This window comes from Sulfitobacter undariae (genome assembly GCF_014196805.1).
Lineage (GTDB): Bacteria > Pseudomonadota > Alphaproteobacteria > Rhodobacterales > Rhodobacteraceae > Sulfitobacter > Sulfitobacter undariae.
The window spans coordinates 115344-171923 of record NZ_JACIEI010000006.1; the positions used below are offsets into that span (position 1 = coordinate 115344).

At 54.6% G+C, this 56580-nt stretch carries 57 protein-coding genes and 1 tRNA gene (2 of these 58 running past the window's edge); 23 read left to right on the forward strand and 35 right to left on the reverse strand.

Features of this window, described 5'->3' with window-relative positions; translation table 11 throughout:
* The 3 genes from GGR95_RS10710 to rplM all read right to left on the reverse strand — a co-directional run.
* On the reverse strand, positions 1-386 hold the 5' portion of the coding sequence (locus GGR95_RS10710; protein ID WP_184565654.1) for a hypothetical protein. Its footprint begins 1 nt before the window's first position; the window shows 386 of its 387 coding nt (coding positions 1-386); its start codon is at positions 384-386; only part of the stop codon is in view: it crosses the left edge, with 2 bases visible at positions 1-2.
* Between the two features lie 117 nt (positions 387-503).
* Positions 504-992: a 30S ribosomal protein S9 gene (rpsI, locus tag GGR95_RS10715; protein ID WP_184565656.1), complete on the reverse strand. Its 489-nt coding sequence runs from the start codon at positions 990-992 to the stop codon at positions 504-506.
* Positions 993-994: 2 nt separating this feature from the next.
* Complete coding sequence (rplM, locus tag GGR95_RS10720) at positions 995-1456, reverse strand: 50S ribosomal protein L13 (protein ID WP_184565657.1); 462 nt, start codon at positions 1454-1456, stop codon at positions 995-997.
* A gap of 241 nt (positions 1457-1697) precedes the next feature.
* Between rplM and GGR95_RS10725 the strand changes: the two genes are divergently transcribed.
* Entirely contained in the window at positions 1698-2006 is a 309-nt protein-coding gene (locus tag GGR95_RS10725; protein WP_184565658.1) for a hypothetical protein, read from the forward strand.
* The gene (locus tag GGR95_RS10730) at positions 2006-3043 is read left to right on the forward strand and encodes a hypothetical protein (protein ID WP_184565659.1); all 1038 of its coding nucleotides are present in this window, start codon (positions 2006-2008) and stop codon (positions 3041-3043) included. Before GGR95_RS10725 ends, GGR95_RS10730 begins: the two co-directional genes overlap by 1 nt.
* Here GGR95_RS10730 and GGR95_RS10735 read toward each other — a convergent pair.
* Positions 3040-4455 carry an aminotransferase-like domain-containing protein gene (locus tag GGR95_RS10735; RefSeq protein ID WP_184565660.1) on the reverse strand — a complete coding sequence of 472 codons (1416 nt, stop codon included), beginning with the start codon at positions 4453-4455 and terminating at the stop codon, positions 3040-3042. The genes GGR95_RS10730 and GGR95_RS10735 overlap by 4 nt on opposite strands.
* A 97-nt stretch (positions 4456-4552) precedes the next feature.
* On the opposite strand from GGR95_RS10735, the gene GGR95_RS10740 reads away from it, so the two are divergent.
* The gene (locus tag GGR95_RS10740) at positions 4553-4786 is read left to right on the forward strand and encodes a DUF1127 domain-containing protein (RefSeq protein ID WP_184565661.1); all 234 of its coding nucleotides are present in this window, start codon (positions 4553-4555) and stop codon (positions 4784-4786) included.
* 111 nt (positions 4787-4897) lie between these two features.
* Here GGR95_RS10740 and GGR95_RS10745 read toward each other — a convergent pair whose 3' ends face one another.
* Positions 4898-5338, reverse strand: a complete 441-nt coding sequence (locus GGR95_RS10745; RefSeq protein WP_246423352.1) for a PaaI family thioesterase — start codon at positions 5336-5338, stop codon at positions 4898-4900.
* A 59-nt stretch (positions 5339-5397) separates the two neighbouring features.
* On the opposite strand from GGR95_RS10745, the gene GGR95_RS10750 reads away from it, so the two are divergent.
* The 5 genes from GGR95_RS10750 (at position 5398) to gluQRS (ending at position 10786) form a co-directional block, all read left to right on the forward strand.
* Complete coding sequence (locus GGR95_RS10750; RefSeq protein WP_184565662.1) at positions 5398-6183, forward strand: enoyl-CoA hydratase; 786 nt, start codon at positions 5398-5400, stop codon at positions 6181-6183.
* A gap of 96 nt (positions 6184-6279) precedes the next feature.
* On the forward strand, positions 6280-7599 hold the full coding sequence (locus GGR95_RS10755; RefSeq protein ID WP_184565664.1) for a cytochrome-c peroxidase: 1320 nt from the start codon (positions 6280-6282) through the stop codon (positions 7597-7599).
* 341 nt (positions 7600-7940) lie between these two features.
* The gene (gene trmFO, locus GGR95_RS10760; RefSeq protein ID WP_184565666.1) at positions 7941-9290 is read left to right on the forward strand and encodes a methylenetetrahydrofolate--tRNA-(uracil(54)-C(5))-methyltransferase (FADH(2)-oxidizing) TrmFO; all 1350 of its coding nucleotides are present in this window, start codon (positions 7941-7943) and stop codon (positions 9288-9290) included.
* Positions 9291-9308: 18 nt separating this feature from the next.
* Positions 9309-9914, forward strand: coding sequence for a class I SAM-dependent DNA methyltransferase (locus GGR95_RS10765; protein ID WP_184565668.1), 606 nt, complete (start codon positions 9309-9311; stop codon positions 9912-9914).
* Entirely contained in the window at positions 9911-10786 is an 876-nt protein-coding gene (gluQRS, locus tag GGR95_RS10770) for a tRNA glutamyl-Q(34) synthetase GluQRS (RefSeq protein ID WP_184565670.1), read from the forward strand. The genes GGR95_RS10765 and gluQRS overlap by 4 nt, the downstream gene beginning before the upstream one ends.
* A 9-nt stretch (positions 10787-10795) precedes the next feature.
* On the opposite strand, the gene hisI is transcribed toward gluQRS, so the two are convergent.
* Entirely contained in the window at positions 10796-11152 is a 357-nt protein-coding gene (hisI, locus tag GGR95_RS10775; protein WP_184565672.1) for a phosphoribosyl-AMP cyclohydrolase, read from the reverse strand.
* A gap of 75 nt (positions 11153-11227) precedes the next feature.
* Between hisI and GGR95_RS10780 the strand changes: the two genes are divergently transcribed.
* Positions 11228-11674 carry an iron-sulfur cluster assembly scaffold protein gene (locus GGR95_RS10780; RefSeq protein ID WP_184565674.1) on the forward strand — a complete coding sequence of 149 codons (447 nt, stop codon included), beginning with the start codon at positions 11228-11230 and terminating at the stop codon, positions 11672-11674.
* Between the two features lie 208 nt (positions 11675-11882).
* Here GGR95_RS10780 and GGR95_RS19025 read toward each other — a convergent pair whose 3' ends face one another.
* From GGR95_RS19025 to sciP, 5 genes are all read right to left on the reverse strand, one after another.
* Positions 11883-12011: a hypothetical protein gene (locus GGR95_RS19025; protein WP_281395944.1), complete on the reverse strand. Its 129-nt coding sequence runs from the start codon at positions 12009-12011 to the stop codon at positions 11883-11885.
* Between the two features lie 97 nt (positions 12012-12108).
* On the reverse strand, positions 12109-14199 hold the full coding sequence (gene recG, locus GGR95_RS10785; protein ID WP_184565676.1) for an ATP-dependent DNA helicase RecG: 2091 nt from the start codon (positions 14197-14199) through the stop codon (positions 12109-12111).
* Positions 14196-16331 (reverse strand): NAD-dependent DNA ligase LigA, encoded by a 2136-nt coding sequence (gene ligA / locus GGR95_RS10790; RefSeq protein ID WP_343042211.1) that lies wholly within the window; start codon positions 16329-16331, stop codon positions 14196-14198. Before ligA ends, recG begins: the two co-directional genes overlap by 4 nt.
* Before the next feature lie 91 nt (positions 16332-16422).
* Positions 16423-17130, reverse strand: a complete 708-nt coding sequence (ctrA, locus tag GGR95_RS10795) for a response regulator transcription factor CtrA (protein ID WP_184565678.1) — start codon at positions 17128-17130, stop codon at positions 16423-16425.
* Positions 17131-17232: 102 nt separating this feature from the next.
* Complete coding sequence (gene sciP / locus GGR95_RS10800; RefSeq protein ID WP_184565680.1) at positions 17233-17511, reverse strand: CtrA inhibitor SciP; 279 nt, start codon at positions 17509-17511, stop codon at positions 17233-17235.
* A 131-nt stretch (positions 17512-17642) separates the two neighbouring features.
* Here sciP and mnmA point away from each other — a divergent pair, with 131 nt between their 5' ends.
* Positions 17643-18785, forward strand: a complete 1143-nt coding sequence (gene mnmA / locus GGR95_RS10805; RefSeq protein WP_184565682.1) for a tRNA 2-thiouridine(34) synthase MnmA — start codon at positions 17643-17645, stop codon at positions 18783-18785.
* Positions 18786-18916: 131 nt separating this feature from the next.
* On the opposite strand, the gene lpxB is transcribed toward mnmA, so the two are convergent.
* The 13 genes from lpxB to pyrH all read right to left on the reverse strand — a co-directional run bounded on the left by lpxB (position 18917) and on the right by pyrH (position 31149).
* A complete protein-coding gene (lpxB, locus tag GGR95_RS10810; RefSeq protein ID WP_184565774.1) occupies positions 18917-20068 on the reverse strand; it encodes a lipid-A-disaccharide synthase in 1152 nt (383 codons plus the stop codon).
* A 5-nt stretch (positions 20069-20073) separates the two neighbouring features.
* On the reverse strand, positions 20074-20859 hold the full coding sequence (locus tag GGR95_RS10815; protein WP_184565684.1) for an LpxI family protein: 786 nt from the start codon (positions 20857-20859) through the stop codon (positions 20074-20076).
* Positions 20856-21638 (reverse strand): acyl-ACP--UDP-N-acetylglucosamine O-acyltransferase, encoded by a 783-nt coding sequence (gene lpxA, locus GGR95_RS10820; RefSeq protein WP_184565776.1) that lies wholly within the window; start codon positions 21636-21638, stop codon positions 20856-20858. The genes GGR95_RS10815 and lpxA overlap by 4 nt, the downstream gene beginning before the upstream one ends.
* Positions 21635-22105: a 3-hydroxyacyl-ACP dehydratase FabZ gene (gene fabZ / locus GGR95_RS10825; protein WP_184565686.1), complete on the reverse strand. Its 471-nt coding sequence runs from the start codon at positions 22103-22105 to the stop codon at positions 21635-21637. The genes lpxA and fabZ overlap by 4 nt, the downstream gene beginning before the upstream one ends.
* 70 nt (positions 22106-22175) lie before the next feature.
* Positions 22176-22757, reverse strand: a complete 582-nt coding sequence (locus tag GGR95_RS10830) for an OmpH/Skp family outer membrane protein (RefSeq protein WP_221384843.1) — start codon at positions 22755-22757, stop codon at positions 22176-22178.
* Positions 22758-22760: 3 nt separating this feature from the next.
* Positions 22761-25067, reverse strand: a complete 2307-nt coding sequence (gene bamA / locus GGR95_RS10835) for an outer membrane protein assembly factor BamA (protein WP_246423353.1) — start codon at positions 25065-25067, stop codon at positions 22761-22763.
* Between the two features lie 211 nt (positions 25068-25278).
* Positions 25279-25404 (reverse strand): hypothetical protein, encoded by a 126-nt coding sequence (locus GGR95_RS19030; protein ID WP_281395945.1) that lies wholly within the window; start codon positions 25402-25404, stop codon positions 25279-25281.
* Positions 25405-25540: 136 nt separating this feature from the next.
* Positions 25541-26893, reverse strand: a complete 1353-nt coding sequence (gene rseP / locus GGR95_RS10840) for an RIP metalloprotease RseP (protein ID WP_184565688.1) — start codon at positions 26891-26893, stop codon at positions 25541-25543.
* Between the two features lie 28 nt (positions 26894-26921).
* Positions 26922-28094: a 1-deoxy-D-xylulose-5-phosphate reductoisomerase gene (dxr, locus tag GGR95_RS10845; RefSeq protein WP_184565690.1), complete on the reverse strand. Its 1173-nt coding sequence runs from the start codon at positions 28092-28094 to the stop codon at positions 26922-26924.
* Between the two features lie 3 nt (positions 28095-28097).
* The gene (locus tag GGR95_RS10850) at positions 28098-28889 is read right to left on the reverse strand and encodes a phosphatidate cytidylyltransferase (protein WP_184565692.1); all 792 of its coding nucleotides are present in this window, start codon (positions 28887-28889) and stop codon (positions 28098-28100) included.
* Positions 28890-28907: 18 nt separating this feature from the next.
* A complete protein-coding gene (gene uppS, locus GGR95_RS10855) occupies positions 28908-29660 on the reverse strand; it encodes a polyprenyl diphosphate synthase (RefSeq protein ID WP_184565694.1) in 753 nt (250 codons plus the stop codon).
* 86 nt (positions 29661-29746) lie between these two features.
* Positions 29747-30310 (reverse strand): ribosome recycling factor, encoded by a 564-nt coding sequence (frr, locus tag GGR95_RS10860; protein WP_184565696.1) that lies wholly within the window; start codon positions 30308-30310, stop codon positions 29747-29749.
* Between the two features lie 113 nt (positions 30311-30423).
* Positions 30424-31149 carry a UMP kinase gene (gene pyrH, locus GGR95_RS10865; protein ID WP_184565698.1) on the reverse strand — a complete coding sequence of 242 codons (726 nt, stop codon included), beginning with the start codon at positions 31147-31149 and terminating at the stop codon, positions 30424-30426.
* A gap of 126 nt (positions 31150-31275) precedes the next feature.
* On the opposite strand from pyrH, the gene miaA reads away from it, so the two are divergent.
* Both miaA and GGR95_RS10875 read left to right on the forward strand, forming a co-directional pair.
* A complete protein-coding gene (miaA, locus tag GGR95_RS10870; protein ID WP_184565700.1) occupies positions 31276-32163 on the forward strand; it encodes a tRNA (adenosine(37)-N6)-dimethylallyltransferase MiaA in 888 nt (295 codons plus the stop codon).
* Positions 32164-32284: 121 nt separating this feature from the next.
* On the forward strand, positions 32285-33112 hold the full coding sequence (locus tag GGR95_RS10875) for a helix-turn-helix domain-containing protein (protein ID WP_184565702.1): 828 nt from the start codon (positions 32285-32287) through the stop codon (positions 33110-33112).
* Positions 33113-33183: 71 nt separating this feature from the next.
* Here GGR95_RS10875 and GGR95_RS10880 read toward each other — a convergent pair whose 3' ends face one another.
* A complete protein-coding gene (locus GGR95_RS10880; RefSeq protein WP_184565704.1) occupies positions 33184-33600 on the reverse strand; it encodes a hypothetical protein in 417 nt (138 codons plus the stop codon).
* Positions 33601-33822: 222 nt separating this feature from the next.
* Complete coding sequence (locus tag GGR95_RS10885) at positions 33823-34425, reverse strand: lytic transglycosylase domain-containing protein (protein WP_184565706.1); 603 nt, start codon at positions 34423-34425, stop codon at positions 33823-33825.
* Between the two features lie 209 nt (positions 34426-34634).
* Here GGR95_RS10885 and ssb point away from each other — a divergent pair, with 209 nt between their 5' ends.
* On the forward strand, positions 34635-35171 hold the full coding sequence (gene ssb / locus GGR95_RS10890; RefSeq protein WP_184565707.1) for a single-stranded DNA-binding protein: 537 nt from the start codon (positions 34635-34637) through the stop codon (positions 35169-35171).
* Positions 35172-35347: 176 nt separating this feature from the next.
* A complete protein-coding gene (gene rpsU, locus GGR95_RS10895; RefSeq protein WP_083101223.1) occupies positions 35348-35548 on the forward strand; it encodes a 30S ribosomal protein S21 in 201 nt (66 codons plus the stop codon).
* 90 nt (positions 35549-35638) lie between these two features.
* Here the strand turns inward: rpsU and GGR95_RS10900 are convergent, their stop codons facing one another.
* Genes GGR95_RS10900 through GGR95_RS10910 form a run of 3 tightly spaced genes read right to left on the reverse strand, consistent with a single transcriptional unit; the run spans position 35639 to position 37984 of the window.
* Positions 35639-36244 carry a class I SAM-dependent methyltransferase gene (locus GGR95_RS10900; protein WP_184565709.1) on the reverse strand — a complete coding sequence of 202 codons (606 nt, stop codon included), beginning with the start codon at positions 36242-36244 and terminating at the stop codon, positions 35639-35641.
* 38 nt (positions 36245-36282) lie between these two features.
* Positions 36283-37395: a 3-dehydroquinate synthase gene (gene aroB, locus GGR95_RS10905; protein ID WP_184565712.1), complete on the reverse strand. Its 1113-nt coding sequence runs from the start codon at positions 37393-37395 to the stop codon at positions 36283-36285.
* Positions 37388-37984, reverse strand: coding sequence for a shikimate kinase (locus GGR95_RS10910; RefSeq protein WP_184565714.1), 597 nt, complete (start codon positions 37982-37984; stop codon positions 37388-37390). The genes aroB and GGR95_RS10910 overlap by 8 nt, the downstream gene beginning before the upstream one ends.
* A 77-nt stretch (positions 37985-38061) precedes the next feature.
* Here GGR95_RS10910 and GGR95_RS10915 point away from each other — a divergent pair, with 77 nt between their 5' ends.
* The 4 genes from GGR95_RS10915 to GGR95_RS10930 all read left to right on the forward strand — a co-directional run bounded on the left by GGR95_RS10915 (position 38062) and on the right by GGR95_RS10930 (position 42217).
* The gene (locus tag GGR95_RS10915) at positions 38062-38214 is read left to right on the forward strand and encodes a hypothetical protein (protein WP_184565716.1); all 153 of its coding nucleotides are present in this window, start codon (positions 38062-38064) and stop codon (positions 38212-38214) included.
* A gap of 3 nt (positions 38215-38217) precedes the next feature.
* A complete protein-coding gene (locus tag GGR95_RS10920) occupies positions 38218-39825 on the forward strand; it encodes a hypothetical protein (protein ID WP_184565717.1) in 1608 nt (535 codons plus the stop codon).
* Positions 39826-39854: 29 nt separating this feature from the next.
* Positions 39855-40784, forward strand: a complete 930-nt coding sequence (locus GGR95_RS10925; RefSeq protein WP_184565782.1) for a site-specific tyrosine recombinase XerD — start codon at positions 39855-39857, stop codon at positions 40782-40784.
* A gap of 125 nt (positions 40785-40909) precedes the next feature.
* A complete protein-coding gene (locus GGR95_RS10930; RefSeq protein WP_184565720.1) occupies positions 40910-42217 on the forward strand; it encodes an HlyC/CorC family transporter in 1308 nt (435 codons plus the stop codon).
* A gap of 28 nt (positions 42218-42245) precedes the next feature.
* Here GGR95_RS10930 and GGR95_RS10935 read toward each other — a convergent pair whose 3' ends face one another.
* Positions 42246-43541: a DUF2254 domain-containing protein gene (locus GGR95_RS10935; protein WP_184565722.1), complete on the reverse strand. Its 1296-nt coding sequence runs from the start codon at positions 43539-43541 to the stop codon at positions 42246-42248.
* A gap of 126 nt (positions 43542-43667) precedes the next feature.
* Between GGR95_RS10935 and GGR95_RS10940 the strand changes: the two genes are divergently transcribed.
* Complete coding sequence (locus GGR95_RS10940) at positions 43668-44297, forward strand: nucleotidyltransferase family protein (protein ID WP_184565724.1); 630 nt, start codon at positions 43668-43670, stop codon at positions 44295-44297.
* Here GGR95_RS10940 and GGR95_RS10945 read toward each other — a convergent pair.
* From GGR95_RS10945 to GGR95_RS10965, 3 genes are all read right to left on the reverse strand, one after another.
* Complete coding sequence (locus GGR95_RS10945) at positions 44290-45024, reverse strand: Hint domain-containing protein (protein WP_184565726.1); 735 nt, start codon at positions 45022-45024, stop codon at positions 44290-44292. The two genes, GGR95_RS10940 and GGR95_RS10945, sit on opposite strands and share 8 nt — an antisense overlap.
* Positions 45025-45301: 277 nt before the next feature.
* Positions 45302-50650, reverse strand: coding sequence for an Ig-like domain-containing protein (locus tag GGR95_RS18910; RefSeq protein ID WP_246423354.1), 5349 nt, complete (start codon positions 50648-50650; stop codon positions 45302-45304).
* A gap of 1251 nt (positions 50651-51901) precedes the next feature.
* A tRNA-Leu gene (locus tag GGR95_RS10965) sits at positions 51902-51987 on the reverse strand.
* A 153-nt stretch (positions 51988-52140) separates the two neighbouring features.
* Here GGR95_RS10965 and GGR95_RS10970 point away from each other — a divergent pair.
* Both GGR95_RS10970 and GGR95_RS10975 read left to right on the forward strand, forming a co-directional pair.
* Complete coding sequence (locus tag GGR95_RS10970) at positions 52141-52719, forward strand: YqaA family protein (RefSeq protein ID WP_184565728.1); 579 nt, start codon at positions 52141-52143, stop codon at positions 52717-52719.
* Positions 52716-53168: a disulfide bond formation protein B gene (locus GGR95_RS10975; RefSeq protein ID WP_184565730.1), complete on the forward strand. Its 453-nt coding sequence runs from the start codon at positions 52716-52718 to the stop codon at positions 53166-53168. Before GGR95_RS10970 ends, GGR95_RS10975 begins: the two co-directional genes overlap by 4 nt.
* Here GGR95_RS10975 and GGR95_RS10980 read toward each other — a convergent pair.
* Positions 53165-53590, reverse strand: a complete 426-nt coding sequence (locus GGR95_RS10980; RefSeq protein ID WP_184565786.1) for an Lrp/AsnC family transcriptional regulator — start codon at positions 53588-53590, stop codon at positions 53165-53167. The two genes, GGR95_RS10975 and GGR95_RS10980, sit on opposite strands and share 4 nt — an antisense overlap.
* A gap of 107 nt (positions 53591-53697) precedes the next feature.
* On the opposite strand from GGR95_RS10980, the gene rocF reads away from it, so the two are divergent.
* Both rocF and GGR95_RS10990 read left to right on the forward strand, forming a co-directional pair.
* Positions 53698-54618 carry an arginase gene (gene rocF, locus GGR95_RS10985; RefSeq protein WP_184565732.1) on the forward strand — a complete coding sequence of 307 codons (921 nt, stop codon included), beginning with the start codon at positions 53698-53700 and terminating at the stop codon, positions 54616-54618.
* Positions 54619-54636: 18 nt separating this feature from the next.
* Positions 54637-55680, forward strand: coding sequence for an ornithine cyclodeaminase (locus tag GGR95_RS10990; protein ID WP_184565734.1), 1044 nt, complete (start codon positions 54637-54639; stop codon positions 55678-55680).
* A gap of 9 nt (positions 55681-55689) precedes the next feature.
* Here GGR95_RS10990 and GGR95_RS10995 read toward each other — a convergent pair whose 3' ends face one another.
* Positions 55690-56580: the 3' portion of an FAD-dependent monooxygenase gene (locus GGR95_RS10995; RefSeq protein WP_184565736.1), read on the reverse strand. The gene runs 282 nt beyond the window's last position; 891 of the gene's 1173 nt are visible here — the last part of the coding sequence; its start codon lies beyond the right edge, outside the window — the gene reads right to left on this strand; its stop codon occupies positions 55690-55692.

The following is a 56580-nucleotide window of genomic DNA, read 5'->3' on the forward strand; positions in this document are numbered from 1 at the left end:
TATTTAGGCGCTTTGCACTCGGGATTGCCGAACTTTTTCAAACAGGTGTTTTGCGCACAGGCTTTGATCTGAGCATCGCGTCTGGGTTTGTTACGGTCCACCGTGCGCACCGCGGGCACGGAAAAGCTCTCAACCCGCATCACCTGATCGCAAATGGTACGATTGCCCTGAGGCCGACAAATGGTGCGCCCCGTCGGTACGCGTCTTGTTTCCGTCCGAGTGTACAACTCACGCTCAAGCCGTGGGGGGATTTTTGCATTCCATGTTGTACGGCACTGGCTCTGCTCTGCCCGATACTCTGGTGTGCCACAGGCTGCCAACATCAGTACGGCGCCGAAAATTCCGATTTTATAGAACATCATCTGTGCCTCTTTTTCTCTCATCATATGGCACAGGTAACGCCCTACACCTTTGATATGCAATAACAATGCAACCAAACCCGCAATCACAAACGAAAAAGGCCGCACCCTGCGGCGCGGCCTTTTCCAAGAAAGTCGTAAAACTTAACGCTTGGAGAACTGGAAGCTCTTACGCGCTTTTGCTTTACCGTATTTCTTACGCTCAACAACGCGGCTGTCGCGTGTCAGGAAGCCAGCGGCTTTCAATGCGCCACGCAAGGAGGGATCATACAGCTGCAGTGCTTTGGAAACACCGTGCTTAACCGCGCCCGCTTGACCAGAAAGACCGCCGCCTTTGACTGTCGCGTAGACGTCAAATTGGCCATCCGTACCGGTGATGCCGAAAGGCTGCTGCAGGATCATCTGCAAAACAGGGCGCGCAAAATATTCGTTTTGCGGCTTGCCGTTTACGATAACCTTACCGGAACCTGGCTTGATCCAGACGCGTGCAACAGCGTCTTTACGTTTGCCGGTTGCATAAGCGCGGCCGAATTCGTCACGAACGGGCTCACGTGGTGTCAGTTCAACTTCTGGAGTTGCGGCAACGCCGGCTACAGATGCGAGATCTTCGAGTGTGTTGATTTGATCAGACATGCTCATGCGCTCCGCGTGTTTTTCTTGTTCATGGATGCAACATCCAGAACGGTTGGCTCTTGTGCCTCATGGGGGTGCTCACCACCGGCGTATACACGCAGGTTGGTCATGATCTGGCGGCTCAGACGGTTGCCGGGCAGCATGCGCTTAACGGCCAAAGTCACGATACGCTCTGGGTGCTTGCCATCCAGAATGTCTTGCTTGGAGCGTTCTTTGATCCCGCCTGGGTGGCCGGTGTGCCAATAGAACATTTCTTCACGCTTCTTGCCGGTCATTTGGATTTTCTCGGCGTTGATTACGATGACGTTATCGCCGCAATCCATGTGAGGTGTGAAAGAAGGCTTGTGCTTGCCGCGCAAGCGCATGGCGATGATCGATGCCAAACGGCCCAGCACGATGCCTTCAGCATCAATGATGATCCATTTTTTGTCGATGTCTGCCGGTGTTGCAGAAAAGGTTTTCATGTACGGTAATCCCGCTAGTGTGAGACGGGACAGATGCCCCGATGTGATGGGCGGGTTATAACTATGGCAGCGGCCACGTCAAGCGGCACAAAATCCAATTAACCGTTTTAAATCAATGTCTTAAAATTAAGGTATCATTTTACCCCACAAAACAACACCTCAATCACTGGAAAATCCGGCCAAATGGTGCAATTCCCGCTGGCAGCCCGACGCGCTTGGACAATACAGTGCGGATATGTTGATGCCAATCCTCCCTTTCCTAGCCGCAATTGCCTTGTTTGTGCTGTCCACAGTTGCAGGCCTGCCGCAAATTCGAAAATTGATCGCGGTACGCGAGGCGCGTCACGAACTGCGCCGCGGATCGGCCAGCTGGATCAGAGGGATTGCAGGCTGGGCCGCCATTGCATTCTGGCTCATGGCCGTCTGGTTTTTTGCGACCATCATAGGAGATTGGGGGGTATCCGGCGATTTGGGGGCGGCTATAGAAAGATCATGGCTGCGCCTGCGGATATTGCTGGAAATCGCAGCGGCACTGGGGGATTCTGATTGATGACCGAGGATCATTCCGCGCTTAATTGCGTCACCTGTGGCGGGCAATGCCAGTATTCACCTACGGATCAGGCCTTGGCATGTCTCAGCTGTGGTGCGGTCTATAATCTGGCCCGCCCTGATGACTATCTGGCCCAAGAGGAATTCCACCACAATCCTGATCTACCTCAGACTGACACGCCCAACATCACCGCCAGCCAAACCCATCAATGCACAAACTGCGGCGGCGAGGTGGTTTTCACCGGCCCTGCCCTTTCCGAGAATTGCCCTTATTGTAACGGCCCCATGGTCCTGCAAAGCGGCGATGTCGGATATGACACCATGGCATTGATCCCGTTTCAGATAGAGGCTCCACTGGCGCAAAAATGCGCCCTAAAATGGGCTGCACAACGGGTGGCTGCGCCCAATGATCTGACCGAGATTGTGTCGGGCGCTGTTGTCTCGGGACTTTATGCCCCGTTCTGGACCTTTGACAGCTATGAAGCGGTTGATTATTGGGCGAAATACACAACAGGCAGCGGCGACAGCAAACGCACCCACACCACCTCTGGCAAGCTGGTGATGACATTCGACGATCTGCTGATGCCCGCGTCACCGCATGTAACACCTCTTATCCGCGACGGCATCTTACATGACTTTGATCCAACCGCTCTGCGCCCTTTCCGTGCAGGGTATCTGGCCGGGTTTGCCGCCGAGCGGCATCATCAAAGCGTAGCGCAGGGCCTGATTGCCAATGAGCCGGACAAGAAACTGCTGATCCGCAATCACATCAAAACCTACATCAACGAAAGCGGCGTGCATGATATTCGATACGCCACCGATACCACAGGCATCCATTATCGTCGTATTTTGCTGCCTGTCTGGATCTTGCACTATACCTACAATAACCGCGCCAAAAAGATCGTCGTTTCGGGCATAGATGGCCGTACCTTTGGCGAACGTCCTTATTCAATCTGGAAAATGGCGCTCTATTCTGGCGCTCTCACAGCGGCAGCCATGGCTTTTGGCATCATGTGGGGCGCGGCGGGCTGGCTCTAGACGCCGATTTCCTCGGTGGGATTATCCAGCAACTCGCGCAGGCGCAGCATTGCAGCCTCAAAGCTTTGTAAACTTACCCCTGCGTTAATCGCCATACGCACCGCATGTGGCGTTTGAGCATTGCGGGCAGCAAACTCCTCCGAGGCACGCACCCTAACGCCGCGGGTTTCGGCGGCACGGCAAAAGGCACTGGCCCGCCAGCCTTCGGGAAGGTTTAGCCAGACAAAAGGCACATCCGGGCGCCAACGTAAATCATACCCGCCAAGCGCGTTCACCGCCACTTTGACATATTCACCGATGCCCGCTTTGGTCCGCTCTGTGATCGCGTCAATTTCAGGGTGTAACAACAAGGCAGCAGCAAGATCGCTCATCGGGGTGGCCAGCCCGAAATAACCATGTTCAGCAGCACGGTGCAGCGCCCCTGTTTGGGCGCGTGGCCCAATGGCACAGCCAAGGCGTAGCGCAGGCGTTATGGATTTACTGAGCGAGGAAATATACCAACCGCGTTCGGGCGCAAGCTGGCGATAACCGGGTGCCTGCGCGGCCCCAATACGGTAACAGTCATCTTCTACGATTTGCAGGTCGAACTGACGCGCCACTTCTACAATCTGGCGCCTGCGCGCCAACGGCGTAAAGCCGCATGTGGGGCTGTGGACTTCGGGAGAAGTGCAGATCATCTGGCCATCAGGATACCGCTGCGCAGCGGCAGCAAGGGCAAGCGGGCACACCCCGTCTTCATCCATCGCCACAGGCACAACATCCGCACGCAATGCCGAAGCCACACGGCGAAACCCCGGATAGCACAGCTCTTCTACGAAGATCACCGGACGGCGGCCTTTCAGGATCGTTTGGAAAATCAACATGATCGCGTTCTGTCCGCCGTGTGACAGCACAATGTCGGCCTCGGTCAGCGGCCCTAATTGAGTATCGCGCAACCAGTGCAACATCGCCTCACGTGCAGGCTGTGCGCCGCGCCGCGAGGGGTAATGCATCACGCCGGACGGCGGATCATTTGCAACCTGCGCCAAAAGTGTCCGGATCAATTTGGATTGTCCGCCATTTGGCAGATGCGGCGAGAAGAGGCTCACCTCAAAGTTATCCCCCCCCGTTTGATGGGCGATCACATCCTCTTCCATCTCAAGATAAATCGCTGGGGGTGTCCCCTTGCGCGCCGTCACAAAAGTACCGCGCCCGACCTCAGCGGTCAGCACTCCCTCTTCTGTCAGCACGGTGTAAGCACGCGCCACGGTGCCCGGCGTCATTTCTAGCTTCCAACCCAATTCCCGCACCGGCGGCAGCTTATTCCCCGCCGCCAATTCCCCCGATGCGATGCCTTTGCGGATCGCCAACACCACTGCCCGGTATTTTGGCTTTACAGCCAGATCAACCTCGGGGGCCCAAATTGTATCCATTACAATGTTTCCATAGAACTGCTTGATTTTGTATTGTACCAATATTGTACGGCAATTTGCCAAATTGTGTCAATACAATTTTCAAGGAGATTTACCCATGACACGTGCAGTAACGATGAACTCTGATGCCCTTACGGTCCTTAACACAGCACGCAGCCTCCCGCTGCTGGCGGTGGTCAGCATCAAGTTTGCAGCCTGCGTGACAAAATGGGTGACCCGACGTCAAACACGACTGGCCCTAGATCAGCTAGAGGCATGGCAGCTTGACGATTTGGGACTTACACCTGCTGCGGCTTATGATGAGGCGCGGAAGGTGTTCTGGAAGGCATGACATCCCCGTGGTGCAGACCAGACCTCTTCACTTGGGCAGGGTTCACCCCTGCCCCTTTTTCATTATAAACCATCTTTTGATACAATCTTGGATTGAATCAAAATTGTACCCCTATCCGATCTTAACTGGTGGAATGGCGTAGGTCATTGTTGCCTGCGCCACGGGTGCTTCCATCCCTTCGGAATGTACCAATACATGTGAAACAGACAACTGGCGGCCCAGCTTAAGCAGCTTGGCGGTGGCAATTAAATCTACGCCCGCCGCAGGTTTGCGCATGAAATCCAGTGAACAATTGGTTGTCACCGCCAACGCCTTTGGCCCGATCATCGCCAGAGTTGCAATATAAGCCGACACATCCGCCAGCGCGAACATTGAAGGCCCCGATACGGTGCCGCCGGGCCGCAGATGTCTGTTTGCAATAATCATCCGCACCGTCACCTCGTTGGGTTTGATTTCCTCCACCCTGAAATCATCGGCCACTTGCTCAAACACCTGCGCCAGAAATGCGTTCATCTCCGGCACGTCCATCATCACTTTGCCTGTCTCGGCCATACTCTTGTCCTCCCCTAAGTATTGTAGGTACAGTTGCCCTAACGCTGGGAGGGCGCAAGATGGGAATTTTGGAAGTAACGCAACGGGACGCGGTCACACATCTGACGATGAACAGCCCCGAGCGCTTAAACGCGCTGAGTGACGAGATGCTTGCAGCGCTGCAAGAGACGCTGGATCAACTGGCAGATGATCCGACCTGCCGCGTCATCATCATATCAGGCCAAGGCAAGGCGTTTTGCGCGGGCCACGACCTGCGCCAGATGCAAGCCATGCGCCAGAATGAAGACGCAGGTGCAAGCGCATTTGCCGATCTATTTGCCCGCTGCACCAAAGTCATGATGCGCATCCAAAGCATGCCCCAACCCGTCATCGCCCAAATCCATGGCATCGCCACCGCTGCAGGCTGTCAGCTGGTGGCGACCTGCGACATGGTTGTTGCTGCCGAAGGTACGCGTTTTGGCGTGAACGGGGTCAACATCGGGCTGTTCTGCTCAACGCCGATGGTCGCGCTGAGCCGCAACATCGCACCCAAGAAGGCGTTTGAAATGCTGACCACCGGTGATTTCATCGACGCCACCCGCGCCGAGGAACTGGGGTTGGTCAACCGTGTGGTCGCGCCCGAAGCTCTGGCGACAGAAACGGCGGCTCTTGCGGACCAGATTGCAACCAAACTCAGCGCGGCGGTTCGGATTGGGAAACGGGCGTTTTATGAACAATTATCGATGGATACAGCCGCTGCATATGCCTACACTGGCGACGTCATGGTTGAAAACCTGCGTCTCAGCGAGACAGATGAAGGCATGCAAGCCTTCATCGAAAAACGCGCACCGGATTGGGATCAGTAACTGTTTCCCCCAGCGCTACGGTGTTTTTCCAAAGCGTCTGTCGAGATTAAGGCAAAATTAAGATAGTCACCTCACAAGTTTGTGAGGAATGGTGTAATGGTTAAACTGTCGTTTGGCACACTGGCTGCCGCCCTGCTGGGATTCGTGCCCGCAATGGCGGGTCCGCTGCCTGCTCCGGTCTCGGACGATGATTTTAACAGCTTTCCCCCCGAATTGGTCGAATTGGGCCGTGATCTGTTTTTTGATCCGATCCTGTCTGGCAATAAAAACATCGCCTGCGCGACTTGCCATCACCCTTCAATGGGAACATCTGATGCCATGTCGCTGTCATTTGGCGAAGGCGGCATCGGTTTGGGGATGGGGCGGCGTATTGATACGGCGAACGCCCCCAAAGAACGTATTCCGCGTAACTCGCCTGCTCTCTTCAATCTGGGCGCCAAAGAATTCACCGTCATGTTCCATGATGGGCGAACAGAGAAAAACCGCACTGCAATGTACGGTATCAGGATGCCAGCAGGCCGCACACTGGAGCGGCCCATGCCCTCGGCGTTGGCAGCCCAAAACATCCTTCCAATTCTATCCCCTTCGGAAATGGCTGGCAACGCAGGTGAAAATGACGTCGCAGATGCCGTGGCAGCCGAGCGGATTACAGGCGCAGGCGGGGCGTGGGGTATTCTGGCACGGCGCGTTGATGATATCCCCGACTACCGCCAGCGCTTTGCCGCACTGGGCACCGTTGGACTTCATATCAATGACATCGGCACAGCCCTTTCCGCCTTTATCAGCACCGAGTTGCGCGCCACAGATAGCCCCTTTGACAAATACCTTGCCAATGACGCAAACGCGCTCACCGAAACGCAGCTGGAGGGTATGGACCTGTTCTATGGCAAAGCCCGCTGTTCAACCTGCCACAGCGGCCCGTTTCAAACCGATCACAACTTTCATGCCATCGGCATGCCCCAGTTCGGACCAGGAAAAGCGGAATACGCCGTTGATAAAGGCCGCGGCATGGTGACTGGCGAACCAGAGGACATGTACCGTTTTCGCACGCCCTCCCTGCGCAACATCACCCAAACGGCCCCTTACGGCCATAACGGCGCTTACACCGATCTGGAAGACATGGTGCGGCATCATCTGAACGCGGTACAGGGCCTTGCCAAATATGACCGCAGCAATGCACGCCTGTCCAACGCATTGACCGTCGATGACTGGCAAGCAACCGATAACTTTGACGAGGTGATGCGCATTGCAGAAGCCATCGAGATCACCGATGTCGCATTGGAGCAAATCGAAATAGACAAAATTATGTCATTCCTCGGTGCACTCACGGATCCCGATGCGGGGAAACGTGGGCTTGGCGCACCAGTTTCGGTACCCTCGGGGTTGAACATGGATACCACGTCGCCCCCATCCTGATCTAAATCTACTTTCAAATCAAAGCCCTCGGCGTATTTTCGTCGGGGTTTTTTTGTTGTCCTCCAGATTGTTGCCAAATCAACAACGCAGTGTTGCCAGATTGCCTCTCGCAAATCGGGCAGCAATAAGGCACAAGTGAGGCACAGCAGAAAGTGCTGCCCTTTTTGGGTCGCCGCCGGCGGAAGATCCCTCCAGATCAGACTCTCATCTGATCCCCCTTCTCCCCGCAGCGGCGACCCCAAAACGAGCCACCTCCCCGGACAAATATCCCAACTTCAAATTCGAACATAGCTGTCACGCACCCTGTTGCACCGCTGCGCGTGCTGACATATCTGCACATCATGGATAACACATTACACATCATCGGCGGCGGAATGGCCGGATCAGAGGCCGCATGGCAGGCCGCCCACCTTGGCATCAAAGTGGTCATCCACGAAATGCGCCCGCAGGTGGAAACCTTTGCCCACCAAACCGGATTGCTGGGCGAAATGGTTTGCTCCAATTCCTTCCGCTCGGATGATAGTGAGCAGAACGCTGTGGGGCTGCTGCATTGGGAAATGCGTCAAGCCAACGGGCTGATCATGCAAACTGCCGAAAAGCACCGCTTGCCTGCGGGCGGCGCGTTGGCGGTTGATCGTGACCCCTTTGCGCAATCGGTGACAGATGCCATAATGGCGCATCCCAATATTTCAGTCGAATACGGTGAAATTACAGCGCTGCCTGATACGGGCCATTGGATCATTGCAACAGGTCCGTTGACATCAAGTAACTTGGGCGCCGCAATTGCAGCCGAAACAGGCGCGGAAGCATTGGCATTTTTTGATGCCATCGCTCCGATTGTCTACCATGACAGCATCGACATGAGCAAAGCATGGATGCAATCGCGCTATGATAAAGGCGAGACCGAGGAAGAGCGGACTGCCTATCTCAACTGCCCAATGGACAAAGATCAATATTACGCGTTCATTGATGCGCTTGCCGCAGCGGAAAAAACCGAGTTTCACGAGAATGAGACCGCGGGATATTTTGACGGATGCCTGCCCATCGAAGTGATGGCAGAACGTGGCCGCGAAACACTTCGCTTTGGCCCGATGAAGCCTGTGGGCCTGACAAATCCACATCAGCCTGACGTCAAAGCCTATGCCGTGGTTCAACTGCGCCGCGATAACAAACTGGGCACGCTTTATAACATCGTCGGTTTTCAGACCAAAATGAAATACGGTGCCCAAACCGAAGTATTCAAACGCATTCCGGGATTGGAAAACGCCAGCTTTGCCCGATTGGGGGGCATCCACCGCAACACTTTCCTCAACTCCCCAACGCTTCTGGATGGTCAGATGCGGCTGAAATCACGCCCTAACATCCGTTTTGCAGGACAGATTACCGGCGTTGAAGGTTATGTCGAAAGCGCAGCGATGGGATTGCTGGCAGGCCGCATGGCCGCTGCCGAGATTTTGGGCACACAGATCGACACACCTCCGCCCACCACCGCCACAGGCGCGCTGATCACCCATATTTCTGGCGGCGCTGAAGCCAAGACCTTTCAACCGATGAACGTGAATTTCGGACTTTTCCCACCTGTTGAGGGCCTGAAAGGCGGCAGACGTGGTCGGAAAGATCGCTACAAAGCCTACACTGATCGCGCCAAATTGGATTGGCAATCATGGCTAAGCACTGGACAAGAAGGTTAACGCCCTTAAAATAGAATTATGATCAAAACATTTTTGGACAGAATCTATACGGCGGATGACCCAGCAGATCTGCGCGCAATTTATCAAGAATGGGCCGCGTCTTATGACGCGGACATCACGGCAAGTGGCTATGCAACGCCGCGCCGCTGCGCCGAAGCATTAGCTCAGTTTGCTGATGATAAAACTGAGCCAGTGCTGGATTTCGGATGCGGCACAGGGCTGAGCGGCCAAGCATTGCGAGAAGTAGGCTTTGACACGCTAGACGGCGCTGATGTCTCTCCTAACATGCTTGAAAAGGCACGGGAAAAAGACATCTATCGTGATCTGGCACTTGTCGAAGAAGACATATCTATCGATACGCCTTACAGGCTGATGAGCGCTGTTGGCGTGATCGGCACGGGTGCAGGGCACATGACCCTTTTGAACACCTTACTTCGTGGATTACCTTCTGGCGGTAAGCTTGTGTTTTCGCTTAATGATTTATCTCTGGCAGAACCTAAAAACATCGGCATGTTGAATGACTGGCTTGATTGTGGTGCTGCGCGGTTGCTCTTTGCTGAACACGGTACACACCTCCCCGCCAAAGGGATCAGCTCCACCGCATATGTAATTGAAAAAGCTTGAGTTTTAAGACCAGATTCGCCCCATCTCCGACCGGGCCTTTGCATCTTGGCCATGCGTATTCTGCTCTGCTTGCCTATGATATGAGTTTGGCGGCACAGGGTGACTTTGTTCTGAGGATCGAAGACATAGACCAAACACGCGCCCGCCCTCAATGGGAGACGCAAATTTACGATGATTTGGCATGGCTGGGGATCAGATGGGCGCAGCCTGTGATGCGACAATCCGACAGGTTGGACACCTATGCAAAGGCGCTTGATACCCTTTGGGAGCAAGGGCTGCTGTACGAATGTCGCTGCACCCGCGCAGATATCGCCGCTGCGACTTCCGCCCCCCAAGAAGGTGCGCCGTTGCTGGGGCCAGACGGGGTAATTTATCCGGGGACATGCCGTGGCAAACACCAGCAGACGACTAAACGCCCAGTCGATGCTGTCTTGCGCCTGAATATGGCGCAGGCATTGCACCAAACCAGTCAAAACACGTCACAGCCAAACCCTCTTAGCTTTCATGAGGCCCTTCACCCCGATCACCGGGGCGTGGTGAAGGCCAATGGCCCACACATGCTGCGCAATGTCGGTGACATCGTTCTGGCGCGGCGCGATATGGGCACATCTTACCATCTATCTGTTGTGCTGGATGACGCAACCCAAGGGATCACGGATGTGGTGCGCGGTGCTGATCTGTTTGACGCGACGATAATCCACGTCATTTTGCAAAAAATTCTGGGATTGCCGACACCGACATACCATCACCACCGATTGATCCGCGATGAGAACGGCAAACGATTGGCGAAACGAGACGATGCACGGGCAATTTCCCTCTTCCGAAAAGAAGGCATAATGCCTACAGAAATACGTTCCATCACAATGGACTAAGTGGCAAACTTAATCCACGGATGTAAGATCAACCTCACCTTCAAGCGACACTTCGGTATAAAAACAGCTCCGCCGCCCTGTGTGGCATGCTGCGCCGACTTGGTTCACCTGCATCAACAGGCAATCACGATCACAATCGACTCTCATGTCGATCAATGTCTGAACATGCCCCGATGTGGCGCCCTTTGCCCAGAACTCTTGCCGTGACCTGCTCCAATACGTCACCTGACCGCTTTCCAGCGTCTTCATCACACTTTGGGCGTTCATCCAAGCCATCATCAGGATTTCGCCTGTCTCATGGTCTTGGGCAATGGCAGGGATCAACCCCGCATCGTTATAGATCAATGTTGCGGGGTCAAATGCCATGGTGTTGCGCCTTGTTCAAAAGTTTTTGCATCTGCGGGTTAACGGCTTATGTAGGGGATAAGCAAAGGAAATACCATGTCCAACGATAGTGATCTGATCAAGCTTTACTCTGGCCGCATACTCGCGCTGGCTGCGGATATTCCGCATCTGGGCCGTCTCGACGCGCCTGACGCCACGGTTACCCGTCGCTCGCCTTTGTGCGGGTCAACTGTAACGGTTGATGTTCAAGTGAAGGAAGGTCACCTCACTGCTTTGGGCCAAGACGTAAAAGCCTGCGCCTTGGGGCAAGCGGCTGCAGCGATCACCGGCGCCGCCTCGGAGGGTGCCAGCCTTGCGGCGGTGCAACTGGGGCGCGATCAGTTGAAGGCCATGCTGAAGGGTCAAGGCGGTGTGCCTGATGCCCCTTTTGACGGCTTTGAAGTACTGACCCCTGCCGTCGAATACAAAAACCGCCATGCCTCGATCCTGCTGAGCATTGAAGCCTTGGCCGAAGCGATGGAAAGCGCACAAGACGTCACATAAACCAGACGCCCGTCACAAAAAAAACGCCGCACATCCGGGACAGGATGGCGGCGCAGGAAAAGCGTTTCCCATGGGGACCCAGAGGTACGGTTTAGGGAAGGCAATTCCCTTAAATGTCACGAACAGGCAGGAAGTGACATGTATAGCGCATCAATTTGGGACAAATGCGCCGGTAAACCGACCCTAGCATGAGAGCGCAGGCAGAAAATCAAACAAGAGCGGGAAGATGCAAACCAACAACCAGCATAACAATCAATGCGGCAGCACCTGCTGCATCCTGCACAAGAGTGTCTTGTGAACGTTGTGCAATGGCTTTGACTGTTTGGTAGAAGGTCATGTCTCTCTCCGTTCTTTGTTGCACCTTTGTTCTCATATTCTAAAGATTCTGTAAAGAACTTTATGAGAACATTTGTGAACTTTTTAGAACATCCATACTAACCCACTGAAATCAAACGGATCGCCTCATCCTGCCGCATCAGCCACAATAGGAACCGCGCGGAACGCCCACGCGAACCTTCCAAACTCGGGTCGCTGGTAAGAAGCGCACGTGCATCAGACTGTGCCACTGCCATCAGATTTGCCTGCTTTTCCAAATCAGCAACTTTGAAACGCGGTACTCCGGACTGCGCCGTGCCAATCAAATCGCCCGTTCCCCGCATTTTCAGATCCGTTTCGGCAATCACAAAACCGTCTTCGGTCTCGCGCAGCACTTCGAGCCGTTGCCGGCCTGTTTCTGACAACGGGTTTTGGAACATCAAAAGGCAACTAGACGCCGCTGTCCCCCGCCCGACACGGCCGCGCAGCTGGTGCAACTGTGCAAGGCCGAAACTCTCTGCGCGCTCAATCACCATAATCGAGGCATTAGGCACATCCACGCCCACTTCGATCACCGTGGTCGCGACCAACAGCTTGGTATCTCCGCGCTGAAACGCCAGCATCGCCGCGTCTTTCTCAGCGGGCGGCATCTGGCCATGAACCAAACCAACAACGCCCTCACCCAACACCGCACGCAGCCGTTTAAACCGCGCATCGGCAGCCGTCAGATCGCTAACCTCGCTCTCTTCAACCAAGGGGCAAACCCAATAACACTGCCGCCCGTCAGCGATAGCCGCGCGCAGCCGATCAATGACCTGATCATAGCGGTCAGTGCTGACCAAAACGGTTTGGATCGGTTTGCGCCCCGGTGGCTTTTCATCCAGCACGCTTACATCCATGTCGCCGTATTGCGCCAAAGCCAGACTGCGTGGAATCGGCGTGGCGGTCATCACCAAGACATCTGCCTGCCGCCCTTTGCGGCCCAGTTCCAGCCGTTGGCGAACGCCAAATCGGTGCTGTTCGTCCACAACAGCAAGGCGCAAATCGTGGAAAACAACGCTCTCTTGGAACACCGCATGGGTGCCGACGAGAATATGAATATCGCCACGTTCAAGCGCGGCAAGCTTGGCTGCACGCTCGGCCCCTTTATCGCGGCCTGTCAGGATTTCCAGCACGACGCCCGCGCTCTCGGCCATCGGACGCAAGCCTTGCAGATGCTGCCGTGCTAGAATTTCTGTCGGAGCCATCAACACACCCTGCCCGCCAGATTCCACTGCCGCCAACAGCGCCATGAAAGCCACCAGCGTTTTGCCCGCGCCTACGTCGCCTTGCAACAGACGGTTCATGCGATGGGTTGTGGCCATATCCGCTGTGATCTCAGCAATGGCACGGCTTTGCGCCCCCGTCGGGCTATAGGGAAGACCTTCCAGCACTTTGCCTTGCAATCTACCTGTAGGCTGGGCCGCGCGGCCTTTTTTGCGGCGTTCAACCTGACGGGCCAAGGCAAGCGTGATCTGATGGGCCAGCAATTCATCATATGCCAACCGTTCTCGCGCAGGAGAGGTTGAAGTAACATCGCTTAGCGCTTGCGGCGCATGGGCCGTTTCACAAGCGGCTGCAAAATCAGGCCATCCCGTTTTGGTAATCTGACTGGGTTCAATCCACTCGCCCATCGGCGGGATTAACTGCAAAGCGCCGCGTGTCGCTTTGTACATCAGCTTTTGCGTGACGCCGTGGGTCAGCGGATACACTGGCTCAAAAACGGGGATGCTGTCGGCTTCTTCCTCGGCCACTGTGAAATCAGGGTGGACCATCTGCGGAACACTATCAAACAACTCAACCCGCCCAGAAACGATGCGGCGGCTGCCCTCGGGTAATTGTTGTTCCCAATAATTGCCGCGGGCATGAAAAAACACCAGCTGAAAGGTGGTCTGCGCGTCTTCGACGTGAATGCGGTATGCACCCGTTTTGTTGCGCGGCGGATAGTGTTTTCCAATGGTAACCGCCACCGTCAAGGTGTCAGGGAAATTTGCGCCCTGAACGGTTTCAATCAAACGTCGGTCAATTCCAGATTGTGGCAATGTGAACAACAGATCACGCGGCGCGACTACTCCCAAGCCAGAGAAGTTCTGCGCGGTTTTAGGGCCGATCCCCGTCAGCGTCTCCAGCCCTGCAAACAAAGGGAATAGCGGTTCTGGCCGTGTGCTCATAGCCCGTCAACCAGCCCAAGCCAGCCGTCTTCATCCAATATCTGGATGCCCAATTCTATCGCCTTCTTTTCCTTTGATCCGGCACCGGGTCCAGCAACCAAAATATCGGTTTTGGCGCTCACGCTCCCCGATACCTTTGCACCCAACCTCTCCGCTTTGGCTTTGGCTTCGGCGCGGGTCATCTTTTCAAGGGTGCCTGTAAACACCACGGTCTTGCCCGCAACAGGTGAACCAGAAGTGTCGGCGCGCACGGCCTCTTGGACATCCAGTTGCGCCACCAGCCGATTGATCGAAGCACGCTCTGCCTCTTGTGCAAAGGCACCGACAAGAGACCCAGCCATCACCGCGCCCATGCCATCAATACCAACCAAATCATCCCATGCAGCGCCCTCTTGCGGTTGCGCTGCGTCCATTGCCTGCTCCAATGCCGCCCATGTGCCATAGTGCAGCGCAATCATGTTTGACGCGGATTCGCCCACATGGCGGATGCCCAAACCAAATAACAGACGGGCAAGCGGGATTTTACGTTTGGCATCAATGGCAGCAAACAGCCCCGCCGCCGATTTATCGCCCCAGCCTTCGCGGTTCTTCAATTGCTGCACGCCGCTGCCGAAACGTTCTTGGAGGGTGAAGATATCCGCAGGTTCGGTCACCCATCCATCGGTATGGAACTGTTCAACCTGCTTGGCGCCCAGACCGTCAATATCAAAGGCGCCCCGCGATACAAAGTGCTTGAGCTTTTCGACAGCTTGCGCAGGGCAAATCAGCCCGCCCGTACATCTACGCACCGCATCCCCCGGTTCGCGGATGGCATCGCTACCGCATTGCGGACAGGTTTGTGGGAATTCAAAAGGCGTGACACCATCGAGGCGTTTGGTGATATCGACATCCGCCACCTTGGGGATCACATCGCCCGCACGGTAGACCTGAACCAGATCACCAATTCGAATATCTTTGCCCTCACGGATCACTTGGCCTTTGCTATCCAACCCTTTGATGTAATCCTCATTGTGCAGCGTCGCATTTGAGACAACCACACCGCCCACAGTCACGGGCGTCAGTCGCGCCACAGGGCTGAGCGCACCTGTGCGGCCCACTTGAATATCTATCCCTTCAAGGCGTGTCCAAGAAAGTTCAGCCGGGAATTTATGCGCGATGGCCCAGCGGGGTGTGGTCGACCGAAATCCAAGGCGGTTTTGTAACGCCAAATCGTTTACTTTGTAGACAACACCGTCAATGTCATACCCCAAACCCGCGCGCTGTGCTTCGATATCGCGGTAGTGGTTGATCATTTCCGTAGGTCCCGCGCAGAGCGCGGTCAGCGGGTTTGTCGAAAAGCCAAGTTTGGAAAGATGTTCAATCGACTCCCATTGTGTGTTCCCTAAGGGGGCCGAAATACTGCCCCAAGCATATGCGAAAAACCGCAAAGGTCGCGAGCGTGTAATCTCGGCATCCAGTTGACGTAGCGATCCCGCAGCAGCATTGCGCGGGTTTGCAAATGTCTTGCCGCCACGTTCTTCTTGCCTTGCATTAAGGGCCGCAAAATCCGCATGGCTCATGTAAACTTCGCCGCGTACTTCCAGAACCTCTGGCGCGCCTGTGATTTCGTGAGGTACATCAGAGATTGTGCGCGCATTGGCCGTAACGTTTTCACCAACCGATCCATCGCCCCGCGTGGCGGCCTGTACCAAGATGCCATTTTCATACCGCAACGAAAGCGAAAGGCCATCAATCTTTGGTTCTGCCGTGAACGACAGCGAAGCATCCGCAGCCAAACCAAGGTACTTACGAACAGATCCGTCAAACTCCTGCACATCTTCGTCGCTAAAAGCATTGGAGAGCGACAGCATGGCGACGCTATGGGTGATTTTTCCAAAGCCCGCTGCGACAGCTGCACCAACTTGATCACTGGGGCTGTCGCTTCGTTTGAGGTTTGGAAAACGCTTTTCAATATCTGCGTTCAGGCGTTTGAGCAGGTCAAATTCTGCGTCGGAAATTTCAGGTGCATCGTTGGTATGATACGCTGTGTTTGCTGCAACCAACTGCGCAGCAAGGTTTTCGAGCGCGGTCCGCGCCTGTTCTTCGTTGAGAGTATCTACGCAGAGTTCGGAAATGTCTGATTTGAGGGTCACAAAAACCTGCCTTCGGGTTGCCGCCTATCCGCATTTAGATAGGGATCAACCCGTGGCAGGTCTAGGGTGTTTGCACCCCTACTCCCAGCTTTTAGGCGCTGGCCGCGATTGGCATCTCTACCGGAGCGGGATCACGCAACACATAACCGCGTCCCCAGACAGTCTCGATGTAGTTCGAGCCTCCGGTGGCAGTGCTTAGCTTTTTGCGCAGCTTGCAGATAAATACGTCAATAATTTTCAATTCTGGCTCATCCATCCCGCCATAGAGGTGGTTCAAAAACATCTCTTTGGTCAGTGTCGTACCCTTGCGCAGGCTCAACAGCTCCAGCATCTGGTATTCCTTGCCCGTCAGATGGACTGGATTGCTTTCAACACTTACCGTTTTTGCATCCAGATTGACCGATACAAGTCCAGTATCAATGACCGATTGCGAATGCCCTTTGGAGCGGCGGATGATCGCATGAATGCGTGCTACTAATTCTTCCCGATGGAAAGGTTTGGTCAAATAGTCATCAGCGCCAAACCCAAAACCACGAATTTTACTTTCCGTGTCATCCGCCCCTGAAAGGATCAAGATCGGTGTTTCAATTCTGCTGACACGCAACTGGCGCAACACCTCGTGGCCGTTCATATCTGGCAAATCCAGATCAAGCAGAATGATATCATAATCGTATAACTTGGCCAGATCGATCCCTTCCTCACCCAGATCCGTCGCATAGACGTTAAGGTTGGCATGGGTCAGCATCAATTCGATGCTTTTGGAAGTAGTTGGGTCGTCTTCAACGAGCAGCACGCGCATTTTTTGTTCCTCCTCCGCAGAGTTTCAATAATTTCCTGCATTAACCGTGAACAAAAAAAGTTAACCACTCGTGAAGATTGTATCGGTCAATGATACCCCAACCTATGGTAGCCTATATTTTTGCAACATTGTAGCCTTCAATGCCCCTTCTCCATGGCTGGACACCGCACGTACCCATTCAATGAATTCATCTTCACTTAGACCGTAACGCGCCAGGGCTTCATCTTTGCTTAACAAGCCGTAAAGAACCCCCCGCACCACCGCCGCCTTGCGTGACGCCACCCACCTGCGCGTCGTGGCAGCAGGCAAATCTGCAAGGGTCATAATTGTTCCATCGGCCGTGTTTACCGAACGCGGGCCATCGACTTTCTTTAGATACATTACTCACCACCGTAATCGTTTCACCGTTACAAATGCAGTCAGCCCCTTAAAGACAAGTAAAGCCCCCCCTTGTGAGTAGTTCACATTTTCCTATATTCCATTAGAGTACTTCCCCGAAAGAGTAAGCCCCCATGCCCCTAGATCAACTCCCGCCACTCAACTCACTCGGCTTTGCAAAAGCGCCTGCCGATACCCGCGTGGTCGTCGCAATGTCAGGCGGGGTCGACAGCTCGGTTGTGGCCGCGATGCTGGCCGAAGAAGGATATGATGTGGTTGGCGTGACGCTCCAGCTCTACGATCACGGTGCTGCGCTGGCTAAAAAAGGCGCGTGCTGCGCGGGGATTGATATCCACGATGCGCGCCGTGTGGCCGAAGATATGGGCTTTCCTCACTACGTTCTTGATTACGAAAATGTGTTTAAAGACGCGGTGATAGACGAATTTGCTGACAGTTATCTGGGCGGTGCAACCCCCGTGCCGTGCATCCGTTGTAATGAGCGGGTCAAGTTCAAAGATCTGTTGGAAACCGCCAAAGACCTAGAAGCCGATTGCATGGCCACCGGTCACTACATCCAGCGCATGATGGGCGAAAATGGCGCCGAACTACATGCCGCCGCTGATGCCAACCGCGATCAAAGTTACTTCTTGTTCTCCACCACGCCCGACCAATTGGATTATCTGCGCTTTCCCTTGGGCCATCTGCCTTCTAAAGACGCGACACGAGCGCTGGCAGAAAAATACGGCCTGCGGGTGGCGAACAAACCTGACAGCATGGATATTTGCTTTGTCCCAGATGGCGATTATGCCTCTGTTATTCGCAAGTTACGGCCCGAAGCTGCAGCACCGGGTGACATTGTAGATACCGATGGAAACGTGTTGGCAAAACATGATGGCGTGATCAATTACACGATTGGTCAGCGCCGTGGTCTGGGAATTGGTGGCTTGGTTGATCCCTTGTATGTGGTGCGTCTGGATGCGGATCGCCGCGAGGTTGTGGTGGGCCCGAAGCACATGCTAGCCACCCGCACCGTGCCGATCAAAGAGGTGAATTGGCTGGGGGATGAACCGCTGATGTCACGCAAGGAATGGCATGTCGCAGTGCGCGTTCGCTCTACTCGCCCCCCCACAGACGCCATTTTGCGCCCTATCTCTGATACCACTGCCGAAGTCGAATTGGTCAACGCCGAAGAAGGGATCAGCCCCGGACAGGCCTGTGTCTTCTATGACCCCGATAGCAGCCGCATCTTTGGTGGCGGCTGGATTCATCGCGGTTAAAACAGGCAAATATTGATCGGATGACCTCTGTTGTCCGATCAATTCAATTTAAATACCACTCATTTTACGGTTCCGCAGTGCCGAACGGCTGGCAGTCGGTCGTAAGATTTCCCGAAATCTCAGATGAGCGCTTAGCCGATTCCATCCAAAACGGCCTGCGCGGCCCGTAATCCGGGGGCTGTGCCACCCTGCCCCAAGCGCTGCATCGTCAGGGCCAGCGCTGCATGTTGCCCATCAGGAGCAGCCATAACGTCACTGATCGACTGTGCAATCTTGTCTGGGCGACAGTCTTTGCCAATACATTCTGGCACGACACGTGTATCCGAAACCAAATTTACCAAGGTAACAGTGTCTACCAGCAACATACGCCCGATGATAAAGCGACTCAGCGGGCTCATGTCATAAGCGATCACCATTGGCGTATCCGCCGCAGCCAGCTCTAATGACACTGTGCCTGATGCCGCAAGTGCCACATCCGCCGCTGCAAACGCAGCACGTTTTTCATCCATCGCGATATTATAGTCACCCGTGCGCGGGTCCAGCACGGTTGTCTCCGGCCAATCCGCCGTCAGGGCCAGAACCGCGTCGGCCACAGGTGCGGCGGCAGGCACGATTATTTTCAATGTCGGATGCTGCGCCTTAATCTTGGCGACAGCAGCGGAAAAGGCCTCTCCCAGCCGCGCCACTTCAGAGCGACGCGAGCCAGGCAAGACCAGAAGCATCGGCGCATCCCCGATGGCATGGGTGGCCCGAAAGGCAGCGACATCCGCAGATGTTGCAACAGGCTCGGCCACAACAGGGTGACCCACGAAATCACAGCGCATGCCAGCAGCTTGCATATATGGCGGCTCAAAAGGCAGCAATGCCAAGACCTGATCGATATGACGTGCCATTTTTGCAGCACGTCCAGCACGCCATGCCCAAACCGTGGGCGCAACGTAATGAACCGTGCGGATTGTACTGCGGGCTTTGACCAATTTGGCCACGCGCAAGGAAAAGTCCGGGCTGTCGATAGTGATCAAAACATCGGGCTGCATAGACAGCACCGCATCCGCAGTCTGTGTAATACGGCGTTTCAGGTGGCGGTACTTCGGTAAAATCTCAGCCAAGCCCATCACGCTCAACTCGCTCATGTCAAAGCGGCTGACCAGCCCTTCGGCTTGCATCAACGGGCCGCCAACGCCTTCGAACACAACGTCAGGTCGCAAAACCTTGAGCCCTGCCATCAACGCCCCGCCCAGTTTATCTCCGGAGGGTTCACCAGCCAGAATAAACACACGCAAAGCGGTCACGCGCCCGTCCGCGCCCAGAAGACAAGCCCAAGCGCATCAGCACGTTCCGCGCATTTTTCAGGGTGCAGCACCAGAACATCGCCTGCATCTACCACGACGCCGCGCAAACCCGCTGCATGTGCAGCCACCATGGTTTCGGGACCAACGGTCGGCAGATCAACCTTGCGGGTTTGCTTGGCCTTAGGGCCTTTGAATAAAATACCGTCTTTGACCTTACGCAGATCACCTAGCATCGCATCCGTACCGCGCACGTCCTCCATGGCGACCACACGACCCGCTGCCACAACACAGGCCTGACCGATGTCTTTTGGTGACATCTCAAGGATGTGATTTGCAGCGACTTCAGCATCCTTGCGCATCTGCGCATCTGGCCATTCGGAACCATAGACACCGCCCTGCGCCAACAAATTTGGCGCGATTTCATGGGCGGCCAAGACTTCAAAACCCGTTTTTTCAAACAGTTCAACGATCACACGCAACGCGCCATCGTCACCCGACTGTAATGCTTCCATAAACAGGGGCACCAAGGGGGCAGTTTCGGCGTCTAGTTTGGAGGGGTCCAACGCAGGACGCTCTAACGCGCCAACAAAGCACACCTGTGTGATGCCGCGATTGCCAAGTTCAAGCAGAAGCGAACCAAGCGTTTCCAAACGGAAGGTCAGATCAGGTATGATCCCCTCAACTGACAGCCCCTCATACCCACAGATCAAAGGCGGCGTATCCACCGCCCCCGCAACCAGTGCTGGCAGATCGCCACACCCTACTATCAGCGCCAAAGTCATTTTGGCGTCAAAAAATGGCGGCCTGTATCGGCCAATACAAAATCAACGATCTCGGAGACATACTCACTCGAAGTTTCAGCGCCCAACCGCTCGGCGCGTTCATGGAAGGTGCCCTCGCCCTGAGCCAACATTTGAAAGGCAGCCCGCAGCGCAGTAATGTCACCCCGTGACACACCACGGCGTTTCAAACCCACGAGGTTAAGCCCATCCAGATGCCCACGTGGTGCTTGAACAAGCCCGTAGGGGATCACATCATTGGTCACCATTGTCACAGCGCCGATGATTGCCCCACGGCCCACACGGACCCATTGATGAATACCGGACAATCCACCAAGGATCACATCATCTTCGATCACGCAATGTCCTGCAACAGCAGCATTATTCACCACAACCACGTTATTTCCAATGATCGCATCATGCGCGATATGGCAGCCTGCCATAAACAGATTGTCATCACCGACGCGGGTCACGCCGCCCCCACCTTCGGTGCCGCAATTCATGGTCACGTGCTCACGGATACGGTTGCGTTTACCAATTTCAAGGCGGCTCGCCTCGCCTTTGAACTTCAAATCCTGCGGAATTTCGCCGATCACGGCAAAGGAAAAGATCACGGTGCCTTCGCCGACAATCGTCTGACCCGAAATCACCACATGCGACTTCAAAACGACATCTGCCCCCAGCACAACTTGGGCACCGACCACGCAAAACGGGCCAACGCTGGCGCTTGGATCAATCTGTGCGCCGTCCTCAATGACCGCGCTGGGATGGATTGCCATTATGCATCCACCTTTGGCAGATCAAGCATCGCCATAAACTCGGCTTCGGCAGCCATTTCGCCATCAACCGTCGCCACACCTGAAAATTTCCAGATTTTACCACCCGGTTTGCCGCGCAAAGTTTTCACATCCATGCGCAAGACATCACCGGGGACAACTTTGCGGCGGAATTTACAGTTATCAATCGACATGAAGTAGATGAGCATGTTGCGGTCCAGTTGATCTAGTGCAACACCGATCATAACACCCGCAGTCTGAGCCATCGCTTCGACGATCGTAACACCTGGCATGATGGGCGTGCCCGGAAAGTGCCCCTGAAAATGCGGCTCGTTCATCGTGACATTTTTATAGCCTACAGAAGACTGCGTGCCATCGATTTCTTCGACTTTGTCCACCAACAAAAATGGATAGCGGTGCGGCAGGATACGCTGGATGATTTGAATGTCAGCGCGCTTGAGGTCTTGTGTCATGGTGGTCCTTTCGGGATCTTTGGCACAACAGCTATCAATTGCTTCAATCGGGAGCAAGATGCAGGCCATGTCAGTCTTGTGGTGGGGATGCCTGAAGGGCTGGTGGCAGCTTGATATTTGTACCTTCGCCCAAATCATCATTCAGCCGCTGAATGGCGTCCTCGGTGATATCACTGCTGGCAGCGCTGGAAAATACTGTACGTCGATCCAAGACAACAGAAACGCCGATCTCTTTCATTAGGGTTTCGATCACAGGCGCCGCTGCGTTTAGAAATACGTCGCGTTCTTGTCCCAGTAATGCATTAAGCGCACGGGTTTTAGCGGCCTGTGCCTGACGTGTGGTTTGTACACGTGTATCAAACGCATCCGCTAAAGGGCGGAAATCAGTGACCGACATTGTTGCGCGCAAGTCAGTCAGCTCTTGCTCCGCATCCGCTAGATCGGCTTCAATCCTGCGGTTTTCGGCAGCCAGCTCATTCCCCGCCGCCTCAACTTCACGTGCGACACGTTTACCGAAATCACTGTTCAGAAATAATTTCTCGCGGTCAATAGTAACAACGGTAGATGCAGTGGTCCCCAATTCTTGCGCGGCAATCGGGGCTGCACCAAGCAGCCCCGCAACGACAAAAACCAGTTTGATCACCTTACGCATGGGTTAAAATTGCGTCTTAAGTGTCACTTCAAACTTCTGTTCGCGGTCATAGGTTTCTTTTTTGATCGCATCAGACAGGTTGAACTGCAAAGGCCCCATCGGGGTATCCCAATATAGACTGACACCGACAACGTGGCGGAACGATCCGCTTTCGCCGTCGACCGTCGCACCATTGAGGTTCACGTCAGATAGATCCCAAAGGTTACCAACATCATAGAACAGGCCGCCTTTGATGCCGTACTCTTCTGGCAGGCCCAGCGGGAATTCCGCCTCAAGTCGACCAACAAGATACATGTTACCACCCAGCGTGTCATTTTCGGTAGCGCCGGTATCACGAGGACCAATGCCACCTGGCTCAAAACCGCGCAACTGTGACGGTGTCAGGATAAAGCGGTCGATGGCACGATTGGCGCCACTTTGCCAAGCGATTGCGCCCCCTTCAAGGGTTGCACGTAACGTGAGTTCCTCGTTGAAGAATTTTTTCTCACCAATGACTTTAGCAACCGAACGGATGTATTTCTGATCGCCACCAACGCCAACAAAGTCCTGACTAAAGCGGAATAAAACACCTGCATTTGGGTCAAGCCCTGTGCGGCGCGTATCATAGCTGTATTCATACCCCACCGAGGAACTGAAGAGTGCGCCAGCATCGATATCAGCGGTAATAGCAGCACCCTCAAAGGCCGTACCGTCATCATTTGCATCTTGCGCAATGACTTCGTTTCTCTCGGCAGTATAGCGCAACTGCAAACGACCATTTTCACTCACTGGGAATGACAAGCTTGGCTGGAATTTCAGCGACTCACTGTCATAGGTCGAATAAGAGGAATTTGCCTCGGTATAGTCCAGTTCCAACCCGAATCCGACATCCCGCCCAAGAAAGGACGGCTCAAAAAAGCGGAATCCATAGCGACGCGCTTCGGAGGCGGTAGACACGTTCATATTGACCGTCTGGCCACGGCCCAGAAAGTTTTGCTCTGCAAAGCTGATCGCCACACCGGGGCCATCCGAACTGGAGAAAGAGGCACCGAAGTTCAAAGAGCCGGTCGGCTTTTCTACAACATCGACGTCAATCACAACTTCTTCGGGCGTCGATCCCTCACGTGCGTTAACTTCGGCGTTCTCAAAGTACCCCAAGGCGCGGATGCGCTCCGCAGCTTGACGGATTTCACGGGGGTTAAACGGGTCACCCTCAACGCTGTCAAACTGGCGACGTACAACGCGATCAAGTGTCGTTGTATTGCCCTCGATGTCGATGCGTTCGACAAAAATCCGTTGTCCGCGTGAAAGCACAAACTCGACATCCAGCGAAAGGTCACGGTCGTTACGGGTTACCCGTGGTTCGACGCGCATGAAGTCTACGCCATCCCGAAGGGCCTGACGCTCAAGCCGTGCGATGTCTGCCTCAACAAGTGAAGGAGAGTAAACGACGCCCGGCTTAACCTTAATCAAAGCCGCGTAAGCATCCCCGTCAACATTAGGCATTTCTGAGGTCACAGAAACCTGCCCGAATTTAAACTGCTGGCCTTCTTGCACGTTGAAACCAACAAAATAGCCGTCACGTTCTTCGGTCAACTGGGCATTCACCGAGTTTACGCGCATGTCGACATAACCGCGCGAAAAGTAGAAATCCCGCAAAACTTGCTTATCGAATTCGATCCGGTCTTCAACAAACGTGTCGCGGCGCACAAGGCTGCGGAAAATGCCCGCTTGCTTGGTTCCCAAAACGCGGCGCAGACGGCGGTCCGAATACTTTCGGTTCCCGACAAAGCTCAGACGTTCAATTTCGACGTTATCGCCTTCAAAAATTTCAAACACCAGATCCACACGGTTCTGGTTGCGTTTGATCACTTTAGGCTGGACCCGCGCTGCGATACGCCCATCATTGGAATAGGCCTCGGCAATGGCGTTTGCATCTTTTTCGGCTGTCGCGGGATTGAAAACACGGCGCGACATCGAGCCGATAACGGCTCCCAACGCATCGTCTTTGATCCGCTTGTTACCCTCAAAAGAAATACGGTTGATCGTCGGAAGTTCGACCACTGTAATTTTGAGCGTCCCTCCTTGAGGAGAGATTGCGACGCTTTCAAACAAGCCCGAATTATTCAGACGCTGATAGGCATCGTTCAACTGACCAGCACTGACGGCTTGGCCTCTGGCGATTCCAGCCTGTGACAGGATCGCACTGTCACCGATGCGCTGGTTTCCCTCAATATTCACTGTATTGAACTGATACTGCTGCGCGGATACCTGCGCCGCTGGTATCATCCATGCAGTTGTTACTAAAAGAGAAAATGCCAGACTAGTCATGCCAGTCTTGAAAAATTTCTTATGCTCGAACGCACCGGATGTGCGTGTCTTTGACCCCAGGTTCATGGTTGTTACCCAATTTTTATGTACACCGTTAGATACTGACTACCTGTAGGGCGCACGGTTGTCAAAACTAAGGGGCGTTTTTTCATACGAAAAAGGCCTGCGTGTTACGCAGACCTCGAAATCTATAGGTTTTGGTGCCCGAAAACTAAAGCGAACCCAAATATGCACCCAAGCAAAGCGCAAAAGCAATCGTGCAGAAATACAGAACCCGATCCCAATTGAGCTCCAGCAACACACCCAATCCACGGTAACTTTTTGCAATCATCGCCATTGATTAGGTCCTCACCAGGTTACGTTTCATTGCTTGTGAGCGTATGGCGTGAAAATAGGACAACAACGTGCCCCAAATATGTCAAAAGCAAGGCGATTGCCCTGCTTTTGTTGCTTCATATGACTGTGATGCGGGTTTAGGGACAGAAGATGTCATTAAACAATGCAAATAACATCAACCCAAGCACCATTGCGATGCCGATGCTCATCAACACCTGTAGCACTTTATCGCTTGGTGGCTTTCGCGCCACGGCTTCATAAGCGTAAAAGACCAAGTGGCCACCATCAAGTGCGGGGATCGGGAAGAGGTTCATCAGACCAACAGCCGTGCTGAGCACTGCGATGAAGTTAATAAAGCTCAGCGCGCCCTGACTGGCCATTGTTCCAGAAACTTGGGCAATTCCAACAGGGCCGGACATGTTGCACGAGCTGATCGCCCCTGTCACCATATGCCAAATCCCCGAGAAGGACCCGTTAATAATACGCCATGTTCCTGCCAAACCGCTTTGGATGGCCTCACCGAACCCTGCGGTTTCAGTAGCTCCCGTAATGGCGCTATCGCTGGAGATGCCAATGCGCAAAGCCTTGGAAAAGCCGCCATCAGCCTGCGGTTCATCAATTGATTTTGGCGTCAGCGTAAATTGCAACATCTCGCCATCACGCCAGACATCCAGCAAAAGCGGACGGCCATCGGAGCTTTCAACTGCATTTTTGAGTTGTATGAAAGCGAATGCCTTTTGCCCGTCAATGCCCGTGATGACATCCCCGCTGGCAAGCCCCGCCTCAAGTGCAGCGGTCTGTGGACCAACACGCCCGACAAGCGCGGGAAGCGGATAAGGTCCGGGCACAGTTAATGTCGTACCGTTACGCTGCACAGTATAGTTCAGAACCGGTTCCAACGGGAGGCTGTCCCAGAACGCACGGTATTCTACAGGTTGCGAGACCGACGGCATTTCACGGCCCGCGATGCCTTGTATGACATCGCCCTGCTCCAAGCCTTCGATTTGCTCTGGCAGCGGTTTAATTGCCTCCACGGTCAAGGGATCACTGACTGAACCAAGGCTGAGCGCAATGCCCGTAAACACAATGATAGACAAAGCAAAGTTGAAAACTGGTCCCGCAACAACGGTCAGCGCACGTGCCCAAAGCGGGGCGCCATGCATGGTTTCACGCAGACGTACGGGATCAGCTGCAACATCTTCCATGGCCTCTTCGTCTTTGCCAGATGCCGCATTCGCGTCGCCTGCAAATTTCACGTAACCGCCAAAAGGAAGCGCTGCGATCTGCCACTTGGTCCCGCGTTTATCAAAGCGCGAATAGATCACCGGACCAAACCCAAGCGAGAAGACATCCGCCTTGATTCCACACCAGCGGCCTACAATGTAATGACCGTATTCATGAATCGCGACAATCACCGACAATGCGATGATGAACGCTGCCATGGTCCAGACAAAACCGCCGAATTGCGGAATTAGTGTTGAGATATCCAATGCTCTACCCTGCTCTTTATTCTATTATTTAACGCGTGCGGTCTTTGATCACACCAACCGCAGCCTTTCGTGCCAAATGGTCTGTTTCAAGCACGTTATCAAGGGTCATGGTGTCATCAATATGGCCGCCTTGTGCGTCCATTTGCTCTAAAACCTGCGACACAACGTCCGACATTTGTGTAAACTTCAGATGCCCTGCAATAAAACCATCCAGCGCCGTCTCTTTCGCGGCGTTGAAAACAGCACCACTCAGCCCCCCCCGCGCCATGACTTCGCGCGCAATGCGCAGCGCGGGCCAACGGGCGTCATCAGGTGCGCGGAATTCAAAATTGCCGATGGCCGCAAGGTCCAACCGCTCGACAGGCAAATGACGACGGGTGGGATAATGCAAGGCATAGCCAATGGCGTGGCGCATATCAGGCGGCCCGACGTGGGCCATCAGCGCCCCGTCCTTAAATCCGACCAACGCGTGAATCATACTTTGCGGGTGGATCAACACCTCGATCTGGGCAGGATCAACGCCAAAGAATTCACGTGTTTCAATGATTTCCATAGCTTTATTGAACATCGATGCGGAATCAATTGTGATCCGCTGCCCCATATCCCAATTCGGATGACTGGAGGCTTGGTCCAATGTGGCATCGGACAGGTCCGCCAGCGGCCAGTCCCGAAATGCACCACCAGAAGCGGTGATGATGATGCGCTCAACCGCTGCTATATCTTCGCCCACCAGCGCCTGAAATACCGCCGAATGTTCACTATCGACGGGTAGAATTTGCGCGCCATGCGCCCTGCCCGTTTCCAGCAATAATTTACCCGCACAGACCAAGGATTCCTTGTTTGCCAGCGCCAGCGTGTTGCCCTGCGCCAATGCCGCCATGCCGGGCGCTAGTCCAGCAGCGCCAACAATAGCCGACATGATCCAATCGGCGGGACGTGTGGCGGCTTCAGTTATGGCAGTGCTTCCTGCGGCGGCAGCAATCCCGCTGCCCTGCAAGGCATCGCGCAACGCATCCAGACGGGATTCATCCGCCGTCACAGCAATTTGTGCTTTCAACGCTTTAGCATCTTCCGCCAACTGATTGATATTGCTGGCCCCTGTCAGGGCGACAACCTCATATTCATCAGGCGCACGTTTGATCAGATCAATCGTGTTTTGCCCGATCGAGCCTGTTGCCCCGAAAATGCTGACCTTACGCATGGATCAACCCAGCCCGGGGGGAAACCCGATGAACTGACCCACAATCAGCAAAAACACAGTCGCGCCCAGCATGCCGTCAAATCGGTCCATCAAACCGCCATGGCCAGGGATCAGGTTTGAGCTGTCTTTAACACCTGTTTTGCGCTTCATCGCGCTTTCTGCGATGTCGCCCATCTGGGATGCCATTGAAACGGCAACAGAAACACCGATCAACTGCATGCTCACGTCGCTATAAAGCGCAAAAAAGTAGCCGACAATCGCAGCACCGACCCAGCCTGAAGCCGTACCAGACCATGTTTTTTTCGGGCTAACGGCTGGCCAGAACTTGGGCCCACCGATCATCCGCCCTGCAAAATAGCCCACAACATCGGTCGCGATCACAACGATAACCAACCATAGCATCCAACTGACGCCCATTTCATTGCGTACTTGTGTCATGCCAAATCCTGACATCAGGATCAAAACCGTAAAACACATATAAATCGTGCGGTTGCGTTCCAAATACCCGAAACCTGCCAGTGCAGGCGCCAGTAACAAAGGCAATGCAAAGCCCACAGGCAAATAGATGGACGCAAACATGGCAAGGCCTGTTGCAGTACCCAAAAGCGTCTGTGCTTGGGCCGTGCCCGGCCGTAACATGCCGACAAGTTCCCAGACCATCAGGCCGCAAATGATCGCAACCAAAATGTGAAAGACGTGGCCGCCCATCCAGATGCCCCAAGCACCGATCAACACCATTGCCGCTGCTGATCCCAGACGGGCTGTCAGATCAGACCATTTCTCATTCGCGCTCATAGTATTCCTTTGATTGTATCAGGTCTTAACCGCGCCAAAACGCCTGTCACGCCCACCGTAAGACGCACATAGCCCTGCAAATTCTTCACGGCTGAAGTCAGGCCAGAGCGTGTCGATGAACTCATACTCTGCATAGGCCGATTGCCACAGCAAGAAATTCGAAATTCGCGCTTCTCCGCTGGTGCGGATCACTAAGTCTGGATCTGGCAAAACGTAAGTATCCAAATACTTTGGAAGCGTTTCTTCATCTATCTCATCGGGGTCAAGATGCCCCTGCGCCACGTCTTGCGCCAATCGCTTGGTCGCGCGCGCGACCTCATCGCGCCCGCCATAGTTAAGGGCAATCGTCAGATGCACACGCGTGTTATGCGAGGTCGCCTCTTCTAGATCATTCATCAGCTTGATCAGCTTGTCATCCAGACGCACACGGTCTCCGATAAAGCGCACACGCACGCCAAACTCGCTCAGGCTGCGGGTTTCTTTGCTGATATAGCGGCGAAACAGACTCATCAGTCCCGCGACTTCTACCTGCGTACGCTTCCAGTTCTCTGTCGAGAAGGCAAAAATGGTCAGGTATTCAACCCCGACTTCTGGGCAGGCTTCGACCACTTCACGTACACGTTTTGCGCCAGCATGATGCCCGAACAATCTGGGTCGACCGCGTTGGGTTGCCCAACGCCCGTTGCCATCCATGATGATCGCAACGTGTTTCGGCCCACCCGGAGTCGGTTCGGGCAACGGTTCTGCTTTGGATTTTGCTCGGAGTATCATGATGTTTTACACACGTGGTCGGACCTACTTTTGTTTCACAATACTCTTTTACAATGCTCCTGCGCCCTTTTTAGGGCACAATCAGGTTAAACCTGCATGATTTCAGCTTGTTTCGTCTCAAGCCCTTCATCAATAGCTTTGATGAACTTATTGGTCAGTTCCTGAACTTCGTCTTCCCAGATCTTTTGATCGTCTTCGGACATGCCATCGGCTTTGGCTTTTTTGATCTGATCCATACCATCACGGCGAACGTTACGGATACTCACACGGGCATTCTCGGCATAACCGCCCGCAACTTTGCTCAACTGTGCGCGGCGCTCTTCGTTTAACTCGGGAATCGGCAGCATAATGATTGTGCCGTTCAGCTGTGGGTTGATGCCCAAACCGCTTTCACGAATGGCCTTTTCGACCTTACCAACCAAAGCTTTATCCCAAACGTTCACCGTTACCATACGCGGCTCTGGCACGTTGACTGTGCCAACCTGATTGATCGGTGTCATCTGGCCATAGGCATCTACCATCACAGGTTCCAGCATAGAGGCCGACCCACGGCCTGTGCGCAGGGATGCAAATTCTGTGCGCATGGATGCAATTGCACCCTTCATGCGCCGATCAAGATCATCGGTGTCGAGCATAAAATCTTCTGACATGAAATAACGCCTCGTCTTCATTTTCTGTTTGATAAAGAGTTTAAAGCATCCGCCCCCACAAGGAAAGAAGCCTTTAAACTCGGTCGACACTCACGGAAAAACTGCTAGGCAGCTTACCCCTGAACGCGTGTATAGGTGCCTTCACCCGCTAGGATACCTTTGAAACCACCCGGCTCATCCAGTGAGAACACAATGATCGGCAGGTTGTTATCACGCGCAAGCGCAATCGCAGAAGCATCCATCACACCCAGACGTTTTGCCAGAACATCATCATAACTGACCGTGTCATAGCGTTTCGCATCGTCGTGTTTCATCGGGTCTTTGTCATAGACTCCATCAACCTTGGTGCCCTTAAAGATCGCCTCGCAAGACATCTCATTGGCGCGCAGGGTCGCGGCGGTGTCGGTGGTGAAATACGGGTTACCGGTGCCAGCAGCAAAAATACAAACGCGCTTTTTCTCAAGGTGGCGCACAGCGCGGCGGCGGATATATGGCTCTGCGACTTCGTTCATGGTGATCGCCGAGATCACACGCGTGTGGATGCCTTCGGCCTCCAAGGCACTTTGCATCGCCAGCGCGTTCATTACCGTGGCCAACATGCCCATGTAATCGGCGGTCGTCCGCTCCATCCCCTGCGCCGAACCCTGCAGACCTCGGAAAATATTACCGCCACCGATCACCATACAAATCTCGACCCCCATATCGTGAACCGATCTGACTTCTTTGGCGATCCGTTCAACTGTTGGCGGGTGCAGGCCAAATCCCTGATCGCCCATCAGCGCCTCACCTGAAATTTTCAGCATTACCCGTTTAAAAGAGGAAGCGGATGTATCGGACATGGTGAGGAAACCTTTCAAAGGATACTGAGGCCTGTTGGCAAATTTGGGCTGTGGGCTTTCGCCCCGCTGCAAAATGTCGCAAATAGACGAAAGATTCAATGCAGCATGGCAAGCAGGAGCAAAGAAATGTCGCAAAGCGCAAACGCCGCCCTGATCGCCACGATTCCTGCACAGCAACCCGTTCTGATTGCGGGGCCAACCGCATCTGGAAAATCCGCATTGGCGCTGGAAATCGCGGCCCATAGCGGCGGCGTGATCGTGAATGCGGATGCCAGTCAGGTGTATGAGTGCTGGCGCGTCATCTCTGCGCGCCCCTCGCTCGCGGAAGAATCCCAAGCACCTCACAGGCTGTATGGCCATCTGCCTCAGAACGCGCCTTATTCTACCGGACATTGGCTCCGTGAGGTTGCTCAGGTCATCTCCGAGGGCGTACGGCCCATCATTGTCGGTGGAACGGGATTGTACTTTCAGGCCCTCACCGAAGGTTTGGCTGACATACCAGCGACACCATCCGAGGTTCGTTTGCACGCAAACACATTGGCAATTGAAACACTAATCTCAGGATTGGATTCGCAGACAGCGGGCTCCATTGATCTGTCCAACCGCGCCAGAGTGCAGCGCGCATGGGAAGTCTATCAAGCGACGGGCCGTGGTTTGGCACAGTGGCAGGCAGAAACCCCCGCCCCTTTACTCCCCCTGTCGCAATGCAGCGCCATTGCGCTGGATGTCGATCGGGACTGGCTGGCCGCCCGCATTGAAAGGCGCTTTGACTTGATGCTGGAAGGCGGTGCATTGGACGAAGTCCGCGCAATCGAGCCCAACTATGATCCCATCCTTCCCGCACATAAAGCGATTGGTGTACCAGAGCTGATCGCTCACATTCGTGGAGACATCACATTGGATGACGCACGCAAATCGGCGGTGATCGCCACGCGCCAATATGCAAAACGTCAACGCACATGGATACGCAGCAAAATGGGGCAATGGCACAAGATTGCCTTGCCTCCCCTGTAAAAATGCAGCATCTACACGATCTACCTCACGTCAATAGATTGCATTTTTCAGACTTCACACAGCGAAAAATCCCTTTATCGGGGTGAGATGTAGACGTAATCCGACAAAGGACCCGTTAAAGATGAGCGAAGCCAGCCTTAAAGTCAAAACGCTGGCCCAACTTGGCACAGCCGAGCCATGGCGGCTGGGACTAGCACATGATGCCCCCTATCACATGCTGCTCTGGTTCACCCGTGGACAGGGGCGCATGATGCTGGAGGGAAGCCGTCGTGGTCTGGGACCCCATAACGCGGTGTTCATTCCGGCGGATAGTTTATTCTCGCTAGAGCCGAATGCACAAACCTTGGGACAGGCTGTCATTATCCCTGCGGGCACGCCGCTGCGCCTGCCGGATGTGCCACGCCATTTACGGATTCGTGACGCATTGGTACAAACCGAACTGTCCGGCCTCATAGAAGCCGCCAACCGTGAACAAAGCCAAGCACGGCCATTGGCCCATGATGCTCTGGAAGCGCATGTAGCTTTGATTTCCGTCTGGCTGCGTCGCCAATGCGCATTGGATGAACATGTTCCCAATCGGCGCACAGCGGGCGAACGCTTGTCCCAGCGGTTTACACAGATGATTCCGAAGAATTATGCATCGGGGGCGTCGATGGCCTTTTATGCCAAGGAATTAGGCGTAACACCAACCCATCTGACCCGCACCGTCAAAGCCGCCACCGGGAAAACAGCTGCGGATCTTGTTACAGAACGGGTAGTTCATGCTGCACGCTCGCTTTTGGAAAGCACCAGCTACCCTGCCCGCAACATCGCACAACATTTGGGGTTTGGCAGTGCCGCTTATTTCACGCGATTTATCCAGCAGCACACGGGGCAATCGCCAAGCCAACTACGCAAAGCCGCAGTTGCAAAAAATGCAGCGCCAAAGGCAACGCCTTACCGTAAATGACAGCGCATCAGGTGCTGTTTCACCAACCTGCTAACCGCACCGTAATTTTACCGGCATCCCCCCGCCACATTTTAGAACAACGGCAGGTCAATCAATGCTGCGCCGATGACACTGGGGAAATAGGCAGCCGAGAAGAAGAACGCCGACGGAAAACGCTTACGCATGAAACTGGTTGCAATCGCCATGACCGGTCCCGCGACTAAGGCCAGAAGCGTTGGGAATATGATCAGATCATTATACGCAAACTGCGGTCCCCATGGCATTGCAGTGTTTTCCAAACCTGCCGCAATGGTGCCGATGATCAGCCCCAAAACAAGGCCCAGAAATATGGGTTTGGTGTTATGGGACGCCCTCAAATGGGGTTGACCGATTGCAGGAGAACTGAACATCGAAGTCGCAGTTCCCTCGCCCGTTGCCATTTTCGTGCGGCCACCACAGCTGTGATCCCCGATACGGTTGATCCTCTTATTGAAGATATCTTGGCTCATGACGTTCCTCCGGTCCCAAAAATGGCTTGGTCCAGTTACGCCTTTTTTCTTTGGCCAAACTTAGGCGGAAATTGGCCGACCTTTGCCCCATTTGAGCAAAAATAAGTCACCCAACTGTCACGACATCCCAATTTTCATAGGAAACACAAATATGACGGTCACAATTGCGGTTCTCGCTGACGTTTGGTCACCTGAGCCAAAAACCATGGCACTGCCATAGAATCAGCTACCTGCGATAATCCGCACGTAGTTCTTTGTTTCTTTAAAAGGAGGAATGCCGCCGTATTTTTTCACTGCACCCGGGCCTGCATTATAGGCCGCTAGAGCAAGGCGCCATGTGCCGAACTCTTCATACTGCTGGCGCAGATACCGCGCCCCCCCCTCTAGATTTTGGGAGGGTACGCTGGGATCAACTTTCAACAATGCCGCAGTGCCGGGCATCAACTGCGCCAATCCGATCGCCCCTGCATGGGACACAGCCTTGTCGTTCCAACGGCTTTCTTGATGCACCAGACGCAGAAAAAGATCTTGTGGAATCCCGTGCTTATCCGCCGCCGCCCGCGCCATGGCCAGATAGGGCCCCTTATAGCGCCCCCTGTACTTCTTAACCGTATCACCACTCCCGTCGTCCCACTTGGTCGGTGTAACAACCTTGGGTGGCTGCAATCGCGCAGAGCTGTGATATTGCTTGGATGCACGTGTATCCAATATCCGCTTCTGGGTGGAAAACAGCTTGTTGCGGCTTTTGGATGAGAAGATATCAGCGGAAGCTGGACCCCCAAAAAACATAGTACCTGCAACGATTGCGGCTACTGCTATGCGCATACATTCTCCTGCCCACAAGATCGGGGATTTCCGCGGCACTATACCAAACCACATGACAGTGACCAGAGGGGGATGCGTCCGGATCAGGTCAAGCACATAATCCTGTGTCCCTGCCCCGCGTTCCCGTTATAAAGACGCCTGAAACGGTATAGCAAGATTCGGCTGATACCAAACGCAGCGAACACGAAAAGACACAGAGGGAGAGCAGCATGGCCGGCTCGGTTAACAAAGTAATTCTCATCGGCAATCTGGGGCGCGACCCTGAAGTGCGCAGCTTTCAGAATGGTGGCAAGGTGTGCAACCTGCGCATCGCCACATCCGAGAACTGGAAAGACAAAAACACAGGCGAGCGCCGTGAAAAAACGGAATGGCATTCTGTCGCCATCTTTAACGATGGTCTGGTACGTATCGCCGAGCAATACCTGAAAAAAGGCTCCAAGGTCTATATCGAAGGCCAGCTCCAAACACGCAAGTGGCAGGACCAAGCCGGTGCGGACCGCTATTCAACCGAAGTTGTTTTGCAAGGTTTCGGCGGCACGCTTACAATGCTGGATGGCCGTGACGGCGGTGGCAATGGCGGCGGTGGTGGTGGCTACGACCAAGGCGGTGGTGGGTATGACCAAGGCGGCGGCGGTTACGATCAGGGTGGCGGCTACGGCGGCCAATCCTCTGGTGGTAGCAACCAAGGCGGCGGCAACCAAGGTAGTGGCGGCTCACGCGATCTGGATGATGAAATCCCGTTCTAAAGCAGCATAGATACCAGAATACAAAAAGAGGTTGCCGTTTGGTGGCCCCTTTTTGCGTTTATCCCTGAATACCCGCGATTACGGAACTAGAGACTCGACAGGTTTCACTTTCCTTGTTATTGGAGCGGTTCCTGCAAATCCTTGCAACTTCAAACTAGAAAGGTGGTGAAAACCACATGCAGGTTAGTGTTCGTGATAACAACGTCGATCAGGCGCTTCGTGCCCTGAAGAAAAAGCTACAGCGTGAAGGCGTATTTCGTGAAATGAAGCTTAAGCAACATTTCGAGAAACCGTCCGAGAAAAAAGCGCGTAATAAAGCTGAAGCTATTCGTCGTGCCCGTAAATTGGCTCGTAAGAAGCTTGAACGCGAAGGTTGATTTAATCTCCCTTTTGCTTCTATGAGCTTGAACCCCTCGTTGCCTTTTGGCGGCGGGGGGTTTTACTTTTGGACGCAGTAGTGAGTTGATCTACGCCATCATAAACACGTCGTAACGTGTTGATTTCCCCATGATCTGATGACTACACGGGCGTACACCGCTGATGGGGTCTGCTTTGGCGGGCCACTTCAAGACGACACGTTTTTGCGCGCTCTCCAGCGCTACATTCAACAGATCAGCAGCGTCATCATCGGTGCCTACAATGTCGCGTACCTGACGCAGCTCCAGTTTGACCAAGGCAGATTTGTTGCGCGGCGGATGCATCGGGTCAATCAGGATCGCCTCACAGGTCAACTGTGGCAACAGGTCTTTCGCATCTCCTTGCAGTAAGGTCATCCGCCCGATGATCTCGCGCAGTTCTTCATCCTCAGACGCCGCTGCTCGGTCCATCCCATCGCGTAATAGCGCATGCATTTTTGCTGATCGCTCAATCAGAGTGACCTGCGCGCCCAAGGAAGCCAGTAAAAAGGAATCGCGGCCCAAGCCAGCAGTGGCGTCCACAATGACAGGGGTTTTCCCCGCCCTCAGCCCCATAGCTTTGGCCAAATCCTGCCCGCGCCCGCCGCCAAAGCGCCGCCGGTGCCTTACAGCGCCCTCGACAAAATCAACCCTGAGTTCTGTGTCACCACGCGCCATAGTCTGTTCTTTTATTGCTATTCAGAGGCCAAATAGACTTAGCACCGTGCCAGCGCATCCGACAATACCGCCAAGACATCTGCTTGCATCACATCCCCTGTAACGAAGGAATCGCCAATGTCACGCGCGAGGATAAAGCGTAATTGCCCCTCGACCACTTTTTTATCTTGCCCCATCAGTGCCAACAGCGTCGCTGCATCGGGCAAATCGCCCTCAATATCCGACAGATCAACTTTCATACCCATGTCACGCAAATGGGCACGCACACGGCTGGGGGCTTCTTGGGCGCAAAGCCCCATACGCGCCGACAGTTCAAACGCCAGCGCACAGCCAATTGCCACACCTTCGCCGTGCAAAAGACGGCTGGAATAGCCTGTCGCGGCTTCCAACGCGTGACCGAAAGTATGGCCAAGGTTCAGCAAGGCACGCTCACCCTGCTCTGTTTCATCACGCACAACGATATCGGCCTTCATCTGAACAGAACGGCGCACCGCTTCTACCCGTGCGGGGCCATCGCCTTCGGCCAATGCTGGACCTTGGGCCTCCAGCCAATCAAAGAACGCTGCATCCCCCAGCAGGCCGTATTTCACAACCTCGCCGTAGCCCGCCAGAAAATCGCGGGGTGTTAGCGTGCCTAAAACCGCCGTATCGGCCAGAACCAACGAGGGTTGGTGAAACGCGCCGACAAGGTTTTTACCGTGGCGGGTGTTAATTCCCGTTTTCCCCCCAACCGAACTGTCGACTTGCGCCAGCAACGAAGTAGGGATTTGCACAAAACGCACGCCGCGCCGCAAAACAGATGCGGCAAAACCCACCAGATCGCCGATCACACCGCCGCCAAAGGCCACAACAACATCGCCGCGCTCGACCTTTTGATCGAGCAACCACTCAACACAGCGGGTCAATTCGGCCCAGCATTTTGTGGCCTCGCCCGGGGGCAACAGCAGTGATTCCATTGTGATACCGTCAGCGGCCAAGCCAGCGCGCAAAGTCTCTAGGTGGAGGGCAGCCACATTCTCATCGCTGATCACCACAACACGTGGACGCTTTAACAAAGGGGCAACAAACTGCCCTGCTTGCGCCAATAATCCAGGTCCTATCTCAACATCATAGGCACGTCCCGGCAGGGCCACATGAACGCGTTCACTCATCAATCTGTTCCATCACATCTGGCCGCGTCAGCAGCGTCTCAATCACCCGCTCAGCCATGGCATCAATCGAAACATTATGCCCACAAGGGACACGCAGCTCGGCTTTTTGATAAATTGGCGTCCGCACCGCATAAATTTCTGCCAAAGTAGCACGCGGATTTGCAGTGCGAAGCAAGGGGCGCGTATCTTTGTGGCGGACACGGTTCCACAACAGGTCCAAAGGCGCATCCAGCCAAAGGGCCACCCCTTTTTCCGAGATGCTTTCACGGTTGACCTGCGCCAGATATGCGCCGCCTCCGGTCGAGAGGATACCGCTGTGCTGTTCCAGCAACCGACGAATCACTTCGGTCTCGCGCTTTCGAAAGAACACCTCGCCGTCGCGCTGAAAAATTTCAGGCACCGAGAGATTCGCGGCTGCTTCGATTTCAGCGTCACTGTCCAAAAATGGCACATTTAGTCTAAGCGACACGGCCCGGCCTACTGCCGTTTTGCCAGATCCCATCATACCTACAAAAGCCACCGTCTTTTTCAGACGAAAGCTGCGGGCGGGTCGGCGGATGTCAGCCGTGGATGTATCATTTTCTCGCATTTGTACCTGAATGACGTGATCTTGCTGGAAAGGCCATATATAGTTTAGAAAAATATTGGCAGATCGGGCACCACACTATGTTAGGCAAATTATTCAAACTTCTGTTTATCCTCGCGATTTTCGGTTTCATCGGACTTGTTGGTTTTGCTTATGTCGGCCCTGAGCTGGGTATAGATTTTGCACCTGAACCCTCAGAAATCCGCATGCCTGTTACTCTGGAAGGACAATAGAGCATGCGGGCTAGCGGATGGCATGTTTTCGGCAAGGCGGCTCTGTTTGCCTTGTTCCCCCTTGCCGTCACAGCGCAGAGCCCGACCACGGCGCCGCTGTCGGTGATTGACTGGTTAGACAACCCTGCCCCCGCAGCCCAACTGCCCCGCGCGCCCAGACCTATTGCCACAAAGCCCGCGCCTTTGGACGAACCCCCGGTCACCAGCAGCGGAACAGCACCGCAGATCATCACCCGCCCGCTAAAGGCAGGTGCGCCCCGCAATGTCGGGTTGGTCCCCGTTGCCATCACCGGCATCCAACCAGATCTATGGCTGGGCAGTGATATCGCCAAGGTTGCCCCCCAGATTGATAGCCTCCCCCAGTTTGACTTGCCCGCAGCAAATGCGCTTTTGTATACATTGTTGCTGGCTGAATCTGCGGCACCTTCAGGGGGCATCCAGATGCTGGATATGCTCACCCGAGCCCGCGTTGCCAAGTTGATGGAATTGGGCGCGGTTGAGCCCGCTTTGGCGCTGGTGGAACAAGCAGGTGCATCGACCTCCCCCGCTTTATTCGATTTATGGGCAGAGCTTAGCTTGCTTGTCGGGACCGAAGATGATGCTTGCGCCGCGCTCTTGCGCATGCCGCGCTTGACCCAAGACACAGGGCTACAAGTTTTTTGCTCTGCACGTGCAGGCGATTGGGATAATGCCGCACTGACCTTCGGATCGGCAAAAGCACTTTCTTTGCTACCGCGCCAAAAGCTAGACGTTCTGGACCGCTTCCTGAACCCCGATCTGTTTGAAAACGCCCCTCCTTTACCCACCCCGCGCCAAATTGACCCGCTCACATTCAGACTGTTTGAAGCCATAGGCGAGGCGTTACCAACAGGGCCGTTACCGCGCACCTATGCCGTAGCCGACCTGCGTGACCTTGTGGGATGGAAATCTCAACTGGAAGCGGCAGAGCGGTTGACCCGTGCGGGCGCTTTGCCTGGCAACCGCCTGCTTGGGCTTTACACCAACCGCAAACCCGCAGCCTCAGGCAGTATCTGGGACCGTGTCAAAGCTGTTCAACGCCTCGACACGGCACTCTCTTCGGGCAGCGCGGAGGCGGTGGCCAAAACCCTGCCCAACGCTTGGCGGGAGCTGCAAGGCAATATGCTTGAAGTAAGTATGGCTGCGCTGTTCCATGACCGCCTGAGCCAAATCCAACTTACCGGCAACCCTGCAAATATTCAGGCGCAATTGGGTTTGTTGTCACCAGAATATGAGATCGTGGCGGCAAACTTGGCAAAAACGGTGTCACTGGGCAATAATACCGCCTTAATCCTCGGCGTTGCTCAGGATGCGATTGATCCGGAGACCTTTGGGCAGCCTCCGTCTGCGGCCCTGCCTCGCGCCATCTATGATGCCTTCACATCACCGCGCCCACGGGCCGAGTGGATGGAGATGGCGCAATCAAACCGCCTTGGCGAGGCATTACTTGCGACACTCGAGGCCATGCACGAAGGTGCCAATGGCGACTCGCTGAGTCTGCGTGACGCGCTGGGTACATTGCGGGCTCTGGGTCTGGAAGACACCGCACGCCGTGCCGCATTGCAAATCCTTATTCTGGATCGCAACCAGTGAGCACACGCGCCCCTTCGTCCTGGATATCAATGTTTCTTGAGGCGCAGGCCGCCGAACTGGGAGCCGCAACAAATACGCTGCTGGCCTATGGGCGTGACCTCAAGGATTTTGACGAATGGCTTGCGCGGCAAAGCCGGACCTTTGACGAAGTCCAACGTGCAGATGTAGAGGCTTATCTGATTTTTTGCGATGCGCAGGGTTTGGCCAAGTCCACCCGTGCTCGGCGCCTTTCTGCGGTGAAACAACTCTATCGTTTTGCATTTGAAGAAGGGCTGCGCACAGACAATCCTGCCATCCAGATCAGTGGCCCCGGTCATACCAAAGGCCTGCCCAAAATCCTGTCTATTGAAGAAGTTGACCGCCTGTTATCCGCATCGCGCAGCGCTGGCCGCACTGAAACCGATCGACAGCGCAACACCTGTTTAATGGAGTTGCTCTATGCAACGGGCATGCGGGTGAGCGAACTTGTCGGCCTGCCCGTCAGTGCAACCCGTGGCGATCCGCGCCTGCTGTTGATTATGGGTAAAGGCGGCAAAGAACGTATGGTGCCGCTTTCTCCTGATGCGCGTAGTGCGCTTGCCCTATGGATCACCCTGCGTGATGCATCCGAAGCGGCCCGCGCGGCCAAGAAACTACCCGCTTCGAAATTCCTGTTTCCCTCCCGCAGCAAAGAAGGGCATTTGACCCGTCACCGTTTTTATCTGCTGATCAAGGAAATATCTGTCGCCGCGGGTGTCGATCCGAGCAAAGTAACCCCGCACACCCTACGCCACGCCTTTGCCACACATCTGTTAGCAGGCGGTGCCGATCTGCGGGCCATTCAGACGATGCTGGGCCATGCCGATATCGCGACAACCGAAATCTATACCCACGTCCTAGAGGCGCGTTTGTCGGAACTGGTGCTTGACCATCACCCACTGTCAGAAACAGCCAAGCGGAAACCGTCAAACGGCGCATAGTCCCGACACCTCGTAATATCTGTACCCTGCCCGCCAGAATCCCTATATTTCAGGGCTAGACCGCCTTGAATGCAGCGGCAGGCCACCCCATAACAAAGCCAAGCTACCGCAGAAAGGTTCCCCACATGGACATGCCACAGGCAACCGCCGATTCAGCGTTCTGGATTTCAATCGCAATTATCTTGTTCCTATTGATCTTGTCGGGTTTCTTTTCCGGATCTGAAACGGCACTTACGGCTGCGTCACGCGGCAAATTGCGCACGCAAGCGGACAAGGGATCTGTCGGAGCCGAGCGCGCTCTTAAAATCACAGAAGATAATGAGCGACTGATCGGGTCGGTGTTGTTGGGGAACAATCTGGTCAACATCCTAGCGACCTCGCTTGCCACCGCCCTGTTCACGCGGCTGTTTGGCGAAAGCGGTGTGGCGCTTGCCACGTTGGTGATGACACTGCTGGTGCTGATCTTTGCCGAAGTGCTGCCCAAAACCTATGCTATCACCAATGCCGAACGCGCCGCCGCTTCTGTCTCTGGGCCGATCAGCGTGGTTGTTTGGGTATTTGCCCCCATGGTCAGCATCGTGCGCCTTTTGGTGCGTACCCTGTTACGCCTGATGGGCGTTGCCGTTGACCCAGACAGTAATATTCTAGCTGTCCGTGAAGAAATCGCCGGTGCGCTGCAACTGGGACACTCCGAAGGTGTTGTTGAGAAAGAAGACCGTGACCGTATTCTGGGGGCACTGGACTTGCGCGAACGCACAGTCGAGGAAATCATGCTTCACCGTTCGGGCATCGAGATGGTCAATGGGGCCGACGCCCCTGCGGATATCCTTGAGCAATGCCTACGCTCGGCCCATACCCGTCTTCCTGTGTACCGCGATGATCATGAAAACATCATCGGTGTGATCCACGCCAAAGACCTGTTGCGCGCCATGTACAAACTGATTGGCGGCGCCGATGGGGATGCTTCTGCGCTCAAAGGTTTTGACGTGTCAAAGGTTGCGATGGAACCGTATTTTGTGCCCGAGACCTCGACACTCGACGAACAAATGCGCCAGTTCTTGCACCGCCGCACACATTTTGCGCTGGTTGTTGATGAATATGGCACTCTGCAAGGCTTGATCACACTAGAGGACATCCTTGAAGAAATCGTGGGCGAGATCACGGATGAATTTGATCCGCAGGCCGAACATGCCATTGGCACCGATGCCGAGGGCCAGTTCCTTGTGGATGGGGCCATGACCATCCGTGACCTGAACCGCGCCAGTGAATGGAACCTGCCTGACGATGAGGCCAACACAGTGGCTGGTCTGGTCATACATGAGGCCCAGATGATTCCGACCCGTGGCCAAGTGTTCCTGTTCCACGGTTTTCGGTTCGAAGTACTTGCCCGTGAAGGCAACCGCATCACCAAACTAAAAATCCGCCCGCTCTGACGGGTGGCGCAGCGCATCCGGTCCCTTCTTAACGGGGCCGGATTTCAGGATCAGCTGCCGCAATCAACGCGGCGTGGTCTGGCGCAAATGTTTGCGCGTCCAATGCGCGTGCGAGTTCCTGTTCGGCCATGGCGCGAGCCGCTTTGCACAGCTCTGGATCAGGATGGCGCATCAAGCCGCTCAGGGTTTGTTGCAAACGCTGTTGCACCTCCAACGTCCCTGCGCCGTCACGTGACAAAGCCCCAAACCCGTCACGCAACAGATCAACAGGGTCCAACGGGCGCACATACAGATATTCCAGTACATTATCCGGCGTATTTTCGGTTTCATCCCTGTAGGATGACAATATCCGCCCGATCCGCGTGATGACATCAATGGCCGTACCCGCATCGTTAATGCCCGGTGACAGCGCCTTTGATCCGACCTCGCCCATCACAATCAACCCGAAACGCGGGTCTTGATCGTAGGTCCGAATATCGCCTAGAACCAGTGCTTCGGGGATCGCCTCACATAAAGCCGCCCAATCAAGATCATCCCCCTTTTGCACCACTTCCAAAACAGGCGCGTTGAGGAAGATAAAGCTGCCGATGTTTTCGGTCAAATACAGCTCGACCTCATGCTCTTTGGCCAAAGCATTTAACGCTTCGGGATAGATGTGCTGGATATAGCCGCTCTCCCATGCGTACAAACTGCGGGTGTTTTCAGGTAAATCACCTGTAAAAGGCCGCGCACCTAGACAGGGTTGCGCCAAACGTTCTTTGAATTGGTCACGGGTGGTCTGTTCGACCTGACGGGTGATATCAATCAACTGGCCAAACCCCTGCAGATGCAGGACCCAGCGGATCAGATAGACAACAATCACCGCCATCACTACCGCTGTCATCCAGAACAGTACAAAGGCATGTTCATCGGCGTAAACGCCCGTCTCGCGCAAGATGATCCCCAGCAAAGCATAGACATAAGCCCCGATGAACACCGCCATCGTGTTTTGTGTCACCTTGTCTTCGATGATCAGACGGTGAATGCGCGGCGTCCATTGACTGGAGGAGGATTGAAAAACCGACACCATCACCGTGATAGAGAAAATCGTTACCGAAAGCATCGCACTGGCAATGATATTCAGCAAACGGTCCGCCGCAGCCCCATCAAGGCTTTGCGCCAAGTTTTTAGGGATCGCATATTCCAACATCTGGCTAACCGCGACAGCGACAAACGCCATGAGTCCCATCATCACAACCCGCACCCAAAGTTTGCGTGTGTAATGCCGTGCCTTGCGCAGCAAGGTCTTGGGGCCCGTTTCAAGTAATTCTGCTAATTTTTCCATCCGCTAAAACTAGCACAGTGATCTCCACAGGAAATAGGAAACTGGCCCGAATGTACAAAGCGACGTATGCTGCATCACAAATGCCCCATTACCCACAGTCAATGGCCCCATAACGGAGTTTCCCGGATGATCGGTGAGCACATAGATACCGGCGCACAAATCGCTATTTTGATCCTCGCCGCGGGGGCCTCTAGCCGTATGAAAGGCCGTGATAAACTGCTTGAACAGGTAGACGGCATACCGCTTTTGCGCAGGCAGGCATTGCGGGCGCAGGCAAGCAGTTGTGCCGTTTTGGTGGCCCTACCTCCGCCGCCGCATGATCGCTATGCTGCGCTTGAAGGTCTAAGTGTGACCCCCATTCCTGTTGCTGATGCGGCCGAAGGCATAAACGCAAGTCTACGGGCGGGTTTGGCCGCTGTTTCGCCGCATGTGAATGCTGTGATGGTCCTGCTTGCCGACATGCCAGACATCACAGAGAACGACATCAAATCTGTCATTCAAGCCGTTGATTTAAAATCAAAAATGTTGATTTGGCGCGCGACTACGGACACGGAAAAAGGCGGCCATCCGATTGTATTTCATCGCCAGCTATTTGCCGATCTATCTGCCCTGCGCGGCGACGAAGGCGGCAGCCCTGTGGTCAAGGCAAACAGCGCCCGCATGCTTGGCGTGCCCCTGCCCGACACCCATGCCCGCCTTGATCTGGATACGCCAGAGGCATGGGTGCAATGGCGTGCTTTGCGCAAGGCTATTTAACGGTCAGGAAATCCAGTATCGAGGCGTTGGTCGGCCGCACGACTTTAAACCCCATCAGACCTTCAGGCGTTGCGAGTTTGGGAAAGAGCTCAAGCAATTCAAGACGCTGGGCATTTCCCATGCCTGCAATGGTCCGAACATTCGGGTGAAAGCTCTCTGACCATGCGCCATTGGCCAGCACCAGTTCATGCTGGTCAAACATCAGATGCAGATAGGTACATCTGACGTTCTGCGCGACACGGACGCCTGCAAGGCCTGTCAGGTGTTTGGCCGCAACCAAGACTTCGTTATCGTCGAAATGCAGGACCGCTTGATCGCTTGTCACCAGCATCTTGTGATTAGGGGAAACCATCATGTCACGTTCCGGCAGGTCATTGCCAAGCGCGCCTTTGCGGATACTCACAGGAGCAAGGTGAGCATGGGTCAGCGTCATTGCCGCGTTCACCTTCCGGCTCCCGATCCAGCGGATCACTTGCAAGCCATTGTCACGGGTGATCACCTTATCCCCGACCTTCAGCTTCTCAATTGTGACCTCGCCACGTGCCGTCGCGATCATTGTGCCGCTGGTGAAACACGGGCTTGCTTCGTCCAGTTCGGCGAAAGGGATTTGCGCCACCTGTCCGCCTTGGGCATCCAGAAACCGGATCACACCTGTTTGTGGCGCTGTGGTGCTGTGTTCAATATGCAGACGGGACTGCGCGGGGATATCTGTGGTTTCAATGTCCATATGTCTCCGACGCCTTCTTTGGATAAGTACTCGCGATGACACGAGGGTTTTAGATACCGTCACGTTAAGATCAGGATGGGTACGCTTTGATTTTCAGCGCCTCGGCACCAGCTCATGCAACCGGAACAAGGCGCAAATGCAGGCCAGATGAATAGCGGAGTCGCAAGCGACTCCGCTCTCACTCACTCAGGGTCACTACGCCCGAATGATGCTGCATACCTGTGGTCCCGTGGCGGACCCGTATTGGGGCCGCCACGAAGAATTTCGTTTGGAAAACTCAGCTTTTGCTGGTGATCAGCTTGGCTTCATGCTTCTTGAGCGATTTGCGGGCTGCGGCATAGGCCTCAATCCCTTCGCGTGTGGCCAATTCAGGGAAGAGTTCCAGAATTTCCTCGCGCGATGCATCACCCACACCAGCCAACGACATGTCGCCTGGTTGGAAGCTCTCTGTCCATGTCCCGTCAGACAGGATCACTTCATGCTGATCGAACATGATGTGGATATAGGTGGTCTGCGACACGTCAACCACGTCGATCCCTTCCATATCCGTCAGGTGCTTCGCCGCGACCAAGACTTCACGCTCCTCAAAGTAGAGGGCCGTTTTGTCGTTGGCCACCAGCACACGGTGCTGTGGTGAAACCATCATGTCACGCTCTGGCAGACCGTTGCCCAAGGCACCCTCACGGATGAGGACAGGGCGCAGGTGTTCCTGTGCGGCCAGTTCTTCACCAGACATCTCACGCTTGCCGATCCAGCGGATGACTTGCATGCCATTGTCACGGGTGATCACGCGATCGCCCACTTCCAGCTCTTCTACTTTACGCTCACCTTTCGGTGTGGCGATCAATGTGCCGGGTGTGAAACATGGGATCACATTCTCGATGTTCGTGAATACAACCTGTCCCGCATCTGAACCGTCGCTGTTGAAGTAATTCACAACACCGTTTTCGGCATTATCAGGATCATAGGTGACCGCCAGACGGCCATCCTCTGGTGCTGAACCTGTAAGATCGAGCGTATCAAAGTCATCGCCGCCTTCAGACCCATCAACCACATCACCAGCATTGACGTTGAGGAAGTTGTCACGGTCATCGCCACCGATCATGGTATCTTCACCGATGCCACCTTCGAACAGGTCGTTACCAGCGCCGCCTTCAAGGCTGTCATTACCTTGACCACCAATCAGCGTATCGTCACCGGTACCGCCTTGCAGCGTATCATCGTCGATGCCGCCATCGATATAGTCGTCACCCGAACCGCCCATCAGCAGGTCGTCGTCGTCACCGCCGTAGATGACATCGTCACCTGCGCCGCCGTCAACCGTGTCACGCCCATTACCTGGCAGAAGATCAGGTCCAAGCGGGTTGGTGCCATCGTCTTCAATCTCGAACTGGTCAAGACCAAGGTCTGGGTCATTGTTGGCATAGATCGTATCGTTGCCAGCGCCACCATCGATGCTGTCGTTACCTTCGGCCCCCACGATACGGTCATCACCATCGCCACCATAGACGAAGTCATCGTCAATGCCGGACGCAATCACGTCGTTGCCAGCGCCACCAAAGATCGTATCGCTGTCATCGCCTGTGCTGATGGTGTCATCGCCAGCGCCACCGTCGACAAGGTCGCGGTCATCATCAGGATCAGTGTCTGAAGGGAACACACCAGGATAGCCTTGGTCCGGAAGTGGCGTATTGCCGCCCGTGGTGATGACATCGTTGCCGTCGCCGCCCGCTACCGTATCCCCGCCGGGGCCAGCTGTGATTGTGTCATCGCCAGCGCCGCCGTGGATCGAATCATTGCCACCATCGGTGTCGACACCGTCATCGTCATCACCGTTGATGATGTCGTTGCCATCACCGCCTAGCAGTGTGTCGTCGCCGATATCGCCTTCCAGCGTATCATCACCTGCACCGCCTTCAAGGCTGTCGTCACCGTCCTGCCCCACAACAAGGTCGTCACCATCGCCGCCCAACAGGGTGTCGTTGCCGTCGCCGCCGTAAACGGTGTCATTGTCATCGCCGCCGTCCAGAACGTCATCGCCAGCGCCGCCGGCAAGCGTGTCTTCGCCTGCGCCACCTTCCAGCGTGTCATCACCATCGTCGCCGTTGAGAACATCGTCGCCTTCGCCGCCAGTGATGCTGTCATCGCCGTCTTGACCATTCAGGTTGTCGTCGCCTGTGCCGCCGTTGATCGTGTCGTTACCTGTGCCGCCACCAATCGTGTCGTCACCCGCATCGCCATCCAATTCATCATTGCCAGGGCCGCCGTCAATTTCATCGTTGCCTTCGCCACCCGACACATCATCGTCACCCAGACCTGCGCGCACTGTATCATCGCCGTCGCCTGCGTTGATAATGTCATCGTTCGGGCCTTCACCCGGCAAGAATTCATCGTTGTTATCAACCAGATCACCCTCTGGGTCATCGGTGTAGTTTTCATCAATCAGATCACCGCCATCGGTACCTGTCACGATCCCGTCACGCACAGTGACAAAGACAACAGCAGGGTCTGTCAACTCACCATCAGAGATGGTGTAGTTGATCACGGCTTCGCCAATGAACCCGTCTTCTGGGGTAAAGCTAAGTGTGCCATCCGCGTTGATCACAACAGCACCGTTCGGGCTGCTGGCGCTGATCACTGTAAGCGGATCACCTTCCGGATCGCTGTCGTTGTCCAGAACCGGCACAATCAATGTTGATCCTGTGTTTGCAACAGCCGTGTCATCTTCGGCCAATGGGCCATCGTTGACAGGGTTCACAGTGACAGTCACCTCAGCAACATCCACACCGCCGTTGCCGTCAGTGATGTCATAGGTGATGGTCGCTTCGCCGTTAAAGTCAGGCGCAGGCGTAAAGGTAATCGTGCCATCATCATTGATCACAACATCGCCATTCGGGCTGGTGGCAGCTGTAACAGTCAGCGGATCACCATCCGGATCGGAGTCATTGTCCAACACATCAATGACAACTGGCGTGTCCTCATCGGTTTCAGCCAAATCATCTACTGCAACTGGAGGACCAGAAACTTCGCCCACCGACACAGAAACCTGCGCCGTATCGGTTCCGCCATTGCCGTCCGAAACCGTGTAGTCAATGGTCGTATCGCCCGTGAAACCATCATTCGGTGTAAAGGTGATTGTACCATCATCATTGATAACAACATCCCCGTCAGGTGATGTCGCGTCGATCACATCCAGCGGATCACCGTCTGGATCGCTGTCATTGCCCAGAACCGGAATAGTTACAGGTTCACCTGTGCCCGTAACGGCCTGATCGTCATTTGCGATGGGCGCATCGTTCACATTGTTTACAGTGACAATTACGCGAGAGTCGTCAAAGCCGCCATTTCCATCTGTGACCGTATAGTCGATCACCGCTTCGCCAAAGAAATCGTCATTTGGCGTGAAGTCCAGCGTGCCATCATCGTTGATAACAACCGTACCATCATTGGAGGTCGCTTCAATTACAGTCAACGGATCGTCTTCTGGGTCGGTATCATTGCCCAAAACGTCAATGTTTACCAAAGTCTCTTCGTCAGTTTCGGCTGTATCGTCGGTCGCAACTGGCGCAAAGTTGTCTGTAGCGTTGGACACCGTGATCGCAACTTCGGCTGTATCGGTCAGGGTACCGTCAGAAATCGTGTAGGAAACAGTAGCCTCGCCAGTGAAACCCGGCGCTGGCGTAAAGGAGAGTGTGCCGTCATCGTTCACTACAACGTCACCGTCAGGCGAAGTCGCGGAAACGACTGACAGGTCGTCGCCTTCTGGGTCCGTGTCATTGGCCAATACGTTAACCGTGACCGGTGTCAGCACAGTCGTGGCCGCAGCATCATCCACCGCGTCAGGTGCTGTGTTGCCCTCTGGCAAGATCAGTGTTTCGATCTCCGCAAAGGTCATGGAACCAGTTACGTCACCATTTTCATCCAAGAATTCAACGGTGCCGGACGTCGAGTTGCCATCCGCATCGGTAGTTTGATCAACTACGCGAAGCGGGCCGCTATCGGACAGGTCAAGCGTGTCATTATCATCGCCACCGGCACCGCCGTCTACGACGTCGCCTGCGTTGCCGCCAAGGAACAGATCAGCATCGTCGCCGCCTGAAAGGTTGTCCGCGCCAGTGCCGCCAGTGATTGTATCATCACCGCCTTCACCAAAGATCGTGTCATCACCTTCGCCACCATAAAGATCGTCGTTCCCTGCCTCGGCGGGTGTCACAACACTCTCACCTGCATCAAAGAATACATCCGTGATTTTCACGTTGGTGTTTTCATAGCCGTTCTGATCATGCAGGATTTCGATACGTGACACAGGACCGGCAATCGTTACGTTCATAGAATAAAACGGGTTTGACGCATCGGCAAAGCCGCCATTGCTGTCAGCCGTATCCGCACCAGCCACATCATCTGTGTCCAGCATCGTCAGACCCGCACCGCCAACAAGTGTCACTGGCAGCGGGTTGCCATCGGCATCAAACGCTTGGATGCGCACAAGGCTGTCGGCGTCGATGTCATTTACGTTGAAATCAACATTGCTAACCGGCGTATCAAACTCAAGACGGTAAAGGTCTTCTTGACCTTCAAGACGCGTTTCACTGGAAAGCGAACTGGTTGTGCTGACTGTTTCCTCGCCGCCATCAATGCCGTCAACGTACAGGCTATCACCAGAGAAAGACGTCGTGGTTTTAAGAGTAGAGTTTACGGTAGAGAACGTCACATTGACCGAACCCGTATCTTGGGTGAAATCGGTCACATCTTCGCCATGGGCAAAGCCTGCTTCGCTCCAGTTAAAGCTCTCGCGCTCGCCGCCACCTGTTACAGGTGTGTCGCCGTCCAGCGTGCTGTCACCATAGATGAGGTCATCACCCTCTTCGCCGTAAACAACATCATCGCCAGCACCGGCATAGATATCGTCATTACCAACGCCTGCATTGACCGTGTCATCACCGCCCAATGCATCAACGATATCATCATTTGGCGCTTCGCCTGCGATCAGGGCGTCGCCTGCATCAATATGGTCCCCTTCAGGGTCACCAGTATAGTCCAGATCAATGGTATTGGCAGTATCATCACCTGAAACTATCCCGTCACCAGTTGGTGTTGCAGGATCTACTGGATCAACAGGGCCTACCGGATCTAAATCACTACGCCAATCATCAAACAGAAGGTTATCAATGGCCCCAGAGCCTTGCAATTCGACTTCGAGACGGAACGTCTCAGGCACAAAAAATTCAACAACGGTTTGACCGTTGTCAGCTGTCGGCTCTACGTAGTGCTCGCTGATCAACTCACCGTCTCTGTCGTAAAAACGCATAGTTGCGGATTCTTCGATATCAAGGAAGGTCAACTCCTTGATCGTAGGCCCATTGTCAAAGTTGAATGTGATGACCCCACCTGACGCATCGTCATTCGGGTTGGCTGCATCGCCATCCTCGGAAACAATCAGAACATTCTCTAAGTTATCTGTGGCCAAATCCGTGTCACCCGCGCTTGGGTTACTTGTATCGAAAACCATGGCGTCATTCTCGCTCGGAGCAGTTCCAGTGGCCGAAATTTGAACACCCCAATCTTCATATTGGCTGTTCACAGATTCGCCTGAGGCGAGGTTATTAAAATCAATAGTTCTAAGCATGTCATAAGCTCCTATGCAGCGGTGCGCTCGGCGCGCGACGCGGCCGGATTGTGAAATTTCAGATGTGTCAGGTTATATTCTGTCCGTACGGAAAGGCATGCCGACGCGCGGCACGCATTCTGTCGTTGGGTAGAAAGAAAGGCCGTCATAGTGGTCTTCTCCGTTCAAACTCATATACCCCGCGAGGCTCCGAAACAGGTCCGCAAGCGACACGCGCACATTTGCGCCAAATTTGAGGGAAAGACGGGCCAAAATAAGGCCTCACTGTGAAACAGTTGAGATGTTTCACAGTCATTCAAGCAGTGGTCGCATTTACGCAGCACTGCACCTTTCCCACATCAATGATGCAGTCTGTGTGCGGCCGCCCCCGGACCTAATTTTCGTCACCCCCCCCAGTTGGGCTGCGCTATAGATACGCGCCAACACGGTCCGCACAAAGGGAAAAATGTTTGAAAAGTGTCCATAAGTGGGCGAAATGACGTGAACATGGTTAACGCGAACACAGCCACTACGATAAAGCCCATGCTATTGTTTCCCATACAGAAACAAGCAAAGCTCATATAAATTGAGGTAATTTCTATTTATGCTCACCCCTCGCCCCTAAAAATGACGGTTAACTGTTTCCAAGGAGACAACAAATATCGACGTTAACTTAATAAATAGAATCAGAACAGAGGTGCCTTTTTGTGTTCACGCAATGGAACCAATCCCAACATTTCCTAAAAACTGGTTCATGCTTTACCTAAGGTCTGCCACATTTAGCGGAATCAGTTCCCTACAAAATCCGTCGTTTTCCTCAGTATTAGAGAACTCCTTACAAAGATCCGAGAGAATCAAAACGTTTGAGAGCAACAAGAATCGCCCCTCTCGTTCCGTGAAATTCCGCTATTCTCAAAGAAACACAAATGGCCCGCCGCCCATTTTTTCGCCAATGCTACGGCAGAGTTGACACTGATTTTCGCGATAGATGTGCTTTACGATGTTCCGGCCTCACCAGACCTGAAAAACCGCGATATGCGACTAAAGGTGTTTAAAATTTGGCGGGCCCTTAGGCGCAATCAGAGCCCAACCACTTCTTCAAAGGCATCTGGAACCACAGATTTTGCCTACCTCACACGACACTGGGTCTATTGAAGGCAATACAAAGAAACAGCTGTAATTTTTTGGGAAGGTCTGTCCTGATGTGTCCCACGAAAATTTCGGGGACACATCAGACAGGTTGCATACATATGTATGTATACGAAAATGCGGTGGTACCCAAGGCCGGACTCGAACCGGCACACCTGTTAAGGCGGGGGATTTTGAATCCCCTGCGTCTACCATTCCGCCACTTGGGCACTGAGGAGCATTTAGCCTGCCATTTCAGAAGGGGCAAGCCCAAAACCGCACATATTTTTGCGTTGTTTACAGAACACCGCCTGTGGCGTTTCATACGCTTGACCCCCGACACCCTAAATGGTTTGTCGCATCAACATTAGGGAACTAGCACCATGATCCAACGCCTCTATGACTGGACACTCGGCCTTGCCGAACATCGCCATGCCCTGTGGGTGCTGGCTTTGGTGTCTTTCCTTGAAAGTTCGATGTTTCCCATCCCGCCTGACATAATCATGATCCCCATGATTATTGCCCGCCCTAACCGTGCCTTTCTTATCGCCTCTGTGGCCTTGGTGGCCTCGGTCTTGGGGGGGATGCTGGGGTATGCGATTGGCGCGATGGCCTTTGATGCGCTGGGCGAACCGATTCTACGTGCCTTGGGCAAAGCCGATTCGATGGCAGAATTTGCGACCACCTTTAATGACATGGGATTCTGGGCCGTTCTGGCAGCCGGTATTACACCTTTCCCCTACAAGGTGATCACAATCATGTCAGGTTGGACAGGCATGCCCTTAGCCACCTTCATCGCCACATCTATTCTGGCACGCGGGCTACGCTTCTTCCTTGTTGCGCTGCTGTTGTGGAAATTCGGTGCGCCTGTGCGGGATTTCATTGAGCGCCGCTTGCCCCTTATGTTCACCCTCGCCCTCGCTCTGCTGATCGGCGGCTTTTTTGCGATAAAATTATTATGATGCGTCTTATTACTCTCGCTACACTGGGTTCAGCTGCGTTGCTTCTGGGCGCTTACGGGTTTCAACATATTGGCAACATGGCACCCTGCAAACTGTGCCTATGGCAGCGCTGGCCCCATGCGGCGGCGATTCTGATTGGTGTGTTGATCCTGATCACCCGCAAAGCCAAATTGGCGTGGCTCGGGGCGCTGGCCGCTTTTAGCACCGCCGCCATCGGCATCTATCATGTCGGTGTTGAGCAAGGCTGGTGGCAAGGTCCGACGACCTGTACATCTTCCGGTGTCAGCAATATGAGTCCGCAAGACCTGATGAATCAAATCCTCGCTGCACCTTTGACACGTTGCGATGACATCGCATGGCAGTTGGCAGGGATCAGCATGGCAGGCTGGAATGCGATGATATCATTGGCATTGATGGTTATCTGGGTACGCGCCGCGCGCCGCGCCTAAACGGATTTCTGCGTACTCAAAAGCAAGCTGGTTTCAGAGGCCACAACCCCTTCCAGCTTGCGAATACGGTCCAGTACGCGGTCCAGTTCCAGCAGCGTCGCCGTGCCGATTTCGACGATCAAATCCCAACGTCCATTAGTAGAGTGCACCGCGCGTAGTTCGGCCATGCCGCCCAACTGGCGTTTAATCCGCTCTGCACCACGCCCCTCAATCCCGATCATCATCAGTCCGCGCACCGGATCACGTGCAACATCAGCACGGGTGATCACGGAAAATCCCACAATCTCACCGCGCTGCTGCAACCGTGCCAGCCGCGAGCGAACCGTGGTGCGCGACATTTCCAAGCGCGCCGCCAGATCAGACAGCGACGCCCGCGCATCATGGCGCAGCGCCGCGATCAATCTATCGTCAATTTCGTCCAACTTGATATCCACTTTGGTCAACAAGCGCCCATATCGGCCACTTTATACGCTATTCGCCCACCATAAGTGCAAACTATACTCAGGAAAACCCACATAGGAGTATCCCGATGAAACCCCAACATTGTATTCTTCAAGGCGCACCGCTGGATTGCGGTAAAACCAACCGTGGCTGCATCATGGGGCCGGATGCCTACCGCACCGCAGGGCTGGAAGAAGCGCTGGTCAGTCTTGGTCACACCGTCACTGACATTGGGAATGTAACGCCACGGGCCTTCGATGAAACGCCCCACCCGAAACTGCACCGCCTTTCTGAAACAATCGCATGGACACAGGCACTAGCTGACACCACCGAGGAATCTTTTGCCAAAGGCATGCCCATCACCATGGGCGGCGATCACGCGCTGGCCGCGGGTACTGTGCTGGGGGCCATGCGCCACGCTGCGGCGGTGAACCGTCCATTGTTTGTACTGTGGTTGGATGCGCATAGCGATTTTCACACGCTGGAGAGCACCGACAGCGGCAATTTGCACGGCACGCCTGTGGCTTACTTCACAGGGCGCGGTGATTTCCCGAACTGGCCTGCCCTGCCCGCGCCACTGCCGTTCGAGAATATGGCAATGATCGGCCTGCGCTCTGTTGATCCGGCAGAACGGGCCGCCCTGCAAGAGACCGCCATCACCCGCGTTGACATGCGCCAGATTGATGAAACAGGCATCGCCCAGCCTTTGGGCGCATTTCTGGAACGTGTCGCCGCCGTGAACGGGATGTTACATGTATCGCTGGATGTGGATTTCCTTGATCCCGCCGCCGCCCCTGCGGTTGGCACAACTGTTCCAGGCGGTGCCACAGTACGCGAAGGCCATTTGGTCATGGAGATGATCAACGACAGCGAACTTCTCACCTCGCTCGATCTGGTTGAACTGAACCCCTACATGGATGAACGCGGCCGCACCGCCCGCCTGATGGTGGACCTTGCCGCCTCGGCCTTGGGCCGCAACGTGTTTGACCGCCCCACCCGCGCCTATTGATTGACTAAGGATATGAATATGACCACCCCTTCCGCCAAGGCCCTTGTGCCATTCGTCAGCGTTGACCAAATGATGCAGTTGATCCATCACATCGGGCTGGCGCCCATGATGCAAGGTATCTGTGATCGGATCGAAGCCGATTTTCGCCGCTGGCCCCTGTTTGACAAAACCCCGCGCCTTGCCTCACATTCCGATGTAGGTGTGATCGAACTCATGCCGACCTCTGATGGCGAAGTGTACGGTTTCAAATACGTCAACGGCCACCCGGGCAATACGCGCGATGGATTGCAAACCGTCACCGCCTTTGGCCTGCTCTCTGATGTGGCAAACGGTTATCCGGTTTTGTTTTCCGAGATGACGATCCTCACCGCGCTACGCACCGCCGCCACATCTGCATTGGCGGCACGGGTGCTGGCACCCAAAGGCTCCACCGTTATGGCGATGATCGGCAACGGCGCACAATCGGAATTCCAGAGCATCGCCATGCAAGCGATTGTCGGAATTACCGAAGTACGTCTCTATGATGTTGATCCTGCCGCCACCGCCAAATGTGCGCAGAACTTGCAAAACTCCGGCCTCAAGGTCGTGAGTTGTAAAACCGCCGAAGAGGCGATCCTTGGCGCGCAGATCATCACCACCTGCACGGCAGACAAACAATACGCCACAATCCTCACGGATAATATGGTCGGCGCAGGTGTGCATCTGAACGCCATCGGCGGCGATTGCCCCGGCAAAACCGAACTGGCCCCCGCCATCCTGCACCGCGCTGACATTTTTGTAGAATACCCCGAACAAACGCGGGTCGAGGGCGAAATTCAACAGTTGGATGCTGACCATCCCGTGACCGAGTTTTGGGAAGTCCTCAGCGGCACCGCACAGGGCCGCACAGATGCAAAGCAAATCACCCTGTTTGACAGCGTCGGCTTTGCGATCGAGGATTTCTCGGCACTGTGTTATGTGCGCGATGCGATCAAAGGCACAGAGTTCTTTACGCCGCTGGATATGCTGGCCGATCCCGATGATCCGCGTGATCTGTTCGGCATGGTGAACCGCGCTCAATAAGCAATGCGGCTAGCGCGGCGCATGCGCCGTGACATCATATCCATAAAGCCAGTCAAACGCGCCCAGCATCTTGCCGGGCGCGTATTTTCCGCCCAGCCGCATGACGTTATGCGCTACAAACCGCACTGGCCCGCGACGCAAGTGAAACTTCCACGCATTACCCTCAGCCGCTTTGATCACACGGGTCACTCGCGGTTTGCGCATCGCCTCATAGGCAGGCAAGGCCTTCACACCGCCACTCATGACAGTGGCCGTCAAAGCCCACGCATCTTCCAACGCCATATTCGCGCCCTGCGCCAGAAACGGCAGGGTTGGATGGGCCGCATCCCCCAGTAGTGCCACACCGCTTTGTTGCCAGACGGGGGCGACAGGGTGACGATGCAATCCCCACAGGGTTGGTGCCTCAACAGCCTCGATCATCTGCGCCGCCATGCCACCCCAGCCAGCAAAAGCCTCGCGCAGATGTGCCGGATCATCGGCGTGGTTCCATCCCTCTGCCGCCCAGGTTTTGCGCTCTTCCACCGCAACAAGGTTCACCAAATTGCCCCCACGCAGCGGATAGCTGACCAAATGTCGTTTTGGCCCCATTGTCACCATCGCCACATCTGCGTGACCCATTGTGTTGGGCACAGTTGCACGCCACGCGACCTGCCCTGTGAAATCGGCCTTATCCTCTGCGTTCAGCGCGACCCGCGCCCGCGAATGGATGCCATCGGCCCCCACGATCAACTCGGCGCGGCGCGTACTGCCGTCTTGCAGTGTCAGGCTGGGCGGTTCTCCCGCAGTTACGGATACTACACGCGCCCCAAATTCAAAACTGACGTTCTGTTCACGGGCTGCCTGCGCCAAGACATCAATCAAATCGGCGCGGTGCATAAAATAGTAGGCTTGATCGGGGTC

Bases quoted from the DNA above. Each gene is read 5' to 3' on its own strand.
- rpsI (WP_184565656.1), bottom strand. From the start codon at position 992: ATGTCTGATCAAATCAACACACTCGAAGATCTCGCATCTGTAGCCGGC.
- rplM (WP_184565657.1), bottom strand. From the start codon at position 1,456: ATGAAAACCTTTTCTGCAACACCGGCAGACATCGACAAAAAATGGATC.
- GGR95_RS10725 (WP_184565658.1), top strand. From the start codon at position 1,698: ATGCCAATCCTCCCTTTCCTAGCCGCAATTGCCTTGTTTGTGCTGTCC.
- GGR95_RS10730 (WP_184565659.1), top strand. From the start codon at position 2,006: ATGACCGAGGATCATTCCGCGCTTAATTGCGTCACCTGTGGCGGGCAA.
- GGR95_RS10735 (WP_184565660.1), bottom strand. From the start codon at position 4,455: ATGGATACAATTTGGGCCCCCGAGGTTGATCTGGCTGTAAAGCCAAAA.
- GGR95_RS10740 (WP_184565661.1), top strand. From the start codon at position 4,553: ATGACACGTGCAGTAACGATGAACTCTGATGCCCTTACGGTCCTTAAC.
- GGR95_RS10745 (WP_246423352.1), bottom strand. From the start codon at position 5,338: ATGGCCGAGACAGGCAAAGTGATGATGGACGTGCCGGAGATGAACGCA.
- GGR95_RS10750 (WP_184565662.1), top strand. From the start codon at position 5,398: ATGGGAATTTTGGAAGTAACGCAACGGGACGCGGTCACACATCTGACG.
- GGR95_RS10755 (WP_184565664.1), top strand. From the start codon at position 6,280: ATGGTTAAACTGTCGTTTGGCACACTGGCTGCCGCCCTGCTGGGATTC.
- trmFO (WP_184565666.1), top strand. From the start codon at position 7,941: ATGGATAACACATTACACATCATCGGCGGCGGAATGGCCGGATCAGAG.
- GGR95_RS10765 (WP_184565668.1), top strand. From the start codon at position 9,309: ATGATCAAAACATTTTTGGACAGAATCTATACGGCGGATGACCCAGCA.
- hisI (WP_184565672.1), bottom strand. From the start codon at position 11,152: ATGGCATTTGACCCCGCAACATTGATCTATAACGATGCGGGGTTGATC.
- GGR95_RS10780 (WP_184565674.1), top strand. From the start codon at position 11,228: ATGTCCAACGATAGTGATCTGATCAAGCTTTACTCTGGCCGCATACTC.
- GGR95_RS19025 (WP_281395944.1), bottom strand. From the start codon at position 12,011: ATGACCTTCTACCAAACAGTCAAAGCCATTGCACAACGTTCACAAGAC.
- recG (WP_184565676.1), bottom strand. From the start codon at position 14,199: ATGAGCACACGGCCAGAACCGCTATTCCCTTTGTTTGCAGGGCTGGAG.
- ctrA (WP_184565678.1), bottom strand. From the start codon at position 17,130: ATGCGCGTGCTGCTCGTTGAAGACGACCCAACTACTTCCAAAAGCATC.
- sciP (WP_184565680.1), bottom strand. From the start codon at position 17,511: ATGTATCTAAAGAAAGTCGATGGCCCGCGTTCGGTAAACACGGCCGAT.
- mnmA (WP_184565682.1), top strand. From the start codon at position 17,643: ATGCCCCTAGATCAACTCCCGCCACTCAACTCACTCGGCTTTGCAAAA.
- GGR95_RS10815 (WP_184565684.1), bottom strand. From the start codon at position 20,859: ATGACTTTGGCGCTGATAGTAGGGTGTGGCGATCTGCCAGCACTGGTT.
- fabZ (WP_184565686.1), bottom strand. From the start codon at position 22,105: ATGACACAAGACCTCAAGCGCGCTGACATTCAAATCATCCAGCGTATC.
- GGR95_RS10830 (WP_221384843.1), bottom strand. From the start codon at position 22,757: ATGCGTAAGGTGATCAAACTGGTTTTTGTCGTTGCGGGGCTGCTTGGT.
- bamA (WP_246423353.1), bottom strand. From the start codon at position 25,067: ATGACTAGTCTGGCATTTTCTCTTTTAGTAACAACTGCATGGATGATA.
- GGR95_RS19030 (WP_281395945.1), bottom strand. From the start codon at position 25,404: ATGGCGATGATTGCAAAAAGTTACCGTGGATTGGGTGTGTTGCTGGAG.
- dxr (WP_184565690.1), bottom strand. From the start codon at position 28,094: ATGCGTAAGGTCAGCATTTTCGGGGCAACAGGCTCGATCGGGCAAAAC.
- GGR95_RS10850 (WP_184565692.1), bottom strand. From the start codon at position 28,889: ATGAGCGCGAATGAGAAATGGTCTGATCTGACAGCCCGTCTGGGATCA.
- uppS (WP_184565694.1), bottom strand. From the start codon at position 29,660: ATGATACTCCGAGCAAAATCCAAAGCAGAACCGTTGCCCGAACCGACT.
- frr (WP_184565696.1), bottom strand. From the start codon at position 30,310: ATGTCAGAAGATTTTATGCTCGACACCGATGATCTTGATCGGCGCATG.
- pyrH (WP_184565698.1), bottom strand. From the start codon at position 31,149: ATGTCCGATACATCCGCTTCCTCTTTTAAACGGGTAATGCTGAAAATT.
- miaA (WP_184565700.1), top strand. From the start codon at position 31,276: ATGTCGCAAAGCGCAAACGCCGCCCTGATCGCCACGATTCCTGCACAG.
- GGR95_RS10875 (WP_184565702.1), top strand. From the start codon at position 32,285: ATGAGCGAAGCCAGCCTTAAAGTCAAAACGCTGGCCCAACTTGGCACA.
- GGR95_RS10880 (WP_184565704.1), bottom strand. From the start codon at position 33,600: ATGAGCCAAGATATCTTCAATAAGAGGATCAACCGTATCGGGGATCAC.
- GGR95_RS10885 (WP_184565706.1), bottom strand. From the start codon at position 34,425: ATGCGCATAGCAGTAGCCGCAATCGTTGCAGGTACTATGTTTTTTGGG.
- ssb (WP_184565707.1), top strand. From the start codon at position 34,635: ATGGCCGGCTCGGTTAACAAAGTAATTCTCATCGGCAATCTGGGGCGC.
- rpsU (WP_083101223.1), top strand. From the start codon at position 35,348: ATGCAGGTTAGTGTTCGTGATAACAACGTCGATCAGGCGCTTCGTGCC.
- GGR95_RS10900 (WP_184565709.1), bottom strand. From the start codon at position 36,244: ATGGCGCGTGGTGACACAGAACTCAGGGTTGATTTTGTCGAGGGCGCT.
- aroB (WP_184565712.1), bottom strand. From the start codon at position 37,395: ATGAGTGAACGCGTTCATGTGGCCCTGCCGGGACGTGCCTATGATGTT.
- GGR95_RS10910 (WP_184565714.1), bottom strand. From the start codon at position 37,984: ATGCGAGAAAATGATACATCCACGGCTGACATCCGCCGACCCGCCCGC.
- GGR95_RS10915 (WP_184565716.1), top strand. From the start codon at position 38,062: ATGTTAGGCAAATTATTCAAACTTCTGTTTATCCTCGCGATTTTCGGT.
- GGR95_RS10920 (WP_184565717.1), top strand. From the start codon at position 38,218: ATGCGGGCTAGCGGATGGCATGTTTTCGGCAAGGCGGCTCTGTTTGCC.
- GGR95_RS10925 (WP_184565782.1), top strand. From the start codon at position 39,855: ATGTTTCTTGAGGCGCAGGCCGCCGAACTGGGAGCCGCAACAAATACG.
- GGR95_RS10930 (WP_184565720.1), top strand. From the start codon at position 40,910: ATGGACATGCCACAGGCAACCGCCGATTCAGCGTTCTGGATTTCAATC.
- GGR95_RS10935 (WP_184565722.1), bottom strand. From the start codon at position 43,541: ATGGAAAAATTAGCAGAATTACTTGAAACGGGCCCCAAGACCTTGCTG.
- GGR95_RS10940 (WP_184565724.1), top strand. From the start codon at position 43,668: ATGATCGGTGAGCACATAGATACCGGCGCACAAATCGCTATTTTGATC.
- GGR95_RS10945 (WP_184565726.1), bottom strand. From the start codon at position 45,024: ATGGACATTGAAACCACAGATATCCCCGCGCAGTCCCGTCTGCATATT.
- GGR95_RS18910 (WP_246423354.1), bottom strand. From the start codon at position 50,650: ATGCTTAGAACTATTGATTTTAATAACCTCGCCTCAGGCGAATCTGTG.
- GGR95_RS10970 (WP_184565728.1), top strand. From the start codon at position 52,141: ATGATCCAACGCCTCTATGACTGGACACTCGGCCTTGCCGAACATCGC.
- GGR95_RS10975 (WP_184565730.1), top strand. From the start codon at position 52,716: ATGATGCGTCTTATTACTCTCGCTACACTGGGTTCAGCTGCGTTGCTT.
- rocF (WP_184565732.1), top strand. From the start codon at position 53,698: ATGAAACCCCAACATTGTATTCTTCAAGGCGCACCGCTGGATTGCGGT.
- GGR95_RS10990 (WP_184565734.1), top strand. From the start codon at position 54,637: ATGACCACCCCTTCCGCCAAGGCCCTTGTGCCATTCGTCAGCGTTGAC.